Here is a 57,671-nt window from a genome sequence, read left to right as displayed (position 1 = left end):
TTAATGATATGAAAAATCTACAGCATTTTGTACGACGCAAGCATCAAGAAGCTGGGGATGGGATATTAGCAGGGGATACCTCTATTAGTCCTTATAAACTGAAAACAAAAACAGCCTGTGACTACTGTCAATTTACAGCTGTTTGTCAATTTGACCCATCTGATGGTAAGCAAAGCTATCGTCAGTTACAACAAGCAAAACCGAATGATATCGTCGAGAAAATTCGGAAGGAGATGAAGTAAGTTGGTACAAAAAATACCTGAAAGGCCAGCGGAAGTGACATGGACTGACGATCAGTGGAAGGCCATCTATGCAAGTGGTCAGGATACACTTGTATCGGCTGCGGCAGGCTCCGGTAAAACGGCAGTACTCATTAATCGCATGATTGAAAAGGTTGTTGCCACAGAGAACCCTATCAATGTGGACGAGTTACTTGTCGTAACCTTTACAAATGCATCCGCTGCTGAGATGCGTCACCGTATGGCGGAGGCACTTGAGAAGGCTATTGCAGAAAATCCAACTTCCAACCATTTGCGGCGCCAGCTAAGCCTCGTCAATAAAGCGCAAATTTCAACGTTGCATTCCTTCTGTTTAGCCATTGTTAAGCAGTACGCCTATATGCTAGATATTGACCCAGGCTTTCGTATAGCGAATGAGGCAGAGGTTGCTTTGCTAAGGGATGATATATTAGCAGAGGTATTAGAGGATGCTTACGATTCTGAAGATGAGGCACAGGTTCAGGCAATCTATCGTCTCGTTGATAGTTTTACATCGGATCGTGATGATCAGGCAATAGAAACATTAATAAGCAAGCTTTATGATACGTCCCGTGTGCATGCAGAGCCTCAAAAATGGCTTCGTAGTCTACCAGAGACATATGACTTAGCAGCGGACGTGACAATTGATGATTTAGAGCTGTCGAAATATGTGAAGTTAACAGTCAAGCATAGTCTTGAGGAGGCATTCGTATTAATTTCAGAAATGCGTGCGATTACACTACAGCCCGAGGGACCTGCACCATATGCTGAAACCGCCGAAATGGATTTTGCCATGATTCAGGAAGGTATTCGCATTAGTCGTGAAGGAACGTGGCAAGAACTTTTTGATTATTTTGGAACGGTAAAATGGTCAACTTTAAAGCGTGTATCAAAGGATGCTTTAGTGGATGTGGAGCTACAGGAGCTTGCCAAGAAAAAACGTGAAGCAGCTAAAAAAATTGTGAACAAGCTTAAAGAGACTTATTTCGTTCGGACTCCTGCGCGCTTGCTTGAAGAAATTCGATTAATGGGTCCGACGATCGGAACGTTAGTCGAATTGACCAATGTGTTTAGTGAACAGTTCCGCATGGCAAAGTTAGAACGAGGAATTATTGATTTCTCCGATTTAGAGCATTTTGCCTTGCAAATATTAACTGTAGAAGTCGAAGGCGAATTACAGCCTTCACCGGTTGCTCTTGATTTAAAGCACCATTTTAAAGAAGTTCTTGTTGATGAATATCAAGATACAAATATGCTTCAAGAAACCATCTTACAGCTTGTGAAAACAGGTAGTGAGCAAGATGGAAATCTTTTTATGGTTGGGGACGTCAAGCAAAGTATCTACCGTTTCCGTTTAGCAGAACCGAAGCTTTTTATGCGCAAGTATAGTGAGTTTCTAGAAGCCCCAGATTTAACGGGAATGCGTATAGATTTAAACGCTAATTTCCGTAGTCGAAAAGAAGTGTTGAACGCTACAAATTATGTATTTGCACAAATTATGGGTGAGCGTGTAGGGGAAATTCTTTATGATGAAAATGCTTCATTAAAGCCGGCAGCACCCTATGACGACCAAGAAGTTCCGGTAGAGCTAGTCATCATGCATCCTCCTGAAGACGAGGAGCTGGATGAAGAGCAAGAAGATACTGTAAGTGACGCCTCTGAATTAGAGGAATTAAAAAAATCACAGTATGAGGCACGTTTTATCATTGAGCGTATTCGGCAGATGATGGAGGAAGGAACAACCGTTTTCGATACAAAAACGAAGACAGAACGCCCGTTAAAATATAGTGATATTGTAATTTTAATGCGTTCCATGACATGGTCCACAGACTTAGTCGAGGAATTTAAGCTTGCGGGAATCCCGCTCTATGCGGAATCCTCTAAAGGATATTTTGATGCGCTTGAAGTCATGATTATGTTGAATGTACTAAAGGTTGTCGATAATCCATATCAGGATATTCCTTTAGCATCAGTGCTGCGCGCTCCATTCGTTGGCTTAACAGAAAATGAGTTAGCCAAAATTCGACTAGCTGATAAAAAAGCGCCATTTTATGATGCATTACGGCAATTTATTCGCAGTGATGGGCATGGTGTGCAGTCTGACACTTTTGTGAAGCTTCAACGATTTATGCTAGCCTTTGAAAACTGGCGGGATTTGGCACGACGTGGTTCACTGTCAGATTTAATTTGGAAAATTTATTTAGACACGCATTATTATGAGATGGTTGGGGCGATGCCGAATGGTAAGCAGCGTCAGGCTAACCTACGCATTTTGCATGACCGCGCCTTAATGTATGAAAAAACAGCTTTTCGTGGACTATTTCGTTTTTTACGTTTTATTGATCGTATGCGTACGCGTGGGGATGATTTAGGAACAGCTAAATCGATTGGAGAAAAGGATGATGTTGTCCGTCTCGTAACGATCCACTCTTCAAAAGGTTTGGAATACCCAGTTGTCTTTGTTGCTGGGATGGGGAGACCGTTTAATAAAATGGATTTCCATAATCCATATTTATTCGATCAAGATTTTGGACTTGCTGTGAAGGCGATTGATCCAGAAAACCGTATTACGTATACATCCCTACCATTTTTAGCGCTAAAGGAGAAAAAGGAGCTTGAAATGCGTGCGGAGGAAATGCGTGTCTTATACGTAGCGATGACACGTGCGAAGGAGCGACTTATTTTAGTAGGCTCCGTGAAAAATTGGCGTAAAACGCTCGATAACTGGCTAGATGCTCAAAGTTTACCAACGGATGCCCCTTTACAGGAGTATTTACGCGCGAGAGCGAATAGTTACTTTGATTGGCTTGGACCTGCAGTTGCTAGACATGAAGATTTTGCATCGATTACTTCTTCCGCTTATAAGCCATGTGAAGACGTATCGCATTGGTGGGTACGTGCTGTTGATACAAGTCATTATGCGTATGATATACAGGCGTTAGAGGATGAGGTACAGCCGTTGCTAGAAACGCCAGAGGACGAAGCTTTGCTGTCAGAAATTACGATGCGCTTTCAAGCACAATATGCATTTCAAAAATCAACACAAAAACGCTCAAAAACATCTGTCAGTGAAATAAAGCGTTTAGAAAATCTACAGCGACAGGAGGAGCCGGAATATTACTTTTCAGTTCCTTCTAAGCAAAAAGCGACAACTGTTGCACCCCGTCCAACGTTTTTACAGGACAAACAGCTGACAGGTGCAGAAATGGGAACAGCTGTCCATACAGTCATGCAGCATGTACCACAAAACGGCTTTATGAATGTACAGGAGGTTCAGGACTTTGTCACTGATTTAGTAGCAAGGCAACTTCTGACCGAGGCCGAGGGGAAGGTCGTTCCGTGTAAAAAGGTATATAATTTCTTTACGACAGACATTGGACAACGTTTTAAAAATGCGAAAACAATCCGAAGAGAACTACCATTTACGATTAGTAGAGTAGATGAAGATGGCGACGCTCAAATTGTACAAGGGATTATTGATTGCTTATTTGAGGATGACAATGGTGAATGGATCTTGCTTGATTATAAGACAGATCGTATCCAATCCCATTTTGCGGAGGAACCAGCATTAACGAAGGAACTTTTAAACCGATATGGTGTCCAACTCAGAGTTTATAGTGAAGCGATTGAATCTATCCTTCACATCAAAGTGAGTGATAAGGTTCTATATTTATTCGATATTGAACAGGCTTTATATGCATAAGTGCACTCGGTGAAACAGGGCTACTTCTTAACGCCCTGTTTTCACCATATTGTTATAAGATAGGGAGGCTATTTTGTGGAGTTAAAACCAACAATGTTGCAGGAACGCAACGCAACATTAGATATTTTACGAGGTATTAGCTTGCTAGGCATTTTACTCGTTAATATGTTTGCCTTTTATTTGCCAATGCCATATATTGATTTGGCATCATGGTTTACAACACCGTCAGATATAGTGTGGCAGCAAAATTTGGATATTTATGTACAAAGTAGCTTTTATCCACTGTTTGCCATGTTATTTGGCTATGGGCTTGCGATGCAATGGCAGAAAGCACAAAATCGTGAACAAAATTTTTATACGATAGGACTACGAAGACTTTCTGTTTTATTTGTATTTGGGTTGATCCATGCCGTGCTCATTTGGTGGGGCGATATTTTGATGATGTATGCATTTTGCGGCATATTTTTACTGCTTTTACTACGTTTACAACCGGTTTGGCTATTATCAATCGGTATTATGATTAGCGGTGTTATGCAAGTGTTTATGTTATTTTTTGTAGGGTATATTCATTTTACGATGAAAATAGATGAGTATTTAGATATTACTTCGGTAGAGCAAGCGATAACTGCTTACGGAACAGGGAGCTGGATGGATGCGTTTATGCAACGTTTAACCGATTTATCTGTTCAGGCTGGGATCGGCATGTGGTTCGTGGCATTATTTACAATTTTACCATTTATGTTGATTGGTGCTGCGGCCTCTAAATGGCGTTTAGTGGAGCGAGCGAGGGAATTAAAATGGCTTTGGCTAGCATTAGCAATAGCTGGGTTAGCAGCTGGTATTTTTATTAAGAGCTTACCGGTCTTGTTTACGCGTACGTATTTATTTGACTACTTGAAGGTATACATAGGTGGTCCGATTTTAGCAGTTGGCTATACGGGTCTTATTGTTGTACTTTGTTTACTTCCATTTGTATCAAAGTTATTAAGTCCTTTTGCCAAAATGGGGCGCATGTCGTTAACGATGTACATCCTTCAATCGATCATTGGCACATGTTTATTTTATCAATTTGGATTTGGCTGGTATGGAAAAGTAAGCGTCACAACAGGCGTGTTAATTGCAGTCAGTATCATTATTGTCCAAATGATTGTAGCAGAAATTTGGCTAGCGAAATGGCAACAAGGCCCGTTAGAGGCTTTATGGCGCAAGTTAACTTATAAGGCGAAAACTAAAGCAAGTTAATTATTTTCAGCGTGCCAGCAACATATAGTTACTGAATACGTCTTGTATAATTAAGAATATACAGTTTGGCTCATTATAAAAAGTTTGGGATAGCATTTGGTTGATTGTAGTGGCAAAGCGTCCGGTCGGAACGGAAATCAACCACACGTTACGGTGAAGAGCCTACAAATTATTATGAATAAAAATAGTTATCGCAAAAGTAAGGCAATTTCTATAATTTTGTTGTATTATGTAAAAAAAAGAAGGAGCTCTGAAAATCATGAAAATTTTATCGTTTAAATTAGGTGGACATGTAAGCTTTGGACCAAAAGTAAAAAAAGAAGAAGCGGTATGGGATGTACTCGCTATTCAAAATGAACTTCAAGTTCTCCCTTCTTTTTCAAGTTCAATTGTAGATGGTATTGCACTAGGCTTTGATTTTGTTGAACAGATTCGTAAATTAGTAGAAGCCGCTGAAAAATCAGATCGTGCTGATAGCTTCAAACGTGAATTTACAGCAATCGAGTGGTTATCACCGATTCCACGTACGCCAAAAAACATTATGTGTATTGGGAAAAACTATGATGAACATGCTAAAGAAATGGGTGCAGAGGCAGCACCGATAGATTTAATGGTATTTACAAAATCTCCGACTGCTATTTCTGCAGATGGGCAAACAATTTCTATCCATGCTGATCTTTCATCGAAAATGGATTATGAAGGTGAATTAGCCGTTGTCATTGGCAAACGTGGTAAAAATATTCCGAAAAACTTAGCATACGATTATGTATTTGGTTATACGATTGCTAATGATATAACAGCTCGTGATTTACAAGACAAACATAAGCAATTCTTCTTAGGAAAAAGCTTGGATGGAACTTGTCCACTTGGACCTTACCTTGTAACAAAAGATGAAATTCCGAACCCACAAGATTTAACAGTGGTAACAAAAGTGAATGACGAAGTACGTCAAAACGGCTCAACGAAAGATATGATGTTCTCTGTAGAATCATTAGTATCGATTTTATCTCAGCACGTAACATTAGAGCCAGGCGATGTTATTTTAACGGGTACTCCAGCGGGTGTTGGCAAAGGCATGAATCCGCCACAATTCTTAAAAGCTGGTGATACTGTGAAAGTATCTATCCAAGGCATCGGCACGTTAGTGAATCATTTCGAATAATTTTTTCAAATCCGCGTGAGTGTGTCTCCGCGGATTTTTAACTTATTTCAGCTGATTCGGACGTAATTATGCCGAGGGAATTAATGTATATTATATGAACACTATTGTAATGTTTGAAACCCTTTCCATCACATGGTAGGATAGAGTTTGATAGAAAAAAGAATATGAGGTGGGACAATAATGGATTTCTTAACTAGCCGAACGGATGCGCATATTACTACTTGGGTAATCGCAATCGTAATCTTTTTAATTGCTGCATTAATGGGCAAGCAGTCAAAAGGCTTACATATGACATTACGTTTATTCTACATTTTAATTATCATCACTGGTGGGGCACTATTCTTTAAATACCAATCTGCTGATCCAATGCTATATGGTATGAAATTCTTAGGCGGTATTTTAGTCATTGGTATGATGGAAATGGTATTAGTTCGTCAAAAGAAAAATAAACCAACTGGCCTGTTGTGGATTTTATTTGCAGTATTCTTATTCATTACATTATTTTTAGGCTTCAAACTGCCAATGGGAATCAATTTCTTGGCATAATTATTTGGAAAGGTCGTGAAGATTTCGCTTCACGGCTTTTATTTTTTTGGGAAGGTAAACTGCTCGGGTAGACGAGAAAAGTGATCGGGTACGCCAGAAAAGCGCTCGGGTACACCAAAAACTGATCAGGTACGTCAGAAAAGTGATCAGATCGGTCGAAGAAGTGCTCAGGTAACTCGAAAACTGCTAAAGCCCCCCGACCAAGCCTCCGAATGAATTTATAGGAGAAGTTGACACCTTTTTGCCGTAATTCATTTTGCAATTTCAGAAAATATTTTGAAATCATAGCGACGCGACTATTTTATTTGGTAAAATGACGTTGGATTGGTTTGAAAGAGAGGGAATAAAAGTGAAATTCAAGAAGTGGATAAGTGCGACAGCTGCATCGCTGTTACTAGCAACTTCGTTAGTAAGTGCTACACCAGTTGCACATGCTGATGAAGCGTCGACAAGAACGATTGCAGAAGAAAGCATCTATGATTTACTCGTTGACCGTTTCTTTAATGGTTCGGGCACTAACGATTTTGATACAAATACGAAAGACCCTACTAAATTTGCAGGAGGCGATTTTGCAGGTTTACAGGATAAACTTAAATTTATCGGTGAGATGGGCTTTACAATCGCTTCCATTGGTCCGATCTTTGCTACAGAAAAATATGATGGGTCGATGCCGACGAGCTATTCTACAATTGAGCGTCATTTTGGGACATCTGATGAGTTTCAGAGTGTCATCGAGGCCTATAAAGCTAAAAATGTATCGATTATGGTTGATTTTCCACTAAACAATGTAAGTCCGAATCATGAGTGGGCAAAGGATCCAGCGAAAAAAGACTGGATTACTTCAACAAATAATGGACAAGTACAGTGGGACTTAGCAAACAAAGATGTACAAGATGCACTTATTAAATCAGCAACAGATTTTGTCTCTACATATGATGTTGGGGGAGTACGTTTAACAAATATTGCTGGGGCTGATAAAGAATTTATCAATGCGGTAATTAAGGCATTAAAAGATACGAAGAAATCGCTCTATGTGATTTCTAATGAAGAAAGCGATGCAAACTTTGATGCAAGCTTTTCTAAAGCTTCAGCGGATATTTACCGTAATATCTTTAAAAATGTTGATATGGATTCTTCTAAATTGATGGAACCTGTTTCAGGTGAGAAACCCACTCAGATTATGGTTGATTCGCTAGAAACGCGTCGTTTTACATTTGATTCAGCTGCAGAAAATATGTTTCCACCAACACGTTTAAAAATGGCAATGGGTGCTTTATTTATGATGCCGGGAATTCCTGTTGTGCAATATGGAACAGAAATTGCGATGAACGGGGAAACAAAGCCAGATACGCACCAAATGTTCAATTTTAAAACAGATGATGAATTAATCGAATATATTAAAAATGTTCAATCTTTACGTAATAAATCTGCGACATTGCGCAACGGTGATTTTGAAGTTATTACAAATGAAAATGGCCTACTTGTATTTACACGTACCTCTGATAAAGAGAAATGGGTCATCATGGTTAACAACACTAGTAAAACACAGCGCGTTGATTTAACACCTGCTCAGCTTGGGGAAGGTAAAATGTTAAATGGTATTATACATGAAGAAAAAGTTCGTATTAATGAAAAAGACGTTTATCCGGTTATATTGAATCGTGAAATGGTAGAAATTTATCAAGTTAGAGATGATGAAGGATTTAATATACCTTATATGGTAGCGCTAGGATTAGTATGGGTTCTATTCATAGGATTTGTAGTTGTTATTATTAGACGAGGTAAAGTACGACGTAAAGAGCAAGATGCTTCATAAACCATTAGTTAGTGGAGGCTCCACTGATTAGTAAACCCCCTCAACACATGAAGTGCGGAGGGGGTTTTTGTTAAGCTTGATAGCTTTTATTCGTAAAGAAGATGGCAATTGTACCTGGACCTACGTGTGAGCCGATAGCTGATCCAATCATTGTTACTTGAATGGCCATTGGTGAAAATCTTTCTTGGATAGAAGCTTTTACTTCGTTGGCAAATTCCACATCATCACTATGGCTAATCCCAACAATTTTCTCAGAAAAATTATCTCCACGTTCTTGCATTAAATCTAACATGCGAGCGATGGCTTTTTTGCGTCCGCGGGATTTTTCAATCGGCACAAGCTTACCGTCCTCAACATTTAAAATAGGCTTAATGCTTAGAAGCCCCCCAAGGAATGCACTTGCCTTTGATACACGGCCACCTTTAGCGAGGTAATCTAAATCCTCAACTGTAAATAGATGTTCTATTTGTGGGGCAAGAGCTGTAATTTTTGCTTCGAGTTCCTCTAATGAAGCACCTGTATTTCGAAGTCGAACAGCTTCTTCGACTACTAGGCCAAAACCAAGTGAAGCGCATTTAGAATCGATGATCGCTAATTTAAGGGATGGATATTGCTCTTGTACTTGATTGCGAATCATGACTGCCGTATTATAGGTGCCCGATAATTCTGATGAAAAGGCAATATAGATTCCTTCTTCATCATTTTTTGCTAGATTTTCAAAATGCTTAAGAAAAAGCTCTGGTGATACTTGGGATGTTTTTGGGCGAGCACCTTGACGAATCGCATCGTAAATTTCTTTGGAATCAATTGAAATAACATCATCATATTCATTATTGTTCAATTGCACTCGTAGTGGAAGTAGTTCAATATTGTTTTCTTCATAGTAAGACTTTGGTAAATCGCATCCACTATCAGTAAAAATTTTCATCATTTGTCCCCCTAATTTAACATTCTTATACCTATACTACATAACAGGTGAAAAAGTGTCGAGCTTTCACTTTCAACGATGTTATGCTGATTGTTTCCTAATAAAATGTTATATAGATATATTATCATATAGCGTTTCAGTATAATTGCAAACCAGGAATAATGAAAAATGTCAACTTTATACAATAGGTACCCATTCTAGGTCTGTTTAAAGGTAAACTAAAAAAATGACTCATCACTATAATGTATGGTTGATTTTCGTTTTTACTGAGCGCTTTCATAGGGGAGTAGGATGAGCCGCTTGAGCCAAAAGGATGTTGATCATAGTCTCTAATCCACTTCCATACATGCCCACAACTTTTACTTAATTAGGTTAATTTTAAGCGATCAATGAGTATTTTAGCGATCCCATCGTCGTTATTAGTTGTGGTAATTTCATTGGCAATATTTTTTAAAGCAGGAATGCCATTGCCCATCGCTACACCGATGCCAGCGTAATCAATCATTTCTAAATCGTTATCTTCATCGCCGAATGCAATAATACGGTCGCGTGGGATACCTAAATCTTTTGCTACATGAGCGATTCCCACTGCTTTATTTAAGCCGCGGCGAACAATCTCTATAATGTGAAGTGGAGCTCCCCAGCGACGATGTTCAATGACCTCAGCATGAACAGCCTGTAAATGATCACGAATAATCATGGAATTTGCTTCATTAGCTTGAATGAGTAAACTAGTTGGGTTATCAAGTAAATGGGTATAGAGATCTCCAAGAGTAATTTTTGGATTCCCCATATTAAAAATATTTAATATCCGTTCATCTTCTGTATGCACATAAATATCGTCTTTAACCTCTGCAATAATATTTTCGTATTCATAGCTATTGATGGAATCGACGACATTATGCACTACGCCTAAATCAATAGGAGTATGCATAGTCTGCCAAGCAGCATTCTTTGGATGGTGGACGTAAGCACCATTAAAATTCACGATGGGCGTTGTAAGGCCAAGCTCGTGATAGTATATATCACTCGCACGATAAGGACGACCTGTAGCAATCATAACTTGATGGCCTTGTTCTTTTGCCTGCAATAATGTTTTTTTAGTTTTAGCTGAAATTTGTTGTTGGTCCGTTAATAACGTACCATCTAAGTCCAAAACGATTAAATGCGGTTTCATAGCTTATTGCCCCTTTCTATAATTTGAATAGTATCGCTTTGTAAACCATTCGTCAAAATTTTGTCACAGTGAGAAAAGTTTGCTAACATAAAGATGAGACAAAAATTGGGAGTGACAAAGATGATTGTTGAGAAAGAATTGTGGGGAAATATTCCTTTATTACATATACATACGGAAAATATGAATGAAGAAACCCCGGTAGTGATTTTTTTACACGGTTTCACGAGTGCAAAAGAACATAACTTACATTATGCATATCAATTAGTAGGCAGAGGGGTGCGTGTCCTATTACCAGATGCAAAATTACATGGCGACCGTAGTGAAGGCCTATCTGAGATGCAACTTAGCTTACATTTTTGGGATATTGTTTTAAATTCTATTCATGAAGTGGAACAATTATATAATGAATTAAAGAATAAAAAATTATTAGTGCATGATAAAATTGGCGTAGCTGGTACATCGATGGGTGGAATTGTAACATCGGGCTGTTTAAAACGTTATGATTGGATTCAAACAGCAGCTGTATGTATGGGTGCACCAGGTTTCCTTAAATTAGCGGAATATCAATTACAGCAATTCGCTAAAAGCGGTGTGAATTTGCCGATGTCCGAAGAAAAAGTACAACAAACGAATGAGCTTCTAGCTAAATACGATGTTAGCCTAACACCAGAAAAATTTGCAGGACGACCTGTCCTATTTTGGCATGGGGAATTAGATAAAACTGTACCTTTCAATGATACGTATCATTTTTATTTAACTTTACAAAAATATTATAAAACAAATCCAGAAAACTTAAAATTCTTAGCTAATCAAAAAGCGGGCCATGCTGTGTCACGAGATGGTATGTTAGCAGCAACTGAATGGCTTGCTCAGCATTTGGCATAATAAGATGCATCTGCTATGATTAAGTTAACACTGTGACGGAAGGAGAAATACAGATGGATCAAGATATGAAAGACAGCATGCTAGGTGCATTAGAAAATGTAATTGACCCTGAGCTTGGTATTGATATCGTCAACTTAGGTTTAGTATATGATGTAGAGTTAGATGAAGAAGGTGTAGCAACGGTTACAATGACGTTAACTTCTATGGGTTGCCCGCTAGGACCTGTTATTGTTGATCAAGTAAATACAGCTTTAGGTGAGCTTCCAGAGGTAAAAAGTACAAATGTCAACATTGTATGGAATCCACCTTGGTCAAAAGATAGAATGTCACGCTATGCAAAAATGGCATTAGGTGTACGCTAAGTCCACTTAAAGCACAATAGAAAATCCCCGCTTGCAACAGTAAGCGGGGATTTTTGCTGTCGAAAAACTATTGAGTATGGTGTTGTATAAACATATGACTTTCGGCAAAGTGAGGGGGTGATTTCCGTTCTTGCTGGGCGCTTTAACAAAATGACAACCAACATTTTAGTTTGAGCGGGACCTTTTCAGGAGTTATCGCCCAACTTTTAAATTTTATCGCCCAACTTTCAAGTTTTATCTACCAACTTCTGAATTTTATCTACCAACTTTCACGTTTTATCACCTAACTTTTAATTTTTATCGACATCCATCTTCCGAAGAGCAAAAAAAGGATTCATACACAAAACTGTGTGTGAATCCTCTTACTTTATAATAGTGTTCATTCTTAATTGCACAAATTGGAGTGGAGGCTACTCGACTCCCGTGCGAAAGCAAAGCGACAGCAACAAATGTTTTCTATAGCGAAAGCGAAGCGTCAGCTACAATGTTTTATCTGTGCGAAAGCGAAGCGACAGCAACAATGTTTTATCTGTGCGAAAGCGAAGCGACAGCAACAAAGCGAGTAGCCTGGAACAAAATCAACCCCTTGCTTTGCTGAAGAGCATGCTTTAATGGCACAAAATCCCCACCTATAATTCAGAGGCGGGGATTTTGTGTATAGTTATTAATCAATACGACATATTTGTAACGGACAATTTTCACAGGCGATTTCATCCTTTAAAAATTGTAGATCGTGAATGGTAATGTACCCTTTTTCAAAAGATAGGATATTGTGCTTCTTTAAGTCATTAAGCATGCGATTAATCATCTCTCGACTCGTCGCACATAAATTAGCGATTTCTGTATTTGTTAACGGGAAGTCAATATAAATAGTGTCATTTTCTAAAGGCTTTCCATAAGTATTCGAAAGACGGATGAGTGTTGAAAATAAAGCACCCTTTTTACCATTTAAAACTAAATCGCGCAAACGACTTTGGTGCTTTAAATTTTCGGTTTGTAACCACTTCATATATTCCACCATTAGATTAGGTTGTTCTACTAATAAAAGTTCTAGTGATTCTCGGCTTAGAACATATAAACTAGAGGGTTCTAATACTTTTGCTGTCATGGAATTAAACGTCAGGTTACAAAATAATGAGCCCTCTCCAATCATACTATCTGGACCACAAATGCGAATGGTTAATTCCTTCCCATTCGCCGTTTCTTGGCTAATCGAGATAGCCCCTGTTTTTATATAATAAATTTCTTTCGCGCGTTCGCCCTCTAAAAAAATTTTACTATCCTTATTCACTTTAATAAAAACACCGTGCTTTTGAAATAGATCGTGAAATTTTTCTTGTATATTATCCATTATTATCATTCCCAACACATCGCTTTCTTTTTGTAAAAATTACATAATTATTACAAAAGGATGGTGAACAATTTCGATACTAATTCTAAGAAACATACTTTTATTATAACGTAATTTTCCAGTTATAAGTGAAGAAATTTTAGGGTTAATTCTTTGCGAAGGTTTGTCGGATGTTGTAAAATAAAGTTAGTCAAAAAAGGTCAAACATTCTTTCGAGAAACAGAATGGCAAACAGGATTCCGCTGAACATTATTGAAAAGGAGTGCTAACTATGCAATTTCAACAAACAGATGATAAAAAACCATTAGAACAGTTTGGACGTAATTTAATTGAAGAAGTAAAAAACGGTAAAATGGATCCAGTTATCGGCCGTGATGAAGAAATTCGTAATGTTATTCGTATTTTAACACGCAAAACGAAAAATAATCCTGTTTTAATAGGTGAGCCAGGAGTTGGTAAAACAGCTATTGTAGAAGGATTAGCCCAACGTATCGTAAAGGGTGATGTTCCTGAGGGATTAAAGGATTGTATACTATATGAACTAGACATGAGTGCCTTAATAGCAGGTGCTAGTTACCGTGGACAATTTGAAGAACGCTTAAAAGGTGTTTTAAAAGAGGTAAAGGACTCAGAAGGGCGTATTATTTTATTTATAGATGAAATTCATACAATTGTTGGTGCAGGTAAAACGGATGGTGCGATGGATGCTGGGAATATGCTAAAGCCAATGCTTGCACGGGGTGAGTTGCATTGTATCGGGGCTACAACATTAGATGAATACCGTATGTATATTGAGAAAGATCCTGCTTTAGAGCGTCGTTTCCAACAAGTGCTTGTACGTGAGCCATCGATTGAAGATACTGTGTCTATTTTACGAGGCTTGAAAGAACGCTTCGAGTTACATCATGCGGTACGTATTCATGACCGTGCAATTGTCGCTGCAGCTGAACTTTCAAATCGCTATATTACAGAGCGCTTCCTGCCGGATAAGGCCATCGATTTAATCGACGAAGCTTGTGCGATGATTCGTACAGAAATTGATTCCATGCCGCAGGAACTGGATGCCGTAACACGTCGTATTATGCAGCTCGAAATCGAGGAGCAAGCATTGCGCAAAGAAAAAGACGAAGCAAGTAAAAAGCGCCTAGAGCAACTCAGTGAGGAATTAACAAAGCTTAAAGAATCCTCTGAGGGCATGCGTAAACAGTGGGAAACTGAAAAAGAAGCGTTACACGGCATTCAGAAAAAACGTGAAAAACTTGATAAATACCGACGTGACTTAGATGAAGCAGAAAGTAAGTATGATTTAAATAAAGCAGCCGAATTACGTCATGGCAAAATTCCTACACTTGAAAAGGATATTCAAGAGATGGAAAAACAACTAGAGAATGGTACGGAGTCACGTATTTTACGTGAAGAGGTAACAGCTGAAGAAATCGCATCGATCGTTTCACGCTGGACAGGAATACCAGTGACGAAATTAGTAGAAGGTGAGCGTGAAAAATTATTGCGCTTAAAAGATACATTGCATGAGCGTGTAGTCGGACAAGATAATGCTGTACAGCTTGTTACAGAAGCGGTATGGCGTGCTCGAGCTGGTATTAAAGACCCGCATCGACCAATTGGTAGCTTTTTATTCCTAGGGCCAACAGGTGTTGGTAAAACAGAGCTAGCAAAGGCATTAGCGGCACAGCTATTTGATTCTGAGGAACATTTTATTCGCATTGATATGAGTGAATACATGGAGAAGCATAGCGTATCACGTCTTGTAGGAGCACCTCCAGGCTATATTGGTTATGAAGAAGGTGGGCAATTAACAGAAGCTGTTCGCCGAAATCCCTATTCAGTTGTATTATTAGATGAAATTGAAAAAGCCCATCCTGATGTTGCGAATATTTTACTGCAAATTTTAGATGATGGACGCATTACGGACAGCCAAGGGCGTATGGTTAATTTTACGAACACGGTGGTCATTTTAACCTCTAACATTGGCTCAAGCTATTTAATGGAAGCTAAAGAAGACGATGCAACTGTGGAGGATTTAGTGATGACTGCGCTGCGTCAACACTTTAAACCAGAGCTCTTAAATCGTATGGATGATATTATTATGTTCCATGCACTATCAGATGAGCACTTTACTGCGATTGCTTGGAAATATGTCGAACAGCTTGTCAAACGAGTGGCAGAGCAAGATATTACTTTACAAGTCGATCAAAATGTAATTGACTGGGTTGTAGAACAAGGAGCAGATGCTCAGTTCGGGGCAAGACCACTAAAACGCTTCGTACAACGTTATATTGAAACAGCGGTTGCAAAAGAATTGCTTCGAGGTGAGGTATTGCCAGGAGAAACATTGCACATTAGAATGCATGAAGGTCAATGTATCGTAGAAAAATAACAAAAAAACCTGTTCCGCATGAAGCGAAACAGGTTTTTTCTAGTTGAATTAATGATTGTCTGCAGCTTCTGGAGTTGACTCGTTTGGAATAACCGCACCGATAATGAAAACAAGAATTGTAAATACAACTGATGTGACAACAGCAGTTTGGAAATCAAACGTTGCACCAAGTACAGAGCTTACTACGTAGTTTAACATTGAAACTAGTAGGAATGACCATATGAATGTTACGATATATTGCATTAATTTCACCTCAACCGAACTTTTTTATATCATAAAGTTTTACTACATATTCATTATCATATCATAACATAAATCGAAAAAAAAAGAACCTTTTCTGTGAAAATGGCGAATTTGTCACAACGATAACATTTCTTTTATGATTTCGAGGTCATCTCAATCTTAATTGTGGTTGTCGTCGCTTTTCTGAGGATGTTGGGCCAACAGATATTTTTTGCGCAAAAGCGTAGAAAGCTTAGTAAAAAGATTGATCTTTATAACAAAGATTGATCAATAAAATAAAGCTACAAAAAGTTTTTGAAACCAAACGTTCTGTTAAAACCATCTAATAACTGAAAAGGAAAAATAACAGACAGTGACAATTTAGGAGGGTTTGCCAAAGATGAACATGTGCAAACCAATATGGGGAAATTGGCATTAGACAAAGGAAGGTTAGGATGAATGAAATAAAGCTTGTCAAAAAAGCTAAAAAAGGTGACGATACGGCTTTTGAAGAATTGATATGCCTCTATAAAGATCAACTTTATCGCACTGCTTATTTATATGTACAAAACAAAGAGGATGCGTTAGATGTTGTTCAGGAAACGGCTTATAAAGCTTATTTATCTTTAGGACAATTAAAAAACTCAAATTATTTTAAGACATGGTTGATACGCATTCTAATACATAATGCGAACGAGTTGCTGCGTGCAAAGAAGAAAGTTGTAAAGTTCGAAGAGATAAGTAAATACGAAACCAACGAGGGCCCGACTAACCAAACAAATCAAATGGTGCAAAACATTGATTTAAAGACAGCGATTCAACAATTGGACGAAAGGTATCAGACGGTAGTTATTTTATATTATTACCATGATTTAGCTGTTCACCAAATTGCTTGGTACATGCATATACCTGAAGGAACAGTGAAAACGTATTTGCATCGGGCGAGAAAATCTTTAAAAAAATTATTAGAGGGAAGTGATCAAACATGGATAAACAGCAGTTTAAAGATGAAATAAACGATATAGAGGTTCCCCAACTCGATGTTTGTACAGCCATAAAGAAAGGAATCGTAAAAGCACAAAAAGAAAAACCGATAAAGCGAAAAACAAAACTACTAGCGATACCATTAATTGCTTCTACTCTTTTGATTGGTTTTTTTAGTTCAGGATTTATTTTTCCACAAATGAGTCGTGTATTGGCGGACGTACCTTTAATAGGGAAAATTTATTCGTCGTTTGATGATTCAATTGGTGAAAATCTTGCAGCCAGTAAACTTGTGACGGAATTAAATCAAAAAGCAATCAGTAACGGTGTGGGCGTAACCGTGAACAGTGTTTATTATGATGGAGGTAGAATCAGTGTAACGTTTAAAGTGGATCATTTTAATGCGAGATCAAACGAATTTATGTTTGACATCGGAAACATCGGAGACGGGAGCGACAAATGGATGAATGCGGCTCAATTTGATGGGGTGGTAACATCCGACGGGGACCACATCGGTCAAATTATAATTGATTATCCTGATAAAGAATTTCCGAAAGATATGACTTTGCCTATAACATTGAAAGCTATTAATGAGACAAAAGGAGAGTGGAGATTTGATATCCCGATTCACCAATTGCCAAATCATAAAGTAAATGTTGGACAGGCATCTACAAGTGATGATAAAGAACATGCATTGAATTTTGAAACTATTACAGTAGGAAGAGAATCAGCCGTGCTTGACTACAAAGCCATTTATCCACTGACTGGTAAGGACGATATGGCTCGGATTGATAAAGTAATAGATGATCAGGGAAATGAAATTAGTGTACTCAGTTCAGGTACTGAATTCAGTAGAAAAAAGATAGGTAATAGAATTGAATCCGATGAGCGCACCATTATCGGAAAAATACCTAATCATGCTAAGTTTATCAAGGTTTATCCTTATATTAGGCAGTCTGAAAAATCATTACCGCCGATAAAGGTTAATTTAAATAGATGATTAACTGCTTTATAAAAGGGCGCTTTAATAATCCAATATTTAGTTAGAGTAATGAACTCCGTTTTGATTAATCTTTTTTCAAAATGGAGTTTTTGCATTTGCTGATAAATAAAGGATGAAGGAAATTTTTTAAATCATTCTTTATTCTACGTATCCCCAAGGAGTCGCCCAATTTTCACTCCAATAAATGTATTTACAAAGTATAAGTTTTAAGCATTATTTTAATTCATCTTGCACCTCTCGTTCATTATGAGTTATAATTATGACCAGTTACTAATAATTGATAGTAAGAAAGCAGAGGGGTTGCTATATGAACGCTGGTATTATAGGGATTGGCAAATACGTTCCGGAGAAGGTCGTTACAAATTTTGATTTAGAAAAAATGATGGATACTTCGGATGAATGGATTCGAACTCGCACAGGGATTGAAGAACGCCATTTTGCCGCAGATGATCAGGAAACGTCAGATTTAGCGGTAGCTGCTGCAAAGGAAGCTATTGCTAAAGCAGGTATTACGCCAGAGGAAATTGGTTTAATCCTTGTAGCAACAGTCACTCAAGATCAAACGTTTCCAAGTGTAGCATGTATGGTTCAGGAGCAAATCGGAGCAGTTAATGCAGCTGCAATGGATCAAGCGGCTGCTTGTGCAGGATTTATATATAGTTTAGTGACAGCAAAGCAATTTGTAGAATCGAATGCTTATAAATATGTCTTAGTAGTAGGTGTTGAAAAGCTGTCGAAAGTACTTGATTGGGAAGATCGCAATACGGCTGTATTATTCGGTGACGGTGCAAGTGCAGCGATTGTTGGTCCAGTATCAGAAGGTAGAGGAATTTTATCATTTGAGCTTGGAGCTGACGGTACAGGTGGAAAGAACTTGTATTTAACACAGCAGGATACAATCGCTATGAATGGCCGTGAAGTATTTAAGTTTGCTGTTCGCCAAATGGGTGAATCTGCAGTAAACGTTTTAGAAAAAGCTGGTTTAACAAAAGAAGACGTAGATTTTTTAGTGCCGCATCAGGCGAATATTCGAATTATGGAATCAGCGCGTGAACGTCTAGAACTACCACCGGAAAAAATGTCAAAAACGATTCATAAATATGGTAATACGTCGGCGGCATCTATTGGTATTTCCTTGGTAGATGAGCTTGAAGCAGGTAAGATAAAAGATGATGATTTATTAGTACTTGTTGGATTTGGTGGCGGCTTAACATGGGGTGCCGTTGCAATGAGATGGGGAAAATAAAAACGAAAAATGCTTGAGGGGAGTAAGACAATGAGTAAACGACGAGTAGTAATTACAGGAATTGGCGCAGTTACACCACTAGGAAATAGCATCGAAGAAACATGGGCTAACATAAAAGATGGAAAATCAGGAATTGGCGAGTTAACACGTTTGAATAAAGATCTTTTCGCAGCAAAAATTGCCGCTGAGGTGAAAGACTTCAATATTGAAAAGTATATTGAACGTAAAGAAGCTCGTAAAATGGATCGCTTTACACAGTATGCTTTAGCAGCGTCTATCATGGCGATGGAAGATGCACAATTAACAATTGATGAAGAATTAGCACCACGAGCAGGTGTCTGGATTGGCTCTGGAATCGGTGGTATGGAAACATACGAACAGCAATTTTTAACATTCCAAGAACGTGGAGCAAGACGTGTAAGTCCATTCTTTATTCCAATGATGATTCCAGATATGGCTTCTGGCCAAGTGTCGATTCACTTTGGGGCAAAGGGCATTAACTCTTGTTCAGTAACTGCTTGTGCTTCAGGTACAAACTCTATTGGGGATGCTTTTAAAGTAATTGAACGTGGCGATGCAGATGTGATGATTTCAGGTGGTGCTGAGTCACCAATCGTTACGATGGCAGTAGCAGGCTTCTGCGCAAATACTGCATTATCTTTAAATACAGATCCAGAAACAGCTTGTCGCCCATTCGATAAAAATCGCGATGGTTTCATTATCGGTGAAGGTGCGGGTATTGTTATTTTGGAAGAGTATGAGCATGCAAAAGCACGCGGTGCAAAAATCTACGCAGAAGTTCTTGGCTATGGTGCAACAGGGGATGCGCATCATATTACAGCTCCAGCTCCAGAAGGGGAAGGTGCTTCTCGTGCAATGAAGCAAGCTTTAACTGATGGCGGCGTAGAAGCTTCACAAGTAGACTATATTAACGCGCATGGAACAAGTACACCTTATAATGATTTATTTGAAACACAGGCAGTAAAAACAGTCTTCGGGGAACATGCCTATAAGCTTGCAATGAGTTCTACAAAATCAATGACAGGTCACTTATTAGGTGCAGCTGGTGGTGTTGAAGCGATCTTCACAGCGCTAGCACTGAAAGAAGGCATTTTACCACCGACAATTAATTTAACAGATCCAGATCCAGATTGTGATTTAGATTATGTACCGAATGAAGCTCGACATGCAGATATTAAATATGCAATGAGTAACTCACTTGGATTTGGTGGACACAACGCTAGTCTACTATTCAAAAAAATCGAGGAATAATAAAGTGAAATTTTAATTTCTTTCAGCAAATGACTCGGATAGAGAACTGGCGACATAATAAAGTAAAAGGATTTATACACAGTTTTTTGTGTATGAATCCTTTTTTTACTCTTCTGAAGGTGGATGTCGATAAAAATTTAAAGTTAGGTGATAAAACGCGAAAGTTGGTCGATAAAATTCAGAAGTTGGTAGATAAAATGTGAAAGTTGGTAGATAAAAATTAAAAGTTGGTAGATAAAAATTAAAAGTTGGGCGATAACTCGTGAAAAGGTCTCGCTCAAACTAAAAAGTTGGATGTCATTTTGTTAAAACGTATGTCATGCGGATAAGTTGATTGGAGTGGAGGCTAGGCGACTCCTTGGGGATCAGCGATATTGAGGAACGAAGGCTAAAAGCATCACATCCTGTGATAACGCCTTCGTGACCAACCTCGGTGCTGTTGCTGTCACTACGCTTTCGCACAAACAAAACCCTCTGCTGCCGCTACGTTAGCACTACGCTTTCGCGCAAAAGACATCTGTTGGCCCAAGACCCTGCAGCGAAGCGAAAAGGGGAACGAAGGCTAAGAGCATCACGTCCTGTGATAACGCCTTCGTGACCAACATCCTGTTGCCCCGACGCCCCCAGGAAGCTCTGCTCTGCGCGAAAGCGAAGCGTCAGCAGCAATGTTTTATCTGTAGCGAAAGCAAGGCGTCAGCTACAAAGCGCCTAGCCGGAACGGAAATCAACCCCTCGTTTTGAAGAAGAACCTTACATTTATATGATCAACTTAAAAAACGTCAGCCTAATTTACGTGGCTGACGTCTTTTTTTATAGTTTTGTGAATAGATGATAAGTAAGAAGAAATAGAAAGGATGCCCTTATTTTGTTCCGACTCTTTTTATTTTTAATGAGCTATGGCTTATTGATTCTCTCAGTAGGGAATCTCATCTTGTATTTGAATTATCGGACACTCGGATATTCCTGGATAGTGGTTTTTAAGTTCATGGCACAAACATCAGCATTTTATATGGCTATTGGATCAGCCGTTGTGTTATGCGCTGTTGTGCTTGATCTTGGTTATGATAGAACTTTACATGAAAAAGATAAGATGTAACTCTTAAGTTACTCTCTTTTTGGCCAAGCTCTTACGATCATCTTTATGATAAAGTTTTCTTTTTAGCGACGTGCACGACCAAGGCCCATTGCTTCTTCCATACGTTTTAATGTAGCACTTGCAATTGTATTTGCTTTTTCAGCACCTGCGTCTAAAATAATATCTAATTCTGAGGATTCTACCAAATTGTAGAACTTCTCTTGAATTGGTGTTAGGTGATCAATAACCGCTGCTGCAACACCTTGTTTGAAACCACCATAGCCAACGCCTTCGTATTTTTTTACAAGGTCGTCAATAGCTACGCCTGAAATGGCAGATTCGATTGTTAGTAAATTAGAAACACCAGGTTTATTTTCCACATCAAATGCCACAATACCATCGGAGTCAGTAACAGCAGACTTAATTTTTTTCTCAATCTCTTTTGCTGTATCTAAAAGCTTGATTGTCGCTTTTGTATTTGGATCAGATTTACTCATTTTCTTGGTAGGTTCTTGTAGTGATTTGATACGAGCCCCTGCTTTTGGTAATTGAATTTCAGGAATCGTTAAAACGTCACCATAGCGTTTATTAAAACGCTCTGCTAGATCACGAGTTAGCTCAATATGCTGCTTTTGATCATCACCGACAGGAACAATGTTTGTATTATACAAAAGGATGTCTGCTGCCATTAATGGTGGATATGTTAGTAGAGCGGCAGATACGCTTTCCTTACCGTGAGATTTATCCTTAAACTGTGTCATACGTTCAAGTTCACCAATCGATGCGACACATTGTAGCATCCAGCCTGCTTGTGCGTGAGCTGGCACTTCTGATTGAATGAATAATGTAGATTTTTTAGGATCGATCCCAGTAGCGATATACGTTGCTGCTAGGTTGCGAATATTTTGACGTAGTTCCTTTGGATCTTGTGCTACTGTTATTGCATGCTGATCGACGATACAATAAACGGCATCTCCTTCATCTTGTAATGCTGGGAATTGCTTAAATGCACCTAAATAATTCCCTAGAGTTACAATACCTGTTGGCTGTACACCTGAAAAAATAGTTGTCATGGTCATTTCCTCCTTGAATTTCGTCCCTTTTACATAAGTAAAATAAAAAAACATCATGCGTCCTCATTAGTAATCTAATGAAGGGACGAATGATGTTTGAATCCGCGGTACCACCCAGCTTGCCTAAATTGGCCACTCTACTTCGTAACGTGAAGGGACGAGCTTTGCTAATTGACTCCAGTAAGGAAACTAAAGACGTTCACAAAGCTAACTCGGAAGTCCATTCCAAATGCTTACACGATCTGTTTGCAGCGACCACAGACTCTCTAAACGTGTAAATGCAATTGTACTACTCTTCGTCAGCGTTTTTTATTTAGCTCAATTACCGTCGAGGTGGAACTCACCAAAGACATAATTGACTTATTTCAAAAAATTATATTATAAAGGCTCGGTGAAATGCAAGTGAGTAAAGTCAGACTTTTGGCGGTGTTCTTTCTTGGAAAAAAATTATATGATATTTTCGCTACTTTTTTTATCGCTATTCAGTAAATGTTTTATTTATATGAAACCAATATTAGTAAATAAACGTCCATATTGTACACACGGAATTGACAATATTCTCGTTTAATTTTTTTAAATGAGAAAAAAACAATCCAGAAATGCATGTTTAAATTACCTTGCGAATGGGAATAATAATAGTAGTTCGTTAGACATGCCAAGAAGTAACTACACTTTAAGTTATATAAAAAAACAGAAAATTTCGTGTGATAAAGGGTTATTCTTTTTTTTATTGGAACTATATTCAAACATCACAGAGTACTGTATAATGGTATGTAGATTACATTACATTAATTCTAATTTAACACACTGGTTTATAGATAATGATTAAAAGGAAAGGATGTGTCAGTATGATAGTAACTTTATTTACATCACCAAGTTGTACGTCTTGCCGAAAAGCGAAAGCATGGTTAGAGGAGCATGAAATCCCATATACAGAACGTAATATATTTTCCGAGCCATTGAGCATTAGTGAAATTAAAGAAATTTTACGTATGACAGAGGATGGTACGGATGAAATTATTTCAACTCGATCAAAGATTTTCCAAAAATTGAATGTTGATGTTGAAAGCTTACCATTGCAACGTTTATATGAACTAATTCAAGAGTACCCAGGCTTATTACGTCGTCCAATTATTTTAGATGAGAAACGGTTACAAGTTGGCTACAATGAGGATGAAATTCGTCGTTTCCTACCTCGTAAGGTTCGTGCTTATCAATTGCAAGAAGCACAGCGCATGGTGAACTAATAGCTACGTTATCTGCATAGAATAAGTATTAGATGTTACATATGCAACAAGCATATTGTGGCATCTATTTTTTTGTGTTTTACTTATGTAAAACCTTCTATATAAAGTATAATAAATAGTAGGGAAAAGTCATATATTTCCGTAAAGTATGTTAAACTTGATTTTAACTTAATAGTTTACTACAATTTCAATAATTCAAATATCTTCTGTGAAACGGTGTATATCCTTTTCATTTTATGACAGAACAGCATACAATATAAGTAGAGACAACTGTGGACAATTAATTTTTTATTTCGGTTGCTCGACGGTTTTACTGTAGTGTGGTCAAAGGTTGAAAAACAAAAATGGAGTATGAGGTTAAAAACAATGAATAAAAGCATACTAATGAAACAAAACTGTTTTTCGACAAATGACAGTGAAGGGAGATGAGGTCTAGTGGACATCGAACGTGTAAACGAAAATACACTCAAGCTCTTTATTACGTACAATGATATAGAGGATCGCGGCTATAGTCGTGAAGAAATTTGGTACAATCGAGCGAAGGGTGAACAACTTTTTTGGGATATGATTGATGAAGTAAACACGGAGGATTATTTTGATGTAGAAGGTCCGATTTGGATTCATATCAATGCGTCTGAAGTAGGCTTAGAAATCATAGTCACACGTGCACATATTTTAAAAGACGGTGAAACCTTAGATGGTTCTTCGCATTTTGATGAACACAAAGAGATGTTTGCCCCATTCGAGGACGTTGGAGAGGATCTTCTCAGTCAACTAACTCAATTTGGTGACATGGATGAGTCAGAGTTATTCATGGATACAGACATTTATGTTTATAAATTTAAAGATATTGATGAGTTAATCCCTGTAGCGAAACGCATGACAGATGAATTAGTGGATTCCTCATTATTTAAATATGAAAATTGGTACTACTTGGTAGTTGACTTCGCAAATGCAGATGAAGAGATCAATCATCACGATAGAAATGCCGTAATTAAAGAATTTTTAATACCATCGAATTTCACGATCCACCGCTTAGAGGAATATGGTGAAAAAATTATGGAATTTAATTGCTTTGAAACAGTACGAAAATATTTTATTTAAAATAATGAGTATTTGATTCAGTGTCTAGACTGTAAACAAACTTGGTGAAAATCAAGTTTATTTACAGTCTTTTTATTTGGGAAAAAACAATTTAAAAGATAGCATATTTTAAATTTCAAGAAAAAGCCGTACTTTATTTGTTGCTATCAAAACACTCCTTTACAATTAGTCAAAAAGGAGCTGATTTTATGCTGATGGCCTATAACGAGCAGCAACAGATTTTCCTCCCATATCAACATACAAGGGAAGCTTTACAACAATATAGGCGACAGATGAAATTTTATTGTCCCCAATGCCAACAGCCTGTCCAATTAAAGATCGGTAAATATAATATCCCTCATTTCGCTCATATGGCTTGTAATAGCTGTGTACAGTTATTTGCAGAGGGTGAATCAAAACTTCATTTACAAGGAAAAGTCCAATTATTTGAATGGCTAAGAAAACTCGGTCATACAGTAAAGCTGGAGCCTTATTTACGGAAACTTTCACAGCGACCAGATATGCTCCTGATAAAGGAGAAAAAGCAAATTGCCATTGAATTTCAATGTAGTACAATTTCTCATGAAAAGTGGCAATTGCGTACAGCTGGATATGAGAAAAATTCTATACAGCCATTATGGCTTTTTCAAACACCTCAAAGACAATCTACACAAGGTATTCAAAAAATTTCTATTTCTCCAATTATGCAAAAGGTGATCATTGCCACAGCACAAGGATTAGCTTATTTAGTGACCTATGATGCAAACACATCAAGATTTATTTATTGGACGAATCTTCTTTATGTTCATGGGCATACTTTTATAGGTAAAGTACAAGAACTAACTGTTCATAAACAGCATTTTCCTTTTTATGAGCCTAAGTCCATTACGAAAGAGGAGTTTCATCTTTATTGGCAGCTTTATAAGAAGCATTGTAAGAAATTCGTTTACCATCGATTATTACATAGTAAAAATGGGGTGCAAGATTCATTTTTACGAAGTAGTTATGAGTTACGTTTTGCTTTGACTGCTATGCCTGATTACGTAGGTATTCCAGTGGAGAATGCAGAAGCGATACCAATGTTTTCTATTGAGTGGCAAACGATTTTGCATCATTTTTGTCGTCGTTTACAAGTAGAACCTCATGAATTAGACGAGAGAAATATTCGCTCGTTTTTAATCCAAGAAAATGTAGAGATTACAAATCAAGCAGTACAAGCGATTAAAAATTATGGAATGGTACTGGCGAAAAGTAAGCAAAAAAATGGGTGCTTTTCGGATATTCGTGAGCAAGTGTATGCACATTTATTTGCAATTGCCGCAATATGCTGAGAAAATATGAGAGTATAGGAAAAACTCACATATAAAGGGGGCTGGCACATGGCTAGTAATCAAGTTTTAGTAAGAAATGAAGTTCCAGAAGAGTTAACTTGGCGTTTGGAGGATATATTTGCAACGGATGCTCTATGGGAAGAAGAGTATAAGGAAGTTGCAGAACTTGCCAAAAAGGCGTCTAGCTTTGCAGGTACTTTAAAAAATGGTGCAGATGCATTATTAGCAGTTCTAACTTATCACGATGATATTTATGAACGTACAATGAAGCTTTACACGTATGCTCATATGCGTAATGACCAAGATACGACAAATAGCTTTTACCAAGATATGAATAGTCGTATTCAAACATTAGCTACTAGTATCTCAGCTGCCCTATCGTTTATAACACCTGAGATTTTATCATTGAGTGAAGAAACGATAGAACGTTACTTAGCAGAAAATCAAGACTTACAATTGTATTCGCAATCTTTAAAAGAAATAACGATGGCACGTCCGCATGTATTACCAGCAGAACAGGAAGCATTACTTGCACAAATGTCTGAGGTAACAGGTACTGCTTCCAATACATTTAGTATGTTAAACAACGCCGACATGGTCTTCCCTAAAGTGAAGAATGAAGACGGCGAAGAAGTACAGCTAACACATGGCAACTATATTAAGTTTTTAGAAAGTAAAGATCGTACTGTTCGTGAAAATGCGTTTAAAGCAGTATACGAAACTTACGGAAACTTTAAAAATACGTTTTCGGCTACACTAACTGGCAATGTTAAAAAGCATAATGTCAGCGCACGTATCCGTAATTATGATTCTGCTCGCCACGCAGCAATGTCTAACAACTTCATCCCTGAAAGTGTTTATGATCAATTAGTAGAAACAATCCATAAGCATTTACCAGCTATGCAGCGCTATATTTCATTGCGTAAGAAGCTTTTAGGTGTGGATGAACTGCATATGTGGGATTTATTTGCCCCACTTGTGAAGGAAGTTGATATGAAAATCACTTACGATGAAGCGAAGGATATTTTAGTCAAGGCTTTAGCGCCACTAGGTGAGGAATACCAAGGCATTGTTCAAAGTGGTCTTGATAATCGTTGGGTGGATGTCTTAGAAAACAAAGGGAAACGCAGCGGTGCGTACTCTTCAGGTGCATACGGAACAAATCCATACATTTTAATGAACTGGCAAGACAATGTTAATAATCTGTTTACACTTGCTCATGAGTTCGGCCATAGTGTACACAGTTATTATTCACGTAAAAATCAGCCGTTCGTTTATGGCGACTATTCTATTTTTGTTGCTGAAGTAGCTTCGACATGTAATGAAGAATTGTTAAATGATTATTTATTGAAAACAATTGAAGATCCACAACAGAAAATTTATTTATTAAATCATTGGTTAGATGGCTTCAGAAGTACTGTTTTCAGACAAACAATGTTTGCTGAATTTGAACACCTAATCCACCAAATGGATAAGAATGGTGAATCTTTAACAGCGGAGCGTTTAACAGAGGTTTACTATGATTTAAATAAAAAGTATTTCGGTGAGGATATTGTGGTAGATGAGGAAATCGGCTTAGAATGGGCTCGTATCCCTCACTTCTACTATAATTACTATGTGTATCAATATGCTACAGGTAAATCAGCTGCAACAGCATTAAGTAAACAGATTTTAGAAGAGGGTGCTCCAGCTGTAGAACGTTATATTAATAACTTCTTAAAAGCTGGTTGCTCCGATTTCCCAATTGAGGTATTAAAATCAGCAGGCGTTGATATGAACGTTGCAAAGCCGATTGATGATGCATGTAAAGTATTTGAAGAACGTTTAAATGAGTTAGAAAAATTATTGTTGAATAATTAATTTAGAAGGCTGTAGGAATTTCACTACAGCCTTTTTTCTATGATTCATTGACTGATAAAAAATGAAAGCATAATGATTTTCTTTGATTTCTAAATGTTTAAAAGTGCGTATCTTGAAAAAATACTGTTTGTAATCGCTTTCTATTTGACAAATTTGTGAATCTAGCATCGGATATATTGCTATATTTATTATTCCGTGATAAAGTGATTCATGTGAAATAAATCACAAAAACAAACATACACCCCTTTGTTTGAACGTGAACATTTCTCCCATCCCCTTTGTGAAAGAGAGGCGTCACTATCTGTCGAGGATAGTGGCGCTTCTTTTATTTTTTGTTTTGTTATCAAAGGAAGATGTCATATTACATAAAGTATGGTTTTCGGCAAAGCAAGGGGTTGATTTCCGTTCCGATGGGCGATTTGTAGCTGCCGCTACGCTTTCGCTACGCTTTCGCTACGCTTTCGCTACGCTTTCGCTACGCTTTCGCTACGCTTTCGCTACGCTTTCGCACAGAGCAAAGCTTCCTGGGGCAACAGATGTTATTGCGCGGAAGCAGCACGCTGATCGCTGATAACATCAAGAAAATCGCTGATAACAATATAGAAATCGCTGATAAAGTTTCGAGAACCGCCGATAGGTTATTTCACCATTTAGAAAATTATTTAATTAAGTTACATAAGCAAGGGAAAATTCCAAACGGGAACTTTAAATATACTGCGAATTTTTTTCTATTCTTTGCTGTCGTCAATTTTAGTTTTCCAATTGACATTACCATATATAAATGAGTATATTAATCCGGATATTGATGAAATGATAGATGAGGTTGTGCATTTATTTACAGTTAGTTTGTATAATCCGAGAGAACGTAACAAAAGCAAGTGAAGTTTATCTTCACTTGCTTTTGTTTCAGGGGCATCTTGGACAAGTCCCTATTGTATAGAATAATAGTATAATTGCATTATTTAATACGCCACAGTGTAGCGTGATCTGTCTGAATTCGTTCAATTTTTTGTTGTAGCATACGCTTTTTTAATTCGCGTTCAGCTGTTTGTTCTGTTAACGAGTAAATGAAAGCTATTTCATTTGTTGAAAGGGTATGAAATTTATCAAATAACTCTTCTACTGTTGGTAATGGTTGACGCACAAGTTGTTCATCCATCATTTCTTGTAAAATATGTTCATAAACTTCATAGGAATAGCTACCACTAACTTTTAGACCCTCATCTTCAATACATTCATTGAAAAATACAATGCTCGGTACTTCATCCACTTCCATTTCACGTTTAATATATAAATCGCATTGGAAGGCACGCGCTGCTTCCTTTGAACCAAAGTCTGCAGAAAATTCATTCATGTCTAATTGAACATCTTCTGCAATTTTCAACAGCGTAGCATAAGAATTGACATCTTGTTGATTTAATAATACATATTCTTGTAGTTTCGACAAATAGCGTGCTCCTACACGTTTGCCCTGTAACTCTGCCGCTTTAATAGCGATAGATGGTAGAACAGGGTGATTAATGTCGAGCTCAATACCTGATAAGCAACCCTTTACACGTTTACTTAAACAATTCAAAGAGGCAAGCTCTGTGCTTAGTACAAAGCGCCATGTAAAGTAATGGTTGTACTCAAGATGTAACTTACGAAGAATGGCTTGCATATTATACGCTTCTGGACAAAGTGGATCTACGAAAATATATAATTCAATAGGCTTATTGGCAGTAGAAATCACAGGAGTTGGCTCTTGCAGCATTTGAATATTATTCACGTAACAATTCCCCCTCATCGTCATTAGGTGTATTAATCATGTGATGAGCTGTTAATACTAAACGTTGGTAATAAGTTTCGCGGAACTTTCCTTCCAACCCAACTTCATCCATCGCTTCGGACATGCATTCAAGCCAAGCTTGAGCACGATCAGGTGTAATCGGAAAATTCATATGGCGTGCACGCATCATTGGATGTCCATGCTCCTCAGTAAAAAGATTTGGTCCACCTAAATACTGTGTTTGAAATTGAATTTGCTTGCGGGCTGTCTCTGTCAAATCTTTTGGAAAGATTGGCATAAGATCAGGATGCTTAGCAACTCTTTTATAAAACGCATGGATTAGCTCTGAAAGCTTTTCAGCTCCCAGCTCCTCATAAGGAACAGTGTATTTTCGGCTCATAAGTTAAATGCCCCTTTAATTCTTTATATCGTAAAGTATATTTTTTATACTTGGTCATCTTTACAAATGTGAATTTCTTGTGACTACCTTCATTCTATCAACGTCTTTTCGTTAACACAAACAAAGCGCTCTTCCAAAATGTTTTCGCTAGAAAAGCACAAATTTCACCACATGGGTGAAATTTGCCGAAAAAGACTGTATTAACAATGTTTCTGCGATTTAAACGGTGTAGTAATTCATCACTTTTTTGACATAATTCTGTGTTTCTTTGAAAGGAGGAATGCCACCATATTTTGTAACACGTGAAGCTCCAGCGTTATAAGCAGCTAACGCTAATTTAGGATCATTATCAAATTTATCAAGCAGTTGGCGCAAGTATTTTGCCCCTGCCATAATATTTTGCTCAGGATCAAAGGCATTTGTAACCCCTAAATATTGGGCTGTTTTGGGCATTAATTGCATTAATCCTTGTGCTCCAGCATGACTAACCACGTTTGAATTAAAATTAGACTCTTGCTTAATCACTGCAGCGATGAGTTTCTCAGGTACATTATATGTATTTGCTGCCTTTTGAATAATCGAAGCGTATTGGTTCGCACCTGCTAACGCATTGGCATACGCTGTTGAACCAATTACTTTATCCGAAACATAGGAGTCGAGTTTTGTACTTGATTGTGTGCTTGCTAATGCCGTCTGTACATCTGAAGGTATAAAGACGTTATTAGAACCCTTATAAAGTAATGATTGAAGCGCATTATTTTGCATATTGTCAGATAACCCAAACTGGTTCATCAATGACGAAGCGTAAGATACACCTCCGAGCATACTAGATAATTTTGCACTGTTAGTAGTAGTTGAGTCGCCTAGCAATTCGCTAATCATATCAGAAAACATAGAATTACTGTTTGTAAGATTGTTTGACGATGAATTTTCTGAAGATCCTAGTGTTTGTAATGCTTGAATGTCAAGTAAAGTTCTGAGTGATTGGATATCCAAGGAGTTGTCACCCTTTCTTGTTATTCTAGTTAAGCTCCTGTTTTTGATTCATTTGTAATGCCTTCATAAAACGTGCAATTTTTTTATCGGTAGCTCGTTTTTCGATACCATATTGCTGTAGAAATTCGTCGAAGATTGAATTTCCTTTTATTGCATCTTTTGATTCATATTCTACCTCATAATCGTCGCACTGCAAATAGAAAGAATGATCAAATACTAGAAGACCATCCTTATAAGGAATTTCGACACGATCCGTTGTTAGTGAACCAAATACGGCTAATTCTTCTAAAGGAATGTTGAATAGAGCTAGTCTTTTTGCTACTTCTTGTGCATAGAAACCTTCTCCATCAAGCATTTTCTTAGCTTGCTCAGCAGTTATTTCATCAGTTGTCTCTATATGAGCATGCTCTGCATTTTTTTCTTTTAAAGTACATTCAAAATATTTGTCGATTTGTCTAATACGAAGCCCACTTTGTTGTTTCCGAATAGCTTGAGAGGGTGTGTCGAAATAGTGATTTGTTTGACGGTGAATATCCTTTTCGGGAATATTGAATTGTTGCAATAAGTGTTCGTATTGTTGTTTTGTTAAAAGATTTTTAAATTCTATTTCAAGATGTTGTGCCATTATTCTCACCTGCTTATTTTAATTTTTTGTTGTTTAAAAGAAAGGATTAAATTGGTTATTTACTTTTCGTAAAGGCAGAGACGGTGCTTACTCTATGGGTGAAGCACGTGGAAAAAACGGTAATGATAACGCAAATGATACTAATGTTGTGTTACATCTTATTGAAAAGTCCACCTACCTATTTTCAAAATCATCAACACACTTTTAAAACTAGCTCAAAATTAGTTGATTGTAGTGGAGACTGGGCGACTCCTTGGGGATTAGCGTCACAGATGAGACCCTGGAGCGAGCAACGCGAGTGAAGCGGCTCATCGGACGCCCCCAGGAAAGCGCCCAGTCGGAACGGAAATCAACCACACGCTATGAAAAAAATTTTCATTCGTTATTTAATTGATTTAACATTTACACACTGCAACTAATTACCCTCTATGCTAAAATAAGAAGAAGAGTAAGACGAAAAGGGGAACCGCATGTGCGTAAAATTTATACAATAGAAACATTGAATTTTGAAAACGAGCAACTTCATTTTAGTTTAAACGACATTGAAGTAAATTTACAGTTAAAACCGGCAGCACAATTAATAGCAGATTCTGATGACTTTGCGTTTATTTATTTGCTTGATGCTGGAGAAAATTATCATTATTTGCGTTTTCCACCAAGTAGTTGGGATCAACTTGTACATATTTTACAAAAAAAGCAAAATCCAAAGCTACAATTAGGTGAAGATGTTATCGAGCTTACGAATTTTTACGATGAACTAGAAATGCTCGTGTATAATATTGAAGGAAATTACAATTATGGTGCGGAATTTGTCCAAACAGTGGAACAACACTTCAAGGCAATTCTTGCTGAATAAAAAGACAAAACGAACAGACGGTGTTGGTTTTGTTCGATACCGAATGTCGGGAGGTTTTTGCGATGGGACAATGGGAAATATTTTTAAGTCCTTATAAACAAGCAGTAGATGAGTTAAAAGTAAAATTAAAGGGTATGCGTTCACAGTTTGGTATTGTTAATGCAAATTCACCAATTGAATTTGTGACGGGACGTGTAAAGCCCTTAGCAAGTATATACGATAAAACATTAGAAAAAGGACTTTCATTTGAGCCTTCTAAACAGTTAGGTGATGAGCTAGGGGACATCGCAGGCTTACGTATTATGTGTCAATTCGTCGATGATATTTCAACAGTTACGGAGCTCATACGTCAACGTAAAGATATGCGTGTAGTAGAAGAGCGTGACTATATTACCCATAATAAGCCAAGTGGATACCGCTCATATCATATGATTGTCGAATATCCAGTAGAAACGATACAAGGGAAAAAAGTGGTATTAGCTGAAATTCAAATAAGAACCCTATCTATGAATTTCTGGGCATCTATTGAGCATTCTTTAAATTATAAATATAAAGGCATGTTCCCCGAGGAGATTAAAAATCGCCTGCAAAGTGCAGCAGAGGCTGCTTTCCGATTGGATGAGGAAATGTCGTCTATTCGTAGTGAGATACAAGAAGCGCAGGCCTACTTTAGTGAATACAAAGAAGCATCGAATCCTAATTTACTTTCGGAGAAGGAGCGTGACACAAAATGAAATTTTCCATTCAATCACGTAGAGATGCACAGTCGAATGAATTAATGGAGCTAGCCAGAACGTATTTGCAGGATTTTGGGTTAACTTATGATGAAGAGGCTCCTGAAATCGTCATTTCTATTGGAGGAGATGGCACTTTACTACATGCCTTTCATCGATATTCCCATTTACTAGATCAGGTGGCCTTCGTAGGTATCCATACGGGACATTTAGGATTTTATGCGGATTGGAAACCATCTGAATTAGAAAAGCTAGTATTGTCCATTGCCAAAAAGGACTTTAATGTTGTGGAATATCCACTACTTGAGGTAAAGGTGGAGCATCATAATGCAGAATCCAATACGTATTTAGCGTTAAATGAAGCAACTGTGAAATCGCCTGATGTCACGCTTGTTATGGACGTAGTGTTAAATGGTAATCAATTTGAACGTTTCCGTGGAGACGGTCTTTGTGTGTCAACTCCTTCTGGTAGTACAGCTTATAATAAAGCCCTCGGTGGAGCAATCATTCATCCAACTTTAGCGGCACTCCAAATTACTGAGATAGCATCTATTAATAACCGTGTATTCCGTACAGTTGGTTCACCACTCATTTTACCAGCACACCATCACTGTGTTTTACGTCCAGTAAATGAGCAAAACTTTAATATGACAGTGGATCATTTACAAGTTACTGAAGGCGATGTAAAGTCGATTTCATTTAATGTTGCAACGGAAAGAGTACGTTTTGCCCGTTTCCGCCCATTTCCATTCTGGGAACGAGTACATGAGTCATTCGTCGCAAATGAGTAAAATGGATACAAGATTTACATTACATTTTATTGCGGAGAAGGAAGGCCAACTACTAAGGGAGGCCCTCACGGAATGGCGCATATCCAAGCGTGCTTTAACGGCCATTAAATTTGATGGAGGCTTACTAACTGTGAATGATGTTGAACGCAATGTTCGACATCCTCTTCGCGTTGGGGATCGAGTTGAAGTGAAATTCCCTCCTGAAGAAAAAAGTGAAGGGCTTGCTGTTGAACATGGTGAACTTTCTATTATTTATGAAGATGAAGCTATTTTAGTGCTTAATAAGCCAGCACATCAAAGTACGATTCCTTCGCGGGAGCATCCAACACATAGTATAGCTAATCTAGTGTGTGGTCATTTTCAGCAGCAAGGTCTAGCATCAACGGCTCATATTGTTACGAGACTTGATCGTGATACTTCTGGATTGTTATGCATTGCCAAACATGCTCATATTCATCATTTAACGGGACTTGCACAGCGTAGCGGAGAGATTTCCCGACAATATGAAGCCATTGTTCATGGTCATGTAGCACAGGATATCCATTCAATCATTGCTCCGATAGGACGCAAGGAGACGAGTATCATTGAGCGTGAAGTGCGCGAGGACGGTCAATTTGCGCATACAGATGTAACGATTTTAAGGCACTTTTATTTCCAGAATGAACCGATGACACATATTCAACTAAAGTTGCACACGGGGCGAACACATCAAATTCGTGTGCATATGGCCTATGTAGGACATCCACTTGTTGGGGATGAACTTTATGGCGGAAGTCGCGAGCATATCAATAGGCAAGCCTTACACTGTGTGTCCTTAAAAATGAACCATCCTTTAACAGGTGAGAGTTTACAATTCACAAATAGCTTAAATGAAGATATGCAACGATTATTAAATAGCTCCTTAGTATGAAGTTCGAGACTATCTAAACAGTCATTAGTTCACTAAGAGTGAAAACTATACTGAACCATGTTATAAATTTAAGGAGATGTTCGCACAAACGGGCATCTCTTTATCATTTTATTTTAAGTAATAAGTTCTTCTTAACAGCACGTTAACAGAAAAGAAAGCGATAGTAGGATATAGTAAAGAAGAGGGTTATTTTGCTCAATACCGCAAGTTAGGAATGACATTTTTTTCTTCTTTCAGCAATTGTCTTATGTAGCGAAAGCGAAGCGTCAGCTACAAATGTTTTATCTGCGCGAAAGCGAAGCGTCAGCAACAAAAGTCTCTCACCTCTATAGGTGGTGAGCTAAATGCGATTTTAAGTCACTTTTCAGAAGGTGTGTAAATATCCGCTGAAAGAAGTAAAAGCCTCCGGCGGATGTCATGTATACAAGTTGATTGGAGTGGAGACTGGGCGACTCCTTGGGGATCAGCGATAGGGGAACAAAGGCTAAAACCATCACATCCTGTGATAACGCCTTCGTGACCAACCTCGGTGCTGCTACCGCTACGTTAGCACTACGCTTTCGCGCAAAAAACATCTGTTGGCCCGAGACCCTGCAGCGAAGCGAAAAGGGGAACGAAGGCTAAGAGCATCACGTCCTGTGATAACGCCTTCGTGACCAACATCCTGTTGCCCCGACGCCCCCAGGAAAGCGCCCAGTCGGAACGGAAATCAACCACACGTTAGGGTAACGGGGGAAAATAAGTTTACCCGCAGATTTATCCAATTAGCTAGTGGTCATGATGTAGGTTGCTATGTAGTAAAAAAAGGGTTTGCAGAAAAGGTATAATACACTCTATTATATATAAGGTAGATTTACGGCTTTGCCCGTATCAAAGATTTAATGCTCGGAAGGAGGGGACAAGCATGATAGAGGAAAGAAATGAAAAGGATGATGTGCAATTTGACGATGCACGTTTGCGAGAAATGCTCGAAGCACATGATATTGACGCATTCCGTGATGAGTTTTTAGAGCTTCATCCATATGATCAGGCAACGTTTTATGAGAAGGTGGAGCCAGATATAAGGAAGATCATCTATTCGTTCTTGTCTCCGACCGAAATGGCTGATATTTTTGAGGCAATCGAAATAGATGATGATGAATACACAGCGTATCTAGCTGAGATGGATCCGTCATATGGTGCAGAAATGCTTTCTCATATGTATGCAGATGATGCAGCAGACGTTTTAAATGAGTTAGATATGAAACAACGCGAAAGCTATTTAGGCATGATGGATGAGGAAACAGCTGAAGAGATTAATGAATTATTAAGCTATGACGAAGGTACAGCTGGTTCTATCATGACAACTGAATATGTAGCGATACCAGAAAACTCCACTGTTCGTTCAGCAATGGCGATTTTACGGAAAGAAGCGCCAGATGCCGAAACCATTTATTATATATTTGTCATTGATGAAGCACATCGATTAACAGGTGTTATTACGCTCCGCGATTTAATTATTGCTGATGAAGATACCCTTATACGTTCGATTATGAATGAACGTGTTGTCATGGTGCACGCAGGAGATGACCAAGAAGAGGTTGCTCAAATTATGAAGGACTACAACTTCTTAGCGACACCAGTTATTGACGATAAGGGAGAGTTACTAGGGATTATTACAGTCGACGATATTATCGACGTTATTGATGAGGAAGCATCGGAGGATTACTCTAAATTAGCGGGTATTTCCGATATGGATAAATTTGATACAACCTCGTTCCAAGCGGCTAAAAAACGTTTACCATGGCTTGTCATATTATTATTTTTAGGGATGTTGACAGCCAATTTGATGGGACAGTTTGAGGCAACGTTAGAACAAGTGGCGTTACTCGCTGTGTTTATCCCTCTTATTTCAGGTACTTCTGGAAATAGTGGAACACAGGCATTAGCGGTAGCGATTCGAGGAATTACAACAGGAGATGTTGAAGAACACAGTAAGCTAAAATTACTACTACGTGAAGCAGGTACAGGCTTAATGTCTGGAATCGTTTGTGGACTGATTGTAATTGGTATTGTCTATATTTGGAAGCAAGAACTGATTCTTGGAATGCTAGTAGGCGCGGCCCTTTGTGGTTCTATTTTAGTAGCAACGGTGGCGGGTTCCTTTATTCCATTGTTAATGCATCGCATGAAAATTGATCCGGCTGTTGCATCAGGTCCATTTATTACAACATTAAATGATATTACAAGTATTTTAATTTATTTAGGATTAGCGACAGCATTCTTAAGCAATATAGGCTGAGAACCAAATTTCTTCCTTTTGCATATTGTATGAAAAAAAGGGAAGTGAGTAATGTGGGTCGAGAGCCACGCTTGTTTATAAAGTCACCATCATATTTTCTAAATATTTCTAAGGTGCTACATGAACTTGATTTGGATGAAAGTACGTCAGTGTATAGTAGGAACGGCTATTACAATGAACAAACGTTTGAAGAAAAAGAAGAAGTGGTTGAAAAAGTGCAAATAGATCCGTATTTACTGAAGCAGCTTCAATTTTTAGAAAAGCCGTTTCGCCAAAAAGCCTATCAACCGTTAGTCATATGTTTAAAGGATGGTAGAAAATTAAGCGGTAGTGCATCTGATGTACAGACCGATTCATTGATGCTTACTTCTTTCGAATTAAAGACACAAGAGATCATATATTTTGATGACATAGAACAAGTATTATGGCGAGGTAAACAATTACCTACCTTATGAAAAAAGTGTACAGCAGAGGATGCTGTACACTTTTTTTATGTGTAGTGTGTCAAAGGAGAAAAGATTATTCACAAATCCCTAAGTCAACATCAGCAATACATTGTACAGCGCAGAAGCATGATAAATCTACAGTGATACAGCTCTCAGTTGAATTCCAATCATCTACTTTACATATTTTTTTCATGTTGACACAGCAGCCATCTCGACTTAATAGATCTACTGTACTTTCGCTGGAGTCAAATGAACATAAAGGCTCTAAAACACGCAAAGTAGCGCAGCACTCATCAAACATATCTTCTACACGGAAAAATACTGATGTACATATACATGGATCTGCTGTTGGAGAACTGAAAAATGCTTTAAAAGGAGTGCCATCTTTTGTAATTAACATGAATACACGTGTATCTGCATGAGAGCGTGCAGGACTTACTATGCCTCCGAGTGGTTCTAAGAAACAGTTAGCTGTACATGGTTGACATTCTTCTCTCACCGCTTGATTTTGAATGTCTAAGATAGCGCGTACTACGTCACAAACGCAGCCTGCTGAATGGATTGGTCCAATAGGATTTGTTGGCTTGCCACAACCCATATTGTCACCTCCTTTCCTTGTTACTACTTCTACAATATGTGCTTATGAAAAATGGACTCGGGCTTTCGTATATATAGTCAAATGAATAGTTTTTTTATGGTTGGAGAAACTTTAAAGAAAAGGAGGGTAAAACGTGAAGCTCTTAGGAATAATGTTACCTCTATTAGTCAGTTTAACGCTTTTAAGTGGTTGCGGTGAAAAAGAAAAATTTATTGTCTACGGTTCACCGGAAAATGAAAAGGAAGTTGAAACCATTTTAAAAGAAGAGGACTATGTAGACAAAACAACGGTTATCCAATACGACAATAGTATGCTTGTAGCAACGCAAATTAAACCATGGCATAAGTGGAAAAAGACTAAATTAGAGAAAAAGTTGCAAAAGAAATTTGATGAAAAATATCCAAACAAAGAAGTTTTTGTCTCAGCCGATTATAAAATTTTTTATGAAGCCAATAAAATAAAAAGGGAACAGGTTGAAGATAATAAACTGAAAGATAAAATTAAGAAATTGAAAAAACTTGCAAAGGAGGAAACATAGTGGAAAAAGAACAATACCAACAATTGGAACAAAATGTCACGCCAAAACCGCCCTATTTTAAGAATGTTGCAAAGGCATTTCTAGTAGGTGGCCTTATTTGTACAATCGGACAGGCTGTCTCTCTTTTTTATATCATCTTCTTTGATTTTACCGAAGCGACAGCAGGAAATCCAACAGTTTCAACCATGATATTTTTCGCCATGATTTTAACCGGATTTGGCTTATATAAGAAAATTGGTCAAATTGCTGGAGCTGGATCAGCTGTACCTGTGACGGGATTTGGTAATGCTGTTATTTCTGCTGCCATTGAACATAGATCTGAAGGGTTAGTGCTTGGTGTTGGTGGGAATTTATTTAAATTAGCTGGATCAGTTGTATTATTTGGTGTTGTATCCGCCTTTTTTATTGCACTTATTAAATTCATTCTAGTGTCGATAGGAGTGGTTTCATGGTAATTGTCTTTCAATCGAAGCCATCCTTAATAGCAGCGGGCGTAGTAGCAGGTCCATTAGAGAAACGAAGTATATTTAGTCAACATTTTGATGCGACGTATGATGATGAACGTTGGCAAATGAATACAAATGAACAAGGCCATCGAAAAATGGTTGAAGAGGCTTGTGAATTTGCTATGAAAAAAGCGGGCGTGAAAAATACGGACATTGATTATTTTATGGGTGGTGATTTAGTAAATCAAATGACACCAACCAACTTTGCGGCCAGAGACTTAGACATTCCTTTTATCGGATTATTCTCTGCATGCGCCACTTCTATATCTTCAGTAATCGTTGCGAGCCTCTTAACAGAAGCAGGTGCCTCCAATTTATCGCTAGCTGGCGCATCTAGTCAACACAATGCGGTTGAGCGCCAATTCCGCTATCCAATCAATTATGGCTCACAAAAGCCCCAAACCGCTCAATGGACGGTAACGGCTGCCGGTTATGCTCTTATAGGTAAGCATCATGAGGAATACCCTTCAATTGAAGCAGCAACTGTTGGGAAATCGGTTGACTACGGTATGGATGATCCGTTTCACATGGGTGCAGCGATGGCACCAGCTGCTTTTCAAACAATACAATCGCATCTAGAACAACGAAATCAAAAAATTTACCACTATGATTTAATTTTAACAGGTGATTTAGGTCAGCTTGGCTTGAAACTTCTAAAAGGCATGTTTGTTGAAAGTGGCATAAAGAGTGAGGAATTACAACCTTTACGTGATGCAGGTGCCGAGTTTTATGGACAGGATGAAACGTTTCAATCCGGTGCAAGTGGTGCAGGTTGTTCGGCAGCTGTCTTCTTTAGTTACGTGATTCAACAGATGCGAGCTGGTACCTATAAACGAGTGCTTCTTGTAGCGACAGGAGCATTACTGTCTCCGCTTACATTTCAACAGGGCGAGACCATTCCATGTACGGCACATGCGATTGAAATTACAATGAAATGAGGCAAAAACTATGGTTATGACATTTGTGTTTGCATTTTTTGTAGGCGGCATTATTTGCGCCATAGGTCAATTAATGATGGATGTTGGTAAATTAACACCTGGACATACTTTGAGTACTCTAGTCGTAGCGGGTGCGATTCTTTCAGGAATGGGTTTGTACGAACCACTTATTAATTTTGCTGGTGCCGGTGCAACTGTCCCGATTACATCTTTCGGAAATTCCTTAACGCATGGTGCAATTGTGGAGGCTGAAAGACATGGGCTTGTCGGTGTGTTAACTGGGATGTTCGAAGTGACAAGCTCAGGAATCAGTGCGGCCATTGTTTTTGGCTTTATCGGAGCATTACTGTTTAAACCAAAAGGAAATGTTGACTAGACGAATACCCCACCCATTTTTACAACCAACACATATTATAGGTTGTAGAAGGGAGGGGTATTTTTATGGAATATCAAGGCTGGGGTGCGCATCCGTATGGAGGGCATGCTGATGGTTGTTACGGAGGAGATTATGGAGGTTATTACGGCGGTTATTGTGGGGGTTATTATGGCCACGGACATGGTCATAGTTCAACGTTCATTTTAATTGTTGTCTTATTCATTCTTCTGATCATTGTCGGCGCGGCTTGCATATAATTTGATTAATGTGACAGTAGATAGAGGCTTTAGCTTGTCTTCAGAGTTTCATTTTCTGAATTAAGTTTAAAGCCTTCACTAGTTGTCATATTTAGTACATGCAACTGAAATTGAGGGAATTTGAATTTTAACTGATAGGAGGGGGAACATGAATCGCGGATTTTTTAATTCAATTGAACAAAAAACTGGAGTATCGATGGATGAAATCTTCGCATTAGCAAATGCAATTCAACATGCTGATTTTACAAATGAAAAACAAGTAAGAAAAATCGTACGACGCGTAAGCAAGATGTCCAATAGACAAATTACGCAAGAGCTTGAAGATAAGTTAGTACAATCTATTATTCAAGATGGCAATTCACTAGATTTCGATAAAATTACTAAAATGATGAAATAACATGGTAGATCTACTAGCAAAGCAATATATCTAAAAGGTTGGTTTAAATGAATTTTTATTCATAAATCAGCCTTTAAAGCATTGTAGAGCAAAAAAAGGGTGTTACGATATGCAATTGCATTTTCGTAACACCTATTTGACCCGTCGGAAGCTTTAACTTCTTCCTTGACGTTGCTATATTTGCTGAAAGGAGTTAGATCATTTTTTCCATTGCACGATGTGGGATACCAGCATCCATAAATTCAGGAGATGTAACCGTATAGCCAAGCTTTTCATAAAACGGAATAGCATAGCTTTGTGCATGGAGTTTTAACTTTTTCATATTATTCGAAATGGCGTGCTTCTCCATTTCCTTCATCATTAAAGCACCTAGTTTTTTGCCGCGTTGATCTTGTAAAATACAAACACGTTCAATTTTTGCAGCATTGTCCTCAATGCTGCGTAAGCGCGCAGCACCTACAGGGTCAGTGTCTTCGTACATAATAAAATGCGTTGCCGATGCATCCTCAGCATCACATTCTAGATGAAGCGGTACACCTTGCTCTTCAACAAAAACCTGCTTGCGGACTGCAAAAGCATCATCATGTTCTTTTGTTGTTTCAACAATCTTAACGTTATACAGATCACTCAGCTCCAGTCAATCGGAAAGTTTCATATGTTGTCCATGAGCCGTCTTCCAATTGGTATAAAAGATGAATGCGATCAATTGAATCTTTTTCGTCAACACCTGTCATACGTAATTGTCCAAAGATATCATCGTGCTCGGAATCTGTCATTTTTTGAGCAATAGTAATATGTGGTACAAATACGTGTTTAGATTCACCAAAAGGTACTTCTTCAAGAGCTTGATATAATGCTGTTAATTGTTCAGTTGGTTCAATACGGAAATAAATCGCATTGGTTGTTGGGAAAAATGAACTTATGCGTGATGCATGAATGTTTAAAGGTGCAAATTTGGCAGCGAGACCATCTAATTGCTTTACGACTGATTGAATATCTTCTTCCGTTGCATCGAAGCTATCCTTCAATGTGATATGCGGAGTAATTTTCGCATAATGAGGATCGTAACGTTTGCGATAAGTATTCGCTAAATCTTGCAATTTTTTTGATGGAAATGCCACAATACCGTATTTCATAGGCCATTACCTCCCGAAAATAAACAATTTTTTATTTAAGTATAACAGAAATTTCCGATTTCGTAATTTGAATCGTCTATATTAATTAAAATTTTCAATTAATGCACGACGTAAATCAGGCTTCCAATATTTCCATGTATGATTGCCATTAAATTCTTCATAAAATGTAGAAAACCCTTTGTTTAACATAAGATCATGCAGCTGACGATTTGGCGTTAAAAAGTCTTTAATGGTTTTATCCATCGTGACAACTTTATCTTCCTCTTTACCGACTATATGGTAAATGGAAATTGCGCCTGGATCTTTAAATTTTTCTACAGCTTGCAGAACATCTTCGTCCACATACGGCGATTGTAAAATAACCTTGCCAAAAATACTTGGATATTTTAATGCAGCCATTAAGGAAGCGGTTGCAGCCATTGAGTCGCCGATGACTCCACGACTCATTCCCATTTGATAAGTTGCGTATTCAGCGTCTAAATATGGCACAAGCTCATGTGCTAAAAAACGAAGATATGCTTCATGTTGCTCTCCACTTGGAATATATTTATGACGGCGATCCTTAATGTCCTTATAAGGGACAAATGCAATGATCAAATTTTCGATTTCATAGTCATCGATAAGTTCATCAGCCAGTTTTGTAATACCTCCAAGTTGGAAATAATCTTTACCGTCTGATGCAATTAAAATATTATATTTATATAGTGGAGAATAATTTGCAGGAACATAAATATAGAGCTGTAATTCCTCCTGTAATGCTTCACTATAGAACTTTAAATCTTGTACAGTTCCCCGATCCAATGATGACACTCCTTCTCATGTTTGTAACAAAATTGTACCATATAGCTTAAGTAAAGGTATAATAGGTTGGGCTAGTACTATTTAGCAATCAAATCGAAGTGAGGGATAGTTATGCATGATAAAAGTACTCGCGTACACTCTGATGAAGTAGCGAAGGCAGCCCAAGCTGCACTTATTCGTCGCGGTGTATCGCTAGAGGATATTGCTAAAATCGTTTATGAAATGCAAAAATCCTATAATGAAGGTTTAACATTAGACCACTGTGTTCACTCTGTCGAGCGCGTGTTACGTAAGCGTGAAGTTCAACATGCTTTATTAGTAGGGATTGAATTAGATGAACTTGCAGAGAAAAAGTTATTATCAGCACCATTACAGCAAATAATAGAATCCGATGAGGGTCTATTTGGTGTGGATGAAACAATCGCACTTGGATCAGTTTTTACATATGGTAGTATAGCGGTAACAACTTTCGGACACTTAGATAAACAAAAAATCGGTATTATTAAGAAGTTGGATACAGAACCTGGCCATCACGTCAATACGTTTTTAGATGATTTAGTTGGCAGTATCGCAGCTTCTGCCGCGTCACGAATTGCACATCGTATGCGTGATTTGGAAGAAGAAGGCGGAACATTTGCCGATATTGAGCCAGAAGAGCTAGGACCAAAACAAAAATCACATAATGAAATTTAACACGTATTAATTAGAGCCTTCTCGATCATTTGAGAAGGCTTTGTTTATGTTGAAATAAAATATGGCTTTTCGCAATGCATGATGGAATCGCTAGTTCTTGAAATTTTATCAGCGATATTCATGAAGTTAACAGCGATTCTTGGATTTTATCAGCGATATTCGTGAAATTAACAGCGATTCTCTGATTTTATCAGCAATCGGCATTTGGGAACGAGCTACTTTTATTGTGCTGCCACTACGTTGCTCTAAGCGACTCATCGGGCGCCCATAGCAACTACATAACTTGAATGTAGTAGCCCGATATTTTACAATAGACACATCGTGAAACTTTTAAGGACTTTTATTGAGTTGGAGGATTTTTTTAGAAGCTTCCTTAAAGTGTCATAAAGATGAATTGTTGTGAGGGACCTATTACATGAAAATGCAAGATGTAAAAACGTTAATTACGAGTGGTACAATCATTCTTGCTGTTGTATTGTATATGATTTTTGGCAGATCACCAGCCCAAGAAAAGGATACAACATCGACTAACCAGCAAGGTACTATTTCTATTGAACAAGTAGAGGGGAAAACAGGAAATAAACGCTTTAATGTGGATTTTATTAAAGCATATGATGGTGATACAATTCAGGTGGCGATAAATGGCAAGAAACAAAAAATTCGCCTATTGATGGTAGATACACCGGAGATGAATTATAACAAAGGTGAAGCTCAACCTTATGCTGAAGAAGCAAAGGACTATACCATTAAACTTTTAGAGAACGCCAAAAAGGTTGAAGCGGTTTACGATGTTGGACCAGAAACAGATAACTATGATCGCTTATTAGCCTATGTTTTTATTGATGATGTGATGTTGCAGGAATCATTACTAGAAGAAGGACTTGCAGCAGTGCGCTTTATCCATAAACCAAACAATACGTTTGAGGATGAATTTAGAGACATCCAGCAAGATGCAGAAAAAGCGAAATTAAATATTTGGTCACATCAAAATTACTTCCAAAAAGATGGTTTCCATCCGGAAGCATTAAAATAAAATCAAAGGACTGTTCCGAAAGGCAATGAAAAATGCCTTTTGTGGACAGTCCTTTTTTAGGAGTTGCACTTCTTCGGTTTAATGATGTTTTCTAGTCGTTCGGGTTTGCTTGAAAAGCTTGGGTGGTTAAATCAATTAATAATTCGCATCACTTTGTTCGTGTTTTAAATACGACAGCATATAAGCCGGTTAAAATCAAATGCAGCAAAGCGAAAAATAAAACTATATTAAAAAATTGGGTTTCATAAAAATTAAACCAATTTGTAAAAAGTTCTGTCTGCAAAACTTTATTTCCAAGGTTACCAAATTCAAGATCTATAATAGGAGGTTTACCGTCGACAATTAAAAATATTAAATTAAGAATTATAAAGTACCCAACATGAATAATCCATTTCTTCATTTTAATATCATCCCTCTATTATTTATTGTTTTGTTGGACTCAATTGGAGAACACATAGATGATTTATTACGGCATTATATCGTAGTTTATAAAAGTGCCTATACTTGCTCCCGCTACGCCCCAAACTATTATGCTAATAGTATGCCATAAGACTACTCTCTTTTTATCTGCACCAGCTACTAATGATGTGAAAGCTGCAATATGTCCAGAAGCCACCAATGGAGCGATAAGTGCAAGACCCGGTACACCATACTTTTCGTACAATTTCCTTGCTTTACTTGCCCGTCTCTGAATAAATCCTTGTCTTTCCGACTTTCTATTTCGCATATTTGTTAATAATGTGTTAAATGGTACTATGACTAACATGACTGAAATCCAATTTCCACCTATTGCGATTAATCCAGATAAAATAAACGAAAGACCAATCACAGAACCTGCTGCTGCCCCACCGGGAGATTCTACGAATGGAATGAAAGATAATAAAAATACACCTAAATACTGTAGTATTTGGTTTGATTCATTTAATTGTGATATTAAACTTTGTACAATTTCACGAAACATAAAAAATTATCTCCCCTTGTTTTTAAAATTAAATCCAATAATACCATACATTACCATATGATTGAATTGATGTATTGAGAATTCTGATGCATATGCAGTTCTTTTTTCTTATTGAATCCACTTGGTGCAAGCTTTTGCAATATGCTTAAACTAAGCACTAAAAAGTGTGTTATGTATTTAGTATTTCTTGTAACGAATATCGATTTCATTCTATATATAAGTGTTACATGTACTTAAATGTGCCATTTCAAAGCTGTCGTAGCGTATTCTTTTGCTGATACATGCATTGTCATAAGGGCATCTTTATTTTGTTGGCTCATCCCAGAAAGTTGGGATGGATGACCAGTTGTTTAATTACAAGTATCGTGAAGGGTATTATTTTTATAAAAATCGAAACGGTGCACTTTTTACATCCGTCTAATTTAATGAGGTGGTGAATGTTGGATGGATTTTGATGAGGTAGCAAGAGAATATATAAAGGATTTATTTAAAATTGCCTACTCATATGTGAAGAATGTCCAATTGGCTGAAGATATTGTACAGGATGTCTTAATAAAAGCTTTTGAGCGACAAGAACAGTTCCGTGGAGAATCGAATTACAGAACTTATTTAATTCGTATGACCATTAATCGCAGTTACGATATATTACGAAGTTGGTCCTATCGCAATTACCAATTAACAAATACTTTTACATCATTTTTTAATCATTCTAAGTCAACCGAAGACTTAGTTGAAGAAAGAAGTAGTAACAAAGAGCTTTACGAACATGTATTTAATTTATCAATAAAATATAGAGAAGTGATTTACCTATATTATTATCTTGATTATTCCGTAAAAGAAATAGGGGATTTACTAGACTTATCTGAAAATACGGTGAAAACTAGGCTTTCTCGGGGACGTGAAAAGTTAAAAAAGTTACTTAAAGAGGAGGAGGCAATATTCAATGAATAAAGAACAGATAAAAAATAGTTTGGATCATTTTTTTGAAAAGAATAATCTTCCCTCCGAAAAATCAATGGAAAGAATGTTAAATTACAAAAAACAGAAATCAAAAAAGACACTGGCCTTATATCCTAAGTATTTATTTGGATTGATTACGACAATTGTAACCGTTAGTTGCATTATTTTTATGTTAGGCGTCATCAAACCTACAGAAAGTACTGTAAATGTTACTAGCAAATATTCTGAAATTCTTGAAGAATTTAATCTTGAAAAAGTCCAAATTGAACCTTTGAACTATACTTTTTTTAATGTACTGGTATATGAAATGCAATATTTTCAATCTGCATTTTGGACGAAAGAAGAGGCTCAGTGGCATAGTTTTGATTCGCTTATTGAGCAAACAGCAATGATGACTTTTGCTCAAAGTAAGGGGATTAAAGTTAAAGATAAGGAAATTGAAGAACTCGCTAAACAAAAAAATGCAGAATTTCTCCAAGAAAAAGCAGTGACTAAGTATGATGATTTATTCAAGGCTTTAAGTATTTCAGAAAATGAATTTTATAAAGATGTTCTATATTTCAACGCAAAATATGAATTATTGGAAAATAGGCTTTTAAAAGAATTAAGGATAAAAAGGGAAAATAGTGAAGAATATAGCAAGCTTTACAGCAACGCTATTCATTTTTATAGGGAGGTTGCTGCGGATGATATAACTAGCTTCAAAGAAGATTTTCAAATAGATGAACAATTATCCGTAAAACAACTCACACCCTTAAAAGAACCAGTAGAAGTTTCCTTTGATTATAAAAATATATCAGCTCTAGCATTAGGCCGAAATGCGAACGGTGAGTTGGAATTTATACATCCTCGTGATACGTGGAAATATATTTTAGAAGTATATGCTGAAATGCTATATAAAATTGATGAAGGGAATAAAAATTATATCCCAATTGCACCAAACACATATAATAGATACAAAACATCTTTAAAAAAGCTTGCTGAAAATTCATCTAGCAAATACCAAACAGAGGCTATACAATTACTAGAAATATTAAATATATTTGAGCATTCTTATAATGAAGATTATCAATTTGAGTAATGATTGATGTGTCAATTGGAAACTTAAGAGGGTCATATTTAACATAAAAAGATACATTTACTGATTGCTCAGTGAATGTATCTTTTTATTAATTTCGTATAGATTGAGTGACTACACAATATGTAAACCCAGAATCATCAAAGCCATTGTAGGATTGAGCATTATTTTTTTACATCTTTTGTCCACTCTGAAACTTTATCTTCATTGTCTTTAATCCATTTTTTTGCCGCCTCTTTAGGATCAGCACCTTCCATAATATCAAACATCACACTTTCAATATCTTCTGAAGTCCAGTGGAAGTTTTTAAGAACGCTATACGCTCCCGGATTATCTTCTTTCAATCCTTTACGTGCAAATGTACCAATATATTCTTCAGCTCCGTATATACCTTTAGGATCGTCTAAATATTTTAAATCAAAAGCATTAAATTTCCAGTGTGGAGACCAACCAGTCACTATGATTTCTTCTTTTTTCTCAATGGCCTGTTTAAGAGCAGCTGTCATTGCTCCAGCAGATGAGGTAACTACATTCCAGCCTTCAAGGTTACTATATTTTTTATAAGCATTTTCTGTTGTGGCTGTCATATTTGCACCTGGATCAATGCCAGTGATCGTTTTACCAGCTTCATCTGTTAAATCTTCGATAGAGTTGACATCCATATAGCTAGGGACAACTAAGCCAATTTTTGCACCTGTAAGGTTTTCACCCAAATCGACTATTTTATCTTTATATTTCTTAACTTGTGGGGCGTGCGTTTCTGGCAGCCAAGCTGACACCATACCATCAACCTCTCCGCTTGCAAGGGCTTCCCACATAACGCCATTATCTAATGGTGTTAGCGTTATATCATATCCTAAATCCTTTAGAACTTGTCCTACTACGTTTGTAGAGGCAATTTCAGTATCCCATTCAACATAGGCTAAGTTCACTTCATTTTTTTCCTTATCTTTCGTGCCTTCGTCATCTGAGCCACAGGCAGTTAATACTAACAGTAATGCAAAGGCCAATCCTATCTTTACTAAATGACCAAATTTCATAAAATCTCCCTTTCTTTATTATAGGATGAGATGTACCTAAAAATTAACAAGTAACAACTTAAAGTTATCAAAAGGTTGTTACTTTTGTCAAATCGCCTTTAATAGATAATTGTTTAAACTTGGATAGCGAATCATGCAGAAATATATAAGTGCTGATATAAAAAGGGTTGAAAATGCAGCCTTCCTTCGACGCATAGATGAACAAAAATTTTTTCCCTTCATATCCTATGTGAGAATGGATTTTACGTTATTGAGGAGGAAAAGAATGCATTGGATAGCCATCATTCTTATTGGGATTGCTGCCAACTTAGATAATTTAGGGATTGGTCTCGCCTATGGTATTAAGCGAGTGAAAATACCCGTATTATCCAATGCGGTTATTGCCCTTATTTCAATGATTGTCACATACGCTGCAGTAACAGCTGGAAGCGTAGTTATTAATTTTGTCTCTACAGATTTTGCAAATTTAATCGGCAGCCTTTTGTTGTGTGCTATAGGGATATGGACTTTATTATCAAGTCGCTTTTCCAAACAAGGCATATTGGAAAATCCTGAAGTGTTTGATGAAGATAAAAATCATATCATTTCAATTCGAGAAGCTATGACGCTTGGTTTCGTCTTATCAGCCAACTGTTTAGCAGGAGGAATGGCACTTGGAGCAAATGGTATTTCTGCGATCTGGACAGTTATTTCTATCGGTGCCTTTTCGTTCATCACAGTAGGAGCTGGTGTTCATTTTGGCGTCTTGCTAACAAAGACTTTTATTGGAAGATACTCAACAGCTATTTCAGGCTGGTTACTTATTCTTATAGGGATCATTGAAATAATTTCTTAAAGAATTTCATAACTAGGAGCACTATTTATGGTATCTGGTAGCGCCGATTTAAAAAAATATTAAAAATGACTTGACGTAAGTAAATTATTTATATATAGTTGGTTACAGAAAGTAATTAATTACTTTTCGTAACTACTATTAACTAGGAAGTACCAAAGAAGTAACTACAAAATGTTTATCCTTAAAATTTTGGGGAACATAATTAATGTAGTTACTTCATATTTTAACATATATCTCGAATTCGAGATAAAAAAATAACCTAACTGGAGGAATTTATAATGACAAAATGGAACATTGATTTAGGACACTCAGCAATTAACTTTCAAGTAAAACACATGATGGTATCAAAAGTAAAAGGTGTATTCGATACTTATTCAGCAGATATTGAAGCAGCAAATCTTGCAGATTTAACAACAGCAAACATCAACTTTACAATTGATACAGCTAGCATTAATACACGTAGTGAAGATCGTGATAATCACTTAAAATCAGCAGATTTCTTCGATGCTGATAAATATCCGACAATCACATTCAAGTCAACAAACATTACAAAAAAATCAGATGATGAATATGCGATTACAGGTGATTTAACTATTAAAGATGTAACGAAATCAGTAACATTTGATACTGAATTTAACGGTAAAGGTACAAATCCATGGGGCCAAGAAGTTTATGGCTTTGAATCTGCAACAACAATCAATCGTGAAGAGTTTGGCTTAACTTGGAATGCTGCTTTAGAAACTGGCGGTGTCCTAGTTGGTAAAGACATCAAAATTACGGTTGAATTGGAAGTAAACCCAGCTTAATTTTCAAAAGGTGCTCAGTATATCGAGCACCTTTTTGTATTGCCAAAAAATAACATGCCTAATAGGTTACTTGCATAATTTTAGTAATTACTGCATATAAAACATCATATTGTTTTTGGGGGCGATGGGATGAATGTATTAGTAACAGGTGGCTATGGTTTTATTGGTAGTGCAGTGGCAAGGCGTTTTTTTAAAGAGGGTGCAAATGTTTATATTATTGATAATTTAAGTACCGGTCATTTACGTAATGTAGACTTTGAGCATAAATCTTATCTTTTAAATGTGGAAGACGAAGTTTGTGAACATCTCTTTAAAGAAACAGCGTTTGATGTGGTCATCCATTGTGCAGCGCAAACAAGCATTCAAAAATCTGTGCAGGAGCCAGTGAAGGATGTTTTAACGAATATTGTCGGGCTTAGTCAGATGCTCTTCTTATCGTCAAAATATAAGGTAAAGCATTTCGTTTTTGCCTCGTCAGCAGCTGTTTATGGAGATAGTCACTATCCTCCATTAGAAGAAACAGATGTTTGTGAACCGATTTCGATGTATGGATTAAATAAAAGTATTGGTGAAACATACTGCGAAAAATGGCAAAAAGATTATCGCTTACCAACGTTAATTTACAGATTTGCTAATGTATTCGGTCCAAGGCAATGCATGCAGGGAGAAGCGGCAGTTATTCCTAGCATGCTAAGAAGCAGTATTGAAGGAAAGCCCTTTACGATTTATGGGGATGGTGAACAAACACGAGATTTCATATATGTAGAGGATATTGCAGAGGCTATTTATGCCGGTGTACAGGCTAGATTACAAGGTATTTATAATGTATCAACGAATGAGGCATGGTCTATTCATCAAGTTATTTTGCTATTACAGCATTTAAATCATCCTTTAGAAATCCAATATGCGCCTGCAAGAGAGGGAGATATTGAACATTCGTTTTTAAATAATGAAAAGTTGACGAAGGCAATAGGGTGGAAACCAAAATACTCCTTTGCAGAGGGCATAGAGCGTACATTGCAAGCATTACAAAATGAAAAGATAGTGGAAATTTAAAAAGTTATACACAACTTATTAGATAAAAAATAGTATGTTTAGTATTTGACGATTTACCTTAAGGGGAATCGTCTTTTTATATTTATAAACACTTGTTGAGAGAGGTGAAAAATTGTGAATCATCCTAAAGTGTGCATTTTATAATTGGGTAATTTTCAGGATTATCGCCCAACTTTTGAATTTTATCAACAAACTTTCACGTTTTATCGCCCAACTTTTGAATTTTATCGACAAACTTTCACGTTTTATCACCTAACTTTTAATTTTTATAACATCTACCACTTTGGGATGGGACAGAATATTTGTATACCCATAGCACAGCACTAGAATTGACAAAATATACACGTAATCATACAGCATTCTTGTTAGTATTAAATGTCTTTAATGCCCTCGATGCAATGAAAATATTTGATTGGCTTTTAGATGAAGCAAAGCGGTTATCAAGTCATCCACTTATTCGTAAACTTGAAAAGGAGCTTTTTAAAAGAGGGTATGAAGTTATTAAAGATTGCAGACTTTTTTGTTCAAGATGTAACGGCGAGACTATGATTTTGACACGCCAGAGGTTACATATCGATTTGCACTATTTATCGTTTGCTCAAAGGGGACAGTCCGTATGCTGCATTTAGCATGTGTAATGGTAGATGCATACAATAAAGGAGAGAAGATCTTTATAGATGAATTTGATACAGCATTTCATGTGTCTATCTGCGAATTTCTAATGACCATTATGAACAGCAAGCATAACGTCATTAATCACAAGTCATGAAAGTGATTTCTTAGATCAGCCACTACGTTCCAATCAATTACGGTTTGTGAATAAAAAACTTTAAAAATGAATCCGAATTATACGCATTATTTGATTTTGCGGATTTGCAGAAGAAACGTGAAGATATATCCTTCGCCAAGCGCTACTTAGAATTAGGCGCTACACCGATTATTAATGAATATTTATCAAATCAATATTTAACTTCTTTTTAGCGGGTATCCAAACACCACTGAATAGAAGAACTCAGGCTAAGAACGCCACGTCAACGATTGAGTGACCAATATCGTATTGTTGTTGTTGTCGCTGTCGCTTCGCTTTCGCACAGAAAAAATCGTGTCGCTGTCGCTTTGCATCCACACAAAAAACATCTCCAGGCCAAAGCACAAAGCTGATTACGGCCACAATGATGGCGAGGCATAAGGCATACTTGATAGGGAGTGGAGGTATCTGAGTAGTGAGAGTTCGTCAACAAGGGGATCGAACACTGCGTAAAACAGTTTTAATTTATTGTGAAGGTGAAACCGAACGTATTTATTTTGAGCAACTACGTATTTTAAAGCGCTCCAAAATGGTAAGTGTCAAAATAAAAAACGTCAAACGTTCGGCTATTAAGCTAGCCCAGCATGCCTACCGAGATTCAAGTTATCAATATTTTGATGAGGTTTGGATTGTTTTTGATAAGGATGATTTAACCGAAAAGCAATTAGAGGAAGTGAATAATTTTTGTGAGAACAATAATATTCATATTGCCTATTCAAATGAAGCATTCGAATTATGGCTACTGTTGCATTTTGAAGAAGTCGATATCTCTGAAAAGTATCCTCGTGCTGTATTAAATGACAAGATGGAGCAGCATCTCGGGGTAACACGTTATTTACGTCATAAAGCAGATGAGTCAGTTATAGCACCTATCGCATTTCGACATGAGGTTGCCATTAAAAATTGTACAGATATGATGGCACTCCGTAAGACAGAAAGCCGCGACAACCCTTATTGCAATATACATGAAATGATACAATACATATTTTAACTTCTTTCAGCATAGGTTCTGTCACCAAATGGAAACAATTATTACAACTAAGATTTCTTTATCCTCCACTAAAAAATGAAGATAAATAAATTTTTTGTCTTTGGGAATAATACTTGAAGCCATGACAATTGAACTGTACATATGACACCTCTTAAACCGAAACGTGTATATTGTTCTAAATTTTTTTAGACTATCTAACTTGCCTTTTCTTTCTATACACATTACAATGAAAGTAAGTTAATATACAAGGTTTGAGCGATTGAGAGACCATTAAAAACATATGTACATTTTGTACATGTGCTTTTAATGGTCTTTTTTTCGCTCTAAATAAGGAGGAATTTCATAATGAGCACAGCATCAGCTATACAACGTCAACAAACGATTGAAGAATTACAAGGTAAAGAATACGATTTATTGGTAATCGGTGGTGGTATTACAGGTTGTGGGATTGCACTCGATGCAACTGCTCGTGGACTATCTGTTGCGTTAGTTGAAATGCAAGACTTCGCTGCTGGTACTTCTAGTCGTTCGACAAAATTAGTGCATGGTGGACTTCGATATTTAAAACAATTTGAAATAAAAGAGGTTGCAGATTTAGGAAAAGAGCGTGCAATCGTTTATGAAAATGGTCCACATGTTACAACGCCTGTTTGGATGTTATTGCCATTCCATAAAGGAGGCACATTCGGTAAATTCTCAACGAATATTGGCTTACGTGTTTATGATTTTTTAGCAGGGGTTAAACGTTCTGAGCGTCGATATATGTTAAATCCTGCAAAAACAATGGAAAAAGAACCTTTAGTTAAAGCTGAGGACTTACGCGGCGGTGGTGTATATGTAGAATATCGTACAGATGATGCACGTCTAACAGTTGAAGTTGCCAAAGCAGCCATTGAAAAAGGCGCTACACTCATTAATTATACAAAGGCAGAAAACTTTTTATACAATGACCAAAAGAAAATGAATGGTATTGTAGCACAAGATTTGATTGCCCAAAGTACGTTTAATATTCGTGCGAAAAAAGTTGTGAATGCTGCTGGTCCATGGGTAGATGAGGTTCGTAATATTGAAGGGGAACAAAATGGTAAGCATTTAATTTTATCAAAAGGTGTCCACATTGTATTTGATGAATCTAAATTCCCGCTACGTCAAGCTGTCTATTTTGATACACCTGATGGTCGTATGGTGTTTGCGATTCCTCGAAACGGGAAAACGTATGTTGGAACAACAGATACATTTTACAAAGGCGATCCTCGTGAAATGAATATCCAGCAAGAAGATCGTGATTATATTATGAAGGCCATTCATTATATGTTTCCGAAAGTTAAAGTCACTGATGCAGATATCGAATCAAGCTGGGCAGGTGTTCGTCCATTAATTCATGAGGAAGGTAAAAATCCATCTGAAATTTCTCGTAAGGACGAAGTATGGGAATCAGCTTCAGGCCTTGTGACAATCGCTGGAGGTAAATTAACAGGTTATCGCAAAATGGCTGAAACAGTTCTAAATAAGATTGCGCAAGATTTAGAACAACAATTTGGTATTACATCTAAACCATGTCATACAAAGCAAATTCATATTTCTGGTGGGGATGTTGGGGGCTCCCAAAACTTAGATGCCTTTGTGTCAAAACGAACAAAAATGGGTGTGGCTATCGGATTATCAGAAGAAGAAGCAAAACATTTAGCACATCATTACGGTTCAAATGTGGATACTGTTTTTGAATATGCGAAAGAAAAGCATCCTGTTTTACCACAAGGGCTATATGCTCAGCTACTGTATGGTATTCATCATGAAATGGTTGTTCATCCAAACGACTTTATGATTCGTCGTACAGCGTATATGTTCTTTAATATTGCTCTTGTGAAACAATATAAAGACGCGATATTAGATGAAATGGCAAAACAATTAAATTGGTCTACTGAACAACGTACGCAATATGAAAAAGATTTAAATATGGAAATAACAAGAGCTACAACTGCATTATAATAAAAAGGAAGGGTCGTCTTAATGGCGACCCCACTTTTTAAAAAGGGGAAATCAAATGAATTTCAATGATCAACAAATTATTCCCGCAGCACGAACAGTTAAGCAATTTGATGAAATATTAAATAGTCGATTTGAATACATTGTTCTATTAGAAGTGCATATTAGTTTGCTCATGTCGATCAAGCGAGAAGCGGATCGGAACGGTAAGAAATTAATTATTCATGCAGATTTAATTCATGGCTTAAAAACGGATAATTTTGCAGCTGATTTTTTATGCAATGATATCCGTCCGGCAGGAATAATTTCCACTCGATCTAATATGTTAATAAAAGCAAAGTCTCGTGGGATTATTGCCATTCAGCGTGTCTTTTTAATTGATACGATCGCACTTGAAAAAAGCTTTTCATTGATTGAATCAGCAAAGCCAGATTATATTGAATTATTACCAGGCATTATTCCTTCAATGATTTCAGAAGTACACCAGCGAACAAAAATACCTGTTATTACAGGCGGACTAGTCCGTACTGTTGAAAGTATAGAGGAAGCGTTATCAGCGGGTGCAGTTGCGATTACTACATCAAATAAAAAATTGTGGGAAAATTTCCAAGATTATTGTTGACTATGTATATTATTTTCTCTACAATGTACATAAGTTAAAAGCGCGTGGTTAGGAAAAGGAACCCACATTTATTCATCTGCATTACAACATGCAGTTTGTTTAAGTGTGGGTTTATTTTTTTAATAAGTGCACTATAACAAAGGGGGCTTCTTGTATGTCAACATTTACAGCTGAACTGGTCGGCACGATGATTCTTATTTTATTCGGTGGTGGCGTTGTTGCAGGTGTATCACTGCACAAATCGAAAGGTTTTGGCGGTGGATGGGTAGTGATTACATTCGCTTGGGGTCTAGCTGTAGCTATGGCAGCATATGCTGTTGGTGGTATTAGTGGGGCTCATTTAAACCCTGCTTTAACAATCGCACTTGCTACAATCGGTAATTTCCCATGGGAGGACGTACCTACTTACATTGCTGCACAATTGATTGGTGCATTTTTAGGTGGGGTACTCGTTTATTTTATGTATTTACCACATTGGAAGGGTACGAAAGATCCGGAAGCAAAACTGGCTGTATTTTCTACAATGCCAGCTATTAAACATCCATTATCTAATTTAATTTCAGAAATGATTGGTACATTTATACTTGTTTTAGGTATTCTAGCATTAGGAACTAATACAATTACGGATGGCTTAAATCCATTTCTAGTTGGTATGCTAATTGTAGTTATCGGGATGGCATTAGGGGGTCCTACTGGTTATGCAATTAACCCTGCACGTGACCTTGGTCCACGTATTGCTCACTTTTTCTTACCAATCCCGGGTAAACGTGATTCAGGGTGGTCATACGCATGGATTCCAGTTGTAGGTCCAATCATCGGTGGTACATTTGGTGCCCTATTTTTCCAACAAATTTTTGAGGGGAAAAATAGTATTGCATTTTGGGTGCTAGCTATTATCGTAGTTATTATTTTTATCGCTGCTCAAATGACAGTCAAAAATGTTAAAAGTGAAGAGTAAATCAATTATGCCTCGACATGGTGCTTAGGCCAAGCAACATCACAATTTATGAGGGCCAATCCGATGTCGATCATTTCGGTAATGCCACAGGACGAGGTGAGCAGGTGTTTTGGACACCCGCTGAAAAGAGCTTAAATTCGCAGTTATCTCACCATCTATAGAGGTTGGAAACTTTTGTACCTGTCACTACGATTTTGGTACAAAAAATTTACTGAAAGAAATTAAAAACTATTTGGAGGTATGTCCGATGTCAGAAAAAAAATATAT

General features: G+C 37.3%; 58 protein-coding genes and 1 other annotated feature (2 of these 59 running past the window's edge). Of the genes, 42 read left to right on the top strand and 16 right to left on the bottom strand.

Annotated elements, in window-relative coordinates:
- The 6 genes from addB to MOK21_RS08045 form a co-directional block, all read left to right on the top strand.
- Window positions 1-242 carry the 3' portion of a helicase-exonuclease AddAB subunit AddB gene (gene addB, locus MOK21_RS08070; RefSeq protein WP_249073418.1) on the top strand. It extends 3,268 nt beyond the left edge of the window, so the window shows 242 of its 3,510 coding nt (coding positions 3,269-3,510); its start codon lies beyond the left edge, outside the window; the stop codon is at window positions 240-242.
- A 1-nt stretch (window position 243) separates the two neighbouring features.
- Window positions 244-3,960: a helicase-exonuclease AddAB subunit AddA gene (gene addA / locus MOK21_RS08065; RefSeq protein ID WP_249073417.1), complete on the top strand. Its 3,717-nt coding sequence runs from the start codon at window positions 244-246 to the stop codon at window positions 3,958-3,960.
- A gap of 75 nt (window positions 3,961-4,035) precedes the next feature.
- Window positions 4,036-5,202, top strand: coding sequence for a DUF418 domain-containing protein (locus MOK21_RS08060; protein WP_249073416.1), 1,167 nt, complete (start codon window positions 4,036-4,038; stop codon window positions 5,200-5,202).
- A 259-nt stretch (window positions 5,203-5,461) separates the two neighbouring features.
- Entirely contained in the window at window positions 5,462-6,364 is a 903-nt protein-coding gene (locus tag MOK21_RS08055) for a fumarylacetoacetate hydrolase family protein (RefSeq protein ID WP_249073415.1), read from the top strand.
- Window positions 6,365-6,544: 180 nt separating this feature from the next.
- Window positions 6,545-6,910: a YisL family protein gene (locus MOK21_RS08050; protein WP_249073414.1), complete on the top strand. Its 366-nt coding sequence runs from the start codon at window positions 6,545-6,547 to the stop codon at window positions 6,908-6,910.
- A gap of 349 nt (window positions 6,911-7,259) precedes the next feature.
- Complete coding sequence (locus MOK21_RS08045; protein WP_249073413.1) at window positions 7,260-8,726, top strand: alpha-amylase family glycosyl hydrolase; 1,467 nt, start codon at window positions 7,260-7,262, stop codon at window positions 8,724-8,726.
- Window positions 8,727-8,796: 70 nt separating this feature from the next.
- Here MOK21_RS08045 and MOK21_RS08040 read toward each other — a convergent pair whose 3' ends face one another.
- On the bottom strand, window positions 8,797-9,654 hold the full coding sequence (locus MOK21_RS08040; protein WP_249073412.1) for a DegV family protein: 858 nt from the start codon (window positions 9,652-9,654) through the stop codon (window positions 8,797-8,799).
- A 367-nt stretch (window positions 9,655-10,021) separates the two neighbouring features.
- Window positions 10,022-10,831 carry a Cof-type HAD-IIB family hydrolase gene (locus tag MOK21_RS08035; protein WP_249073411.1) on the bottom strand — a complete coding sequence of 270 codons (810 nt, stop codon included), beginning with the start codon at window positions 10,829-10,831 and terminating at the stop codon, window positions 10,022-10,024.
- Between the two features lie 120 nt (window positions 10,832-10,951).
- On the opposite strand from MOK21_RS08035, the gene MOK21_RS08030 reads away from it, so the two are divergent.
- Both MOK21_RS08030 and MOK21_RS08025 read left to right on the top strand, forming a co-directional pair.
- Window positions 10,952-11,716: a prolyl oligopeptidase family serine peptidase gene (locus MOK21_RS08030; RefSeq protein ID WP_249073410.1), complete on the top strand. Its 765-nt coding sequence runs from the start codon at window positions 10,952-10,954 to the stop codon at window positions 11,714-11,716.
- Between the two features lie 53 nt (window positions 11,717-11,769).
- Window positions 11,770-12,078: a metal-sulfur cluster assembly factor gene (locus MOK21_RS08025; protein WP_249073409.1), complete on the top strand. Its 309-nt coding sequence runs from the start codon at window positions 11,770-11,772 to the stop codon at window positions 12,076-12,078.
- A gap of 664 nt (window positions 12,079-12,742) precedes the next feature.
- Here the strand turns inward: MOK21_RS08025 and MOK21_RS08020 are convergent.
- Window positions 12,743-13,429 (bottom strand): Crp/Fnr family transcriptional regulator, encoded by a 687-nt coding sequence (locus tag MOK21_RS08020; RefSeq protein WP_249073408.1) that lies wholly within the window; start codon window positions 13,427-13,429, stop codon window positions 12,743-12,745.
- Window positions 13,430-13,700: 271 nt separating this feature from the next.
- Here MOK21_RS08020 and MOK21_RS08015 point away from each other — a divergent pair, with 271 nt between their 5' ends.
- Window positions 13,701-15,827 (top strand): ATP-dependent Clp protease ATP-binding subunit, encoded by a 2,127-nt coding sequence (locus tag MOK21_RS08015; protein ID WP_249073407.1) that lies wholly within the window; start codon window positions 13,701-13,703, stop codon window positions 15,825-15,827.
- A 48-nt stretch (window positions 15,828-15,875) separates the two neighbouring features.
- Here the strand turns inward: MOK21_RS08015 and MOK21_RS08010 are convergent, their stop codons facing one another.
- Entirely contained in the window at window positions 15,876-16,070 is a 195-nt protein-coding gene (locus MOK21_RS08010; RefSeq protein ID WP_249073406.1) for a YjzD family protein, read from the bottom strand.
- Between the two features lie 434 nt (window positions 16,071-16,504).
- On the opposite strand from MOK21_RS08010, the gene MOK21_RS08005 reads away from it, so the two are divergent.
- The 4 genes from MOK21_RS08005 to fabF all read left to right on the top strand — a co-directional run bounded on the left by MOK21_RS08005 (window position 16,505) and on the right by fabF (window position 20,554).
- A complete protein-coding gene (locus MOK21_RS08005) occupies window positions 16,505-17,065 on the top strand; it encodes a sigma-70 family RNA polymerase sigma factor (RefSeq protein ID WP_249073405.1) in 561 nt (186 codons plus the stop codon).
- Window positions 17,035-18,033: a DUF4179 domain-containing protein gene (locus MOK21_RS08000; RefSeq protein ID WP_249073404.1), complete on the top strand. Its 999-nt coding sequence runs from the start codon at window positions 17,035-17,037 to the stop codon at window positions 18,031-18,033. The genes MOK21_RS08005 and MOK21_RS08000 overlap by 31 nt, the downstream gene beginning before the upstream one ends.
- Before the next feature lie 310 nt (window positions 18,034-18,343).
- Window positions 18,344-19,282 carry a beta-ketoacyl-ACP synthase III gene (locus MOK21_RS07995; protein WP_249073403.1) on the top strand — a complete coding sequence of 313 codons (939 nt, stop codon included), beginning with the start codon at window positions 18,344-18,346 and terminating at the stop codon, window positions 19,280-19,282.
- Between the two features lie 30 nt (window positions 19,283-19,312).
- Window positions 19,313-20,554, top strand: coding sequence for a beta-ketoacyl-ACP synthase II (fabF, locus tag MOK21_RS07990; protein WP_249073402.1), 1,242 nt, complete (start codon window positions 19,313-19,315; stop codon window positions 20,552-20,554).
- 1,158 nt (window positions 20,555-21,712) lie between these two features.
- On the opposite strand, the gene trpS is transcribed toward fabF, so the two are convergent.
- Window positions 21,713-22,702 carry a tryptophan--tRNA ligase gene (gene trpS, locus MOK21_RS07985; RefSeq protein ID WP_249073401.1) on the bottom strand — a complete coding sequence of 330 codons (990 nt, stop codon included), beginning with the start codon at window positions 22,700-22,702 and terminating at the stop codon, window positions 21,713-21,715.
- 78 nt (window positions 22,703-22,780) lie between these two features.
- Window positions 22,781-23,014, bottom strand: a binding site (T-box leader).
- 539 nt (window positions 23,015-23,553) lie between these two features.
- On the opposite strand from trpS, the gene spxA reads away from it, so the two are divergent.
- The 4 genes from spxA to pepF all read left to right on the top strand — a co-directional run bounded on the left by spxA (window position 23,554) and on the right by pepF (window position 28,223).
- On the top strand, window positions 23,554-23,949 hold the full coding sequence (gene spxA, locus MOK21_RS07980; RefSeq protein WP_024362527.1) for a transcriptional regulator SpxA: 396 nt from the start codon (window positions 23,554-23,556) through the stop codon (window positions 23,947-23,949).
- A 435-nt stretch (window positions 23,950-24,384) separates the two neighbouring features.
- Window positions 24,385-25,053, top strand: coding sequence for an adaptor protein MecA (gene mecA / locus MOK21_RS07975; protein ID WP_249073400.1), 669 nt, complete (start codon window positions 24,385-24,387; stop codon window positions 25,051-25,053).
- A gap of 188 nt (window positions 25,054-25,241) precedes the next feature.
- Window positions 25,242-26,363, top strand: a complete 1,122-nt coding sequence (locus MOK21_RS07970) for a competence protein CoiA (protein WP_249073399.1) — start codon at window positions 25,242-25,244, stop codon at window positions 26,361-26,363.
- 48 nt (window positions 26,364-26,411) lie between these two features.
- Window positions 26,412-28,223, top strand: coding sequence for an oligoendopeptidase F (gene pepF, locus MOK21_RS07965; RefSeq protein WP_249073398.1), 1,812 nt, complete (start codon window positions 26,412-26,414; stop codon window positions 28,221-28,223).
- A gap of 958 nt (window positions 28,224-29,181) precedes the next feature.
- Here pepF and MOK21_RS07960 read toward each other — a convergent pair.
- The 4 genes from MOK21_RS07960 to MOK21_RS07945 all read right to left on the bottom strand — a co-directional run bounded on the left by MOK21_RS07960 (window position 29,182) and on the right by MOK21_RS07945 (window position 32,012).
- Complete coding sequence (locus MOK21_RS07960; protein WP_249073397.1) at window positions 29,182-29,991, bottom strand: DsbA family protein; 810 nt, start codon at window positions 29,989-29,991, stop codon at window positions 29,182-29,184.
- Entirely contained in the window at window positions 29,984-30,391 is a 408-nt protein-coding gene (locus MOK21_RS07955) for a globin domain-containing protein (RefSeq protein WP_249073396.1), read from the bottom strand. The genes MOK21_RS07960 and MOK21_RS07955 overlap by 8 nt, the downstream gene beginning before the upstream one ends.
- A gap of 219 nt (window positions 30,392-30,610) precedes the next feature.
- The gene (locus tag MOK21_RS07950; RefSeq protein WP_249073395.1) at window positions 30,611-31,387 is read right to left on the bottom strand and encodes a lytic transglycosylase domain-containing protein; all 777 of its coding nucleotides are present in this window, start codon (window positions 31,385-31,387) and stop codon (window positions 30,611-30,613) included.
- 25 nt (window positions 31,388-31,412) lie between these two features.
- Window positions 31,413-32,012, bottom strand: coding sequence for a CYTH domain-containing protein (locus MOK21_RS07945; protein WP_249073394.1), 600 nt, complete (start codon window positions 32,010-32,012; stop codon window positions 31,413-31,415).
- Between the two features lie 472 nt (window positions 32,013-32,484).
- On the opposite strand from MOK21_RS07945, the gene MOK21_RS07940 reads away from it, so the two are divergent.
- The 6 genes from MOK21_RS07940 (at window position 32,485) to MOK21_RS07915 (ending at window position 38,039) form a co-directional block, all read left to right on the top strand.
- Complete coding sequence (locus MOK21_RS07940; protein ID WP_249073393.1) at window positions 32,485-32,868, top strand: UPF0738 family protein; 384 nt, start codon at window positions 32,485-32,487, stop codon at window positions 32,866-32,868.
- A 62-nt stretch (window positions 32,869-32,930) separates the two neighbouring features.
- On the top strand, window positions 32,931-33,602 hold the full coding sequence (yjbM, locus tag MOK21_RS07935) for a GTP diphosphokinase (RefSeq protein WP_249073392.1): 672 nt from the start codon (window positions 32,931-32,933) through the stop codon (window positions 33,600-33,602).
- On the top strand, window positions 33,599-34,393 hold the full coding sequence (locus tag MOK21_RS07930) for an NAD kinase (protein ID WP_249073391.1): 795 nt from the start codon (window positions 33,599-33,601) through the stop codon (window positions 34,391-34,393). The genes yjbM and MOK21_RS07930 overlap by 4 nt, the downstream gene beginning before the upstream one ends.
- Complete coding sequence (locus tag MOK21_RS07925) at window positions 34,368-35,303, top strand: RluA family pseudouridine synthase (RefSeq protein ID WP_249073390.1); 936 nt, start codon at window positions 34,368-34,370, stop codon at window positions 35,301-35,303. Before MOK21_RS07930 ends, MOK21_RS07925 begins: the two co-directional genes overlap by 26 nt.
- Window positions 35,304-36,207: 904 nt before the next feature.
- Window positions 36,208-37,584, top strand: a complete 1,377-nt coding sequence (mgtE, locus tag MOK21_RS07920) for a magnesium transporter (RefSeq protein ID WP_249073389.1) — start codon at window positions 36,208-36,210, stop codon at window positions 37,582-37,584.
- A 53-nt stretch (window positions 37,585-37,637) separates the two neighbouring features.
- Entirely contained in the window at window positions 37,638-38,039 is a 402-nt protein-coding gene (locus tag MOK21_RS07915; RefSeq protein ID WP_249073388.1) for a hypothetical protein, read from the top strand.
- Window positions 38,040-38,103: 64 nt separating this feature from the next.
- Here the strand turns inward: MOK21_RS07915 and MOK21_RS07910 are convergent, their stop codons facing one another.
- Entirely contained in the window at window positions 38,104-38,628 is a 525-nt protein-coding gene (locus MOK21_RS07910; RefSeq protein WP_079559573.1) for a CotY/CotZ family spore coat protein, read from the bottom strand.
- A 133-nt stretch (window positions 38,629-38,761) separates the two neighbouring features.
- Here MOK21_RS07910 and MOK21_RS07905 point away from each other — a divergent pair, with 133 nt between their 5' ends.
- From MOK21_RS07905 to MOK21_RS07880, 6 genes are all read left to right on the top strand, one after another.
- On the top strand, window positions 38,762-39,166 hold the full coding sequence (locus tag MOK21_RS07905; RefSeq protein ID WP_249073387.1) for a YhcN/YlaJ family sporulation lipoprotein: 405 nt from the start codon (window positions 38,762-38,764) through the stop codon (window positions 39,164-39,166).
- Entirely contained in the window at window positions 39,166-39,621 is a 456-nt protein-coding gene (spoVAC, locus tag MOK21_RS07900; RefSeq protein ID WP_249073386.1) for a stage V sporulation protein AC, read from the top strand. Before MOK21_RS07905 ends, spoVAC begins: the two co-directional genes overlap by 1 nt.
- Entirely contained in the window at window positions 39,615-40,610 is a 996-nt protein-coding gene (locus MOK21_RS07895) for a stage V sporulation protein AD (RefSeq protein WP_249073385.1), read from the top strand. The genes spoVAC and MOK21_RS07895 overlap by 7 nt, the downstream gene beginning before the upstream one ends.
- A gap of 16 nt (window positions 40,611-40,626) precedes the next feature.
- Entirely contained in the window at window positions 40,627-40,986 is a 360-nt protein-coding gene (gene spoVAE, locus MOK21_RS07890) for a stage V sporulation protein AE (RefSeq protein WP_374110124.1), read from the top strand.
- A 65-nt stretch (window positions 40,987-41,051) separates the two neighbouring features.
- The gene (locus MOK21_RS07885; RefSeq protein WP_249073383.1) at window positions 41,052-41,243 is read left to right on the top strand and encodes a YjcZ family sporulation protein; all 192 of its coding nucleotides are present in this window, start codon (window positions 41,052-41,054) and stop codon (window positions 41,241-41,243) included.
- A 148-nt stretch (window positions 41,244-41,391) separates the two neighbouring features.
- The gene (locus tag MOK21_RS07880; RefSeq protein ID WP_249073382.1) at window positions 41,392-41,640 is read left to right on the top strand and encodes a stage VI sporulation protein F; all 249 of its coding nucleotides are present in this window, start codon (window positions 41,392-41,394) and stop codon (window positions 41,638-41,640) included.
- 193 nt (window positions 41,641-41,833) lie between these two features.
- Here the strand turns inward: MOK21_RS07880 and MOK21_RS07875 are convergent, their stop codons facing one another.
- The 3 genes from MOK21_RS07875 to MOK21_RS07865 form a co-directional block, all read right to left on the bottom strand.
- The gene (locus tag MOK21_RS07875; RefSeq protein WP_249073504.1) at window positions 41,834-42,262 is read right to left on the bottom strand and encodes a GNAT family N-acetyltransferase; all 429 of its coding nucleotides are present in this window, start codon (window positions 42,260-42,262) and stop codon (window positions 41,834-41,836) included.
- Window position 42,263: 1 nt separating this feature from the next.
- The gene (locus MOK21_RS07870) at window positions 42,264-42,776 is read right to left on the bottom strand and encodes a YjcG family protein (protein ID WP_249073381.1); all 513 of its coding nucleotides are present in this window, start codon (window positions 42,774-42,776) and stop codon (window positions 42,264-42,266) included.
- 81 nt (window positions 42,777-42,857) lie between these two features.
- Entirely contained in the window at window positions 42,858-43,577 is a 720-nt protein-coding gene (locus tag MOK21_RS07865) for an alpha/beta hydrolase (RefSeq protein WP_249073380.1), read from the bottom strand.
- 111 nt (window positions 43,578-43,688) lie between these two features.
- Here MOK21_RS07865 and MOK21_RS07860 point away from each other — a divergent pair, with 111 nt between their 5' ends.
- Together MOK21_RS07860 and MOK21_RS07855 are read left to right on the top strand one after the other, a co-directional pair.
- On the top strand, window positions 43,689-44,270 hold the full coding sequence (locus MOK21_RS07860) for a phosphatidylglycerophosphatase A family protein (protein ID WP_249073379.1): 582 nt from the start codon (window positions 43,689-43,691) through the stop codon (window positions 44,268-44,270).
- A 415-nt stretch (window positions 44,271-44,685) separates the two neighbouring features.
- The gene (locus MOK21_RS07855; protein WP_249073378.1) at window positions 44,686-45,303 is read left to right on the top strand and encodes a thermonuclease family protein; all 618 of its coding nucleotides are present in this window, start codon (window positions 44,686-44,688) and stop codon (window positions 45,301-45,303) included.
- Between the two features lie 148 nt (window positions 45,304-45,451).
- Here MOK21_RS07855 and MOK21_RS07850 read toward each other — a convergent pair whose 3' ends face one another.
- Both MOK21_RS07850 and MOK21_RS07845 read right to left on the bottom strand, forming a co-directional pair.
- On the bottom strand, window positions 45,452-45,703 hold the full coding sequence (locus tag MOK21_RS07850) for a YfzA family protein (protein ID WP_249073377.1): 252 nt from the start codon (window positions 45,701-45,703) through the stop codon (window positions 45,452-45,454).
- A 66-nt stretch (window positions 45,704-45,769) separates the two neighbouring features.
- Window positions 45,770-46,264 carry a small multi-drug export protein gene (locus MOK21_RS07845; RefSeq protein ID WP_249073376.1) on the bottom strand — a complete coding sequence of 165 codons (495 nt, stop codon included), beginning with the start codon at window positions 46,262-46,264 and terminating at the stop codon, window positions 45,770-45,772.
- A gap of 444 nt (window positions 46,265-46,708) precedes the next feature.
- On the opposite strand from MOK21_RS07845, the gene MOK21_RS07840 reads away from it, so the two are divergent.
- A complete protein-coding gene (locus MOK21_RS07840) occupies window positions 46,709-47,215 on the top strand; it encodes a sigma-70 family RNA polymerase sigma factor (RefSeq protein WP_249073375.1) in 507 nt (168 codons plus the stop codon).
- Window positions 47,208-48,305, top strand: coding sequence for a SurA N-terminal domain-containing protein (locus MOK21_RS07835; protein WP_249073374.1), 1,098 nt, complete (start codon window positions 47,208-47,210; stop codon window positions 48,303-48,305). Before MOK21_RS07840 ends, MOK21_RS07835 begins: the two co-directional genes overlap by 8 nt.
- A gap of 161 nt (window positions 48,306-48,466) precedes the next feature.
- Here the strand turns inward: MOK21_RS07835 and MOK21_RS07830 are convergent, their stop codons facing one another.
- A complete protein-coding gene (locus tag MOK21_RS07830) occupies window positions 48,467-49,342 on the bottom strand; it encodes a glycine betaine ABC transporter substrate-binding protein (protein WP_249073373.1) in 876 nt (291 codons plus the stop codon).
- Window positions 49,343-49,607: 265 nt separating this feature from the next.
- Here MOK21_RS07830 and MOK21_RS07825 point away from each other — a divergent pair, with 265 nt between their 5' ends.
- The 9 genes from MOK21_RS07825 to glpK form a co-directional block, all read left to right on the top strand.
- Window positions 49,608-50,177, top strand: coding sequence for a manganese efflux pump (locus MOK21_RS07825; RefSeq protein WP_249073372.1), 570 nt, complete (start codon window positions 49,608-49,610; stop codon window positions 50,175-50,177).
- A gap of 278 nt (window positions 50,178-50,455) precedes the next feature.
- Window positions 50,456-50,983 (top strand): YceI family protein, encoded by a 528-nt coding sequence (locus MOK21_RS07820; protein ID WP_249073371.1) that lies wholly within the window; start codon window positions 50,456-50,458, stop codon window positions 50,981-50,983.
- A 129-nt stretch (window positions 50,984-51,112) separates the two neighbouring features.
- On the top strand, window positions 51,113-52,039 hold the full coding sequence (locus MOK21_RS07815) for an NAD-dependent epimerase/dehydratase family protein (RefSeq protein WP_249073370.1): 927 nt from the start codon (window positions 51,113-51,115) through the stop codon (window positions 52,037-52,039).
- 616 nt (window positions 52,040-52,655) lie between these two features.
- Window positions 52,656-52,808, top strand: coding sequence for a hypothetical protein (locus MOK21_RS07810; RefSeq protein WP_249073369.1), 153 nt, complete (start codon window positions 52,656-52,658; stop codon window positions 52,806-52,808).
- Between the two features lie 454 nt (window positions 52,809-53,262).
- Window positions 53,263-53,838, top strand: coding sequence for an RloB family protein (locus tag MOK21_RS07805; protein WP_249073368.1), 576 nt, complete (start codon window positions 53,263-53,265; stop codon window positions 53,836-53,838).
- Between the two features lie 345 nt (window positions 53,839-54,183).
- Entirely contained in the window at window positions 54,184-55,827 is a 1,644-nt protein-coding gene (locus MOK21_RS07800; RefSeq protein ID WP_249073367.1) for a glycerol-3-phosphate dehydrogenase/oxidase, read from the top strand.
- 55 nt (window positions 55,828-55,882) lie between these two features.
- Window positions 55,883-56,446: a glycerol-3-phosphate responsive antiterminator gene (locus MOK21_RS07795; RefSeq protein ID WP_249073366.1), complete on the top strand. Its 564-nt coding sequence runs from the start codon at window positions 55,883-55,885 to the stop codon at window positions 56,444-56,446.
- 154 nt (window positions 56,447-56,600) lie between these two features.
- Window positions 56,601-57,404: an MIP/aquaporin family protein gene (locus MOK21_RS07790; RefSeq protein ID WP_249073365.1), complete on the top strand. Its 804-nt coding sequence runs from the start codon at window positions 56,601-56,603 to the stop codon at window positions 57,402-57,404.
- Window positions 57,405-57,651: 247 nt separating this feature from the next.
- A protein-coding gene (gene glpK, locus MOK21_RS07785) for a glycerol kinase GlpK (RefSeq protein ID WP_249073364.1) crosses the window boundary here: on the top strand, window positions 57,652-57,671 show its 5' portion. 1,477 nt of this gene lie beyond the right edge of the window; 20 of the gene's 1,497 nt are visible here — the first part of the coding sequence; its start codon is at window positions 57,652-57,654; the stop codon falls past the right edge of the window.

It is taken from the genome of Lysinibacillus sp. BPa_S21, from assembly GCF_023337795.1.
GTDB lineage: Bacteria > Bacillota > Bacilli > Bacillales_A > Planococcaceae > Lysinibacillus.
Note: the sequence above shows the minus strand (reverse complement) of the source record. Positions and strands in the feature narration are given on the sequence as shown.

Bases quoted from the DNA above. Each gene is read 5' to 3' on its own strand.
- MOK21_RS07800 (WP_249073367.1), top strand. From the start codon at position 54,184: ATGAGCACAGCATCAGCTATACAACGTCAACAAACGATTGAAGAATTA.
- MOK21_RS07850 (WP_249073377.1), bottom strand. From the start codon at position 45,703: ATGAAGAAATGGATTATTCATGTTGGGTACTTTATAATTCTTAATTTA.
- MOK21_RS08040 (WP_249073412.1), bottom strand. From the start codon at position 9,654: ATGAAAATTTTTACTGATAGTGGATGCGATTTACCAAAGTCTTACTAT.
- yjbM (WP_249073392.1), top strand. From the start codon at position 32,931: ATGGGACAATGGGAAATATTTTTAAGTCCTTATAAACAAGCAGTAGAT.
- MOK21_RS07825 (WP_249073372.1), top strand. From the start codon at position 49,608: ATGCATTGGATAGCCATCATTCTTATTGGGATTGCTGCCAACTTAGAT.
- MOK21_RS07995 (WP_249073403.1), top strand. From the start codon at position 18,344: ATGAACGCTGGTATTATAGGGATTGGCAAATACGTTCCGGAGAAGGTC.
- MOK21_RS07955 (WP_249073396.1), bottom strand. From the start codon at position 30,391: ATGAGCCGAAAATACACTGTTCCTTATGAGGAGCTGGGAGCTGAAAAG.
- MOK21_RS07795 (WP_249073366.1), top strand. From the start codon at position 55,883: ATGAATTTCAATGATCAACAAATTATTCCCGCAGCACGAACAGTTAAG.
- MOK21_RS07790 (WP_249073365.1), top strand. From the start codon at position 56,601: ATGTCAACATTTACAGCTGAACTGGTCGGCACGATGATTCTTATTTTA.
- pepF (WP_249073398.1), top strand. From the start codon at position 26,412: ATGGCTAGTAATCAAGTTTTAGTAAGAAATGAAGTTCCAGAAGAGTTA.
- MOK21_RS08055 (WP_249073415.1), top strand. From the start codon at position 5,462: ATGAAAATTTTATCGTTTAAATTAGGTGGACATGTAAGCTTTGGACCA.
- MOK21_RS07835 (WP_249073374.1), top strand. From the start codon at position 47,208: ATGAATAAAGAACAGATAAAAAATAGTTTGGATCATTTTTTTGAAAAG.
- MOK21_RS08025 (WP_249073409.1), top strand. From the start codon at position 11,770: ATGGATCAAGATATGAAAGACAGCATGCTAGGTGCATTAGAAAATGTA.
- MOK21_RS08010 (WP_249073406.1), bottom strand. From the start codon at position 16,070: ATGCAATATATCGTAACATTCATATGGTCATTCCTACTAGTTTCAATG.
- MOK21_RS07815 (WP_249073370.1), top strand. From the start codon at position 51,113: ATGAATGTATTAGTAACAGGTGGCTATGGTTTTATTGGTAGTGCAGTG.
- MOK21_RS08005 (WP_249073405.1), top strand. From the start codon at position 16,505: ATGAATGAAATAAAGCTTGTCAAAAAAGCTAAAAAAGGTGACGATACG.
- MOK21_RS07885 (WP_249073383.1), top strand. From the start codon at position 41,052: ATGGAATATCAAGGCTGGGGTGCGCATCCGTATGGAGGGCATGCTGAT.
- MOK21_RS07845 (WP_249073376.1), bottom strand. From the start codon at position 46,264: ATGTTTCGTGAAATTGTACAAAGTTTAATATCACAATTAAATGAATCA.
- mgtE (WP_249073389.1), top strand. From the start codon at position 36,208: ATGATAGAGGAAAGAAATGAAAAGGATGATGTGCAATTTGACGATGCA.
- MOK21_RS08035 (WP_249073411.1), bottom strand. From the start codon at position 10,831: ATGAAACCGCATTTAATCGTTTTGGACTTAGATGGTACGTTATTAACG.
- MOK21_RS08000 (WP_249073404.1), top strand. From the start codon at position 17,035: ATGGATAAACAGCAGTTTAAAGATGAAATAAACGATATAGAGGTTCCC.
- MOK21_RS07895 (WP_249073385.1), top strand. From the start codon at position 39,615: ATGGTAATTGTCTTTCAATCGAAGCCATCCTTAATAGCAGCGGGCGTA.
- MOK21_RS07830 (WP_249073373.1), bottom strand. From the start codon at position 49,342: ATGAAATTTGGTCATTTAGTAAAGATAGGATTGGCCTTTGCATTACTG.
- MOK21_RS07855 (WP_249073378.1), top strand. From the start codon at position 44,686: ATGAAAATGCAAGATGTAAAAACGTTAATTACGAGTGGTACAATCATT.
- MOK21_RS07860 (WP_249073379.1), top strand. From the start codon at position 43,689: ATGCATGATAAAAGTACTCGCGTACACTCTGATGAAGTAGCGAAGGCA.
- spoVAE (WP_374110124.1), top strand. From the start codon at position 40,627: ATGACATTTGTGTTTGCATTTTTTGTAGGCGGCATTATTTGCGCCATA.
- MOK21_RS07970 (WP_249073399.1), top strand. From the start codon at position 25,242: ATGCTGATGGCCTATAACGAGCAGCAACAGATTTTCCTCCCATATCAA.
- MOK21_RS08015 (WP_249073407.1), top strand. From the start codon at position 13,701: ATGCAATTTCAACAAACAGATGATAAAAAACCATTAGAACAGTTTGGA.
- MOK21_RS07945 (WP_249073394.1), bottom strand. From the start codon at position 32,012: ATGGCACAACATCTTGAAATAGAATTTAAAAATCTTTTAACAAAACAA.
- MOK21_RS07925 (WP_249073390.1), top strand. From the start codon at position 34,368: ATGAGTCATTCGTCGCAAATGAGTAAAATGGATACAAGATTTACATTA.
- fabF (WP_249073402.1), top strand. From the start codon at position 19,313: ATGAGTAAACGACGAGTAGTAATTACAGGAATTGGCGCAGTTACACCA.
- MOK21_RS07810 (WP_249073369.1), top strand. From the start codon at position 52,656: ATGCTGCATTTAGCATGTGTAATGGTAGATGCATACAATAAAGGAGAG.
- MOK21_RS07870 (WP_249073381.1), bottom strand. From the start codon at position 42,776: ATGAAATACGGTATTGTGGCATTTCCATCAAAAAAATTGCAAGATTTA.
- trpS (WP_249073401.1), bottom strand. From the start codon at position 22,702: ATGACAACTATTTTTTCAGGTGTACAGCCAACAGGTATTGTAACTCTA.
- MOK21_RS08050 (WP_249073414.1), top strand. From the start codon at position 6,545: ATGGATTTCTTAACTAGCCGAACGGATGCGCATATTACTACTTGGGTA.
- MOK21_RS07820 (WP_249073371.1), top strand. From the start codon at position 50,456: ATGACAAAATGGAACATTGATTTAGGACACTCAGCAATTAACTTTCAA.
- MOK21_RS08030 (WP_249073410.1), top strand. From the start codon at position 10,952: ATGATTGTTGAGAAAGAATTGTGGGGAAATATTCCTTTATTACATATA.
- MOK21_RS08020 (WP_249073408.1), bottom strand. From the start codon at position 13,429: ATGGATAATATACAAGAAAAATTTCACGATCTATTTCAAAAGCACGGT.
- MOK21_RS07910 (WP_079559573.1), bottom strand. From the start codon at position 38,628: ATGGGTTGTGGCAAGCCAACAAATCCTATTGGACCAATCCATTCAGCA.
- MOK21_RS07840 (WP_249073375.1), top strand. From the start codon at position 46,709: ATGGATTTTGATGAGGTAGCAAGAGAATATATAAAGGATTTATTTAAA.
- MOK21_RS07880 (WP_249073382.1), top strand. From the start codon at position 41,392: ATGAATCGCGGATTTTTTAATTCAATTGAACAAAAAACTGGAGTATCG.
- MOK21_RS07930 (WP_249073391.1), top strand. From the start codon at position 33,599: ATGAAATTTTCCATTCAATCACGTAGAGATGCACAGTCGAATGAATTA.